At 73.2% G+C, this 55,389-nt stretch carries 51 protein-coding genes and 3 pseudogenes (2 of these 54 running past the window's edge); 20 read left to right on the top strand and 34 right to left on the bottom strand.

Features of this window, described 5'->3' with window-relative positions; all coding sequences use genetic code 11:
- Together rho and ACZ64A_RS16350 are read left to right on the top strand one after the other, a co-directional pair.
- Window positions 1-630 carry the 3' portion of a transcription termination factor Rho gene (rho, locus tag ACZ64A_RS16345; RefSeq protein WP_469810959.1) on the top strand. 516 nt of this gene lie to the left of the window's left edge, so 630 of the gene's 1,146 nt are visible here — the last part of the coding sequence; the start codon falls outside the window, past its left edge; its stop codon occupies window positions 628-630.
- Window positions 631-741: 111 nt separating this feature from the next.
- Window positions 742-1,572: pseudogene (locus ACZ64A_RS16350) on the top strand (D-alanyl-D-alanine carboxypeptidase family protein); the annotation flags it as partial.
- Between the two features lie 80 nt (window positions 1,573-1,652).
- Here the strand turns inward: ACZ64A_RS16350 and ACZ64A_RS16355 are convergent.
- The 14 genes from ACZ64A_RS16355 to ACZ64A_RS16420 all read right to left on the bottom strand — a co-directional run bounded on the left by ACZ64A_RS16355 (window position 1,653) and on the right by ACZ64A_RS16420 (window position 16,036).
- Window positions 1,653-3,176 carry a glycosyltransferase 87 family protein gene (locus ACZ64A_RS16355; RefSeq protein ID WP_469810960.1) on the bottom strand — a complete coding sequence of 508 codons (1,524 nt, stop codon included), beginning with the start codon at window positions 3,174-3,176 and terminating at the stop codon, window positions 1,653-1,655.
- Entirely contained in the window at window positions 3,173-4,567 is a 1,395-nt protein-coding gene (mptB, locus tag ACZ64A_RS16360) for a polyprenol phosphomannose-dependent alpha 1,6 mannosyltransferase MptB (protein WP_469810962.1), read from the bottom strand. The genes ACZ64A_RS16355 and mptB overlap by 4 nt, the downstream gene beginning before the upstream one ends.
- Before the next feature lie 181 nt (window positions 4,568-4,748).
- Window positions 4,749-6,068 (bottom strand): tetratricopeptide repeat protein, encoded by a 1,320-nt coding sequence (locus ACZ64A_RS16365; RefSeq protein ID WP_469810963.1) that lies wholly within the window; start codon window positions 6,066-6,068, stop codon window positions 4,749-4,751.
- A 98-nt stretch (window positions 6,069-6,166) separates the two neighbouring features.
- Window positions 6,167-7,090: a glutaminase gene (locus tag ACZ64A_RS16370; RefSeq protein ID WP_469810965.1), complete on the bottom strand. Its 924-nt coding sequence runs from the start codon at window positions 7,088-7,090 to the stop codon at window positions 6,167-6,169.
- Window positions 7,091-7,251: 161 nt separating this feature from the next.
- Window positions 7,252-8,655: an aspartate ammonia-lyase gene (gene aspA, locus ACZ64A_RS16375; RefSeq protein ID WP_469810966.1), complete on the bottom strand. Its 1,404-nt coding sequence runs from the start codon at window positions 8,653-8,655 to the stop codon at window positions 7,252-7,254.
- Between the two features lie 605 nt (window positions 8,656-9,260).
- Window positions 9,261-10,271, bottom strand: a complete 1,011-nt coding sequence (locus tag ACZ64A_RS16380) for an asparaginase (protein WP_469811372.1) — start codon at window positions 10,269-10,271, stop codon at window positions 9,261-9,263.
- A 44-nt stretch (window positions 10,272-10,315) separates the two neighbouring features.
- Entirely contained in the window at window positions 10,316-11,749 is a 1,434-nt protein-coding gene (locus tag ACZ64A_RS16385; protein ID WP_469810967.1) for an amino acid permease, read from the bottom strand.
- On the bottom strand, window positions 11,746-12,423 hold the full coding sequence (locus ACZ64A_RS16390; RefSeq protein WP_469811373.1) for a FadR/GntR family transcriptional regulator: 678 nt from the start codon (window positions 12,421-12,423) through the stop codon (window positions 11,746-11,748). Before ACZ64A_RS16390 ends, ACZ64A_RS16385 begins: the two co-directional genes overlap by 4 nt.
- Before the next feature lie 163 nt (window positions 12,424-12,586).
- Window positions 12,587-13,423 carry an undecaprenyl-diphosphate phosphatase gene (locus ACZ64A_RS16395; RefSeq protein ID WP_469810968.1) on the bottom strand — a complete coding sequence of 279 codons (837 nt, stop codon included), beginning with the start codon at window positions 13,421-13,423 and terminating at the stop codon, window positions 12,587-12,589.
- A 75-nt stretch (window positions 13,424-13,498) separates the two neighbouring features.
- Window positions 13,499-13,873: a fluoride efflux transporter CrcB gene (crcB, locus tag ACZ64A_RS16400; RefSeq protein WP_469810969.1), complete on the bottom strand. Its 375-nt coding sequence runs from the start codon at window positions 13,871-13,873 to the stop codon at window positions 13,499-13,501.
- Complete coding sequence (locus ACZ64A_RS16405) at window positions 13,870-14,250, bottom strand: DUF190 domain-containing protein (protein WP_469810970.1); 381 nt, start codon at window positions 14,248-14,250, stop codon at window positions 13,870-13,872. Before ACZ64A_RS16405 ends, crcB (ACZ64A_RS16400) begins: the two co-directional genes overlap by 4 nt.
- On the bottom strand, window positions 14,247-14,708 hold the full coding sequence (crcB, locus tag ACZ64A_RS16410; RefSeq protein ID WP_469810971.1) for a fluoride efflux transporter CrcB: 462 nt from the start codon (window positions 14,706-14,708) through the stop codon (window positions 14,247-14,249). Before crcB (ACZ64A_RS16410) ends, ACZ64A_RS16405 begins: the two co-directional genes overlap by 4 nt.
- A gap of 70 nt (window positions 14,709-14,778) precedes the next feature.
- A complete protein-coding gene (locus ACZ64A_RS16415; RefSeq protein ID WP_469810972.1) occupies window positions 14,779-15,744 on the bottom strand; it encodes an SMP-30/gluconolactonase/LRE family protein in 966 nt (321 codons plus the stop codon).
- A gap of 10 nt (window positions 15,745-15,754) precedes the next feature.
- Complete coding sequence (locus ACZ64A_RS16420) at window positions 15,755-16,036, bottom strand: ArsR family transcriptional regulator (protein ID WP_469810973.1); 282 nt, start codon at window positions 16,034-16,036, stop codon at window positions 15,755-15,757.
- A 472-nt stretch (window positions 16,037-16,508) separates the two neighbouring features.
- Here ACZ64A_RS16420 and ACZ64A_RS16425 point away from each other — a divergent pair, with 472 nt between their 5' ends.
- Both ACZ64A_RS16425 and ACZ64A_RS16430 read left to right on the top strand, forming a co-directional pair.
- Window positions 16,509-16,859 (top strand): VOC family protein, encoded by a 351-nt coding sequence (locus ACZ64A_RS16425; protein WP_469810974.1) that lies wholly within the window; start codon window positions 16,509-16,511, stop codon window positions 16,857-16,859.
- 73 nt (window positions 16,860-16,932) lie between these two features.
- Window positions 16,933-17,331 (top strand): MarR family winged helix-turn-helix transcriptional regulator, encoded by a 399-nt coding sequence (locus ACZ64A_RS16430; RefSeq protein WP_469810975.1) that lies wholly within the window; start codon window positions 16,933-16,935, stop codon window positions 17,329-17,331.
- 15 nt (window positions 17,332-17,346) lie between these two features.
- On the opposite strand, the gene ACZ64A_RS16435 is transcribed toward ACZ64A_RS16430, so the two are convergent.
- The 4 genes from ACZ64A_RS16435 to ACZ64A_RS16450 form a co-directional block, all read right to left on the bottom strand.
- A complete protein-coding gene (locus ACZ64A_RS16435) occupies window positions 17,347-17,748 on the bottom strand; it encodes an SseB family protein (RefSeq protein WP_469810976.1) in 402 nt (133 codons plus the stop codon).
- Between the two features lie 127 nt (window positions 17,749-17,875).
- Window positions 17,876-18,544 carry an O-methyltransferase gene (locus tag ACZ64A_RS16440; protein WP_469810977.1) on the bottom strand — a complete coding sequence of 223 codons (669 nt, stop codon included), beginning with the start codon at window positions 18,542-18,544 and terminating at the stop codon, window positions 17,876-17,878.
- Between the two features lie 184 nt (window positions 18,545-18,728).
- Complete coding sequence (gene katG / locus ACZ64A_RS16445) at window positions 18,729-20,945, bottom strand: catalase/peroxidase HPI (RefSeq protein WP_469810978.1); 2,217 nt, start codon at window positions 20,943-20,945, stop codon at window positions 18,729-18,731.
- Window positions 20,946-21,017: 72 nt separating this feature from the next.
- Window positions 21,018-21,461, bottom strand: a complete 444-nt coding sequence (locus ACZ64A_RS16450) for a Fur family transcriptional regulator (RefSeq protein ID WP_469810979.1) — start codon at window positions 21,459-21,461, stop codon at window positions 21,018-21,020.
- Window positions 21,462-21,633: 172 nt separating this feature from the next.
- Between ACZ64A_RS16450 and ACZ64A_RS16455 the strand changes: the two are divergent.
- Window positions 21,634-22,026: pseudogene (locus tag ACZ64A_RS16455) on the top strand (respiratory nitrate reductase subunit gamma); the annotation flags it as partial.
- A gap of 18 nt (window positions 22,027-22,044) precedes the next feature.
- On the opposite strand, the gene ACZ64A_RS16460 reads toward ACZ64A_RS16455, so the two are convergent.
- Complete coding sequence (locus ACZ64A_RS16460; protein ID WP_469810980.1) at window positions 22,045-22,590, bottom strand: YciI family protein; 546 nt, start codon at window positions 22,588-22,590, stop codon at window positions 22,045-22,047.
- Window positions 22,591-22,718: 128 nt separating this feature from the next.
- Between ACZ64A_RS16460 and ACZ64A_RS16465 the strand changes: the two genes are divergently transcribed.
- Both ACZ64A_RS16465 and ACZ64A_RS16470 read left to right on the top strand, forming a co-directional pair.
- Window positions 22,719-23,129, top strand: a complete 411-nt coding sequence (locus tag ACZ64A_RS16465; protein WP_469810981.1) for a 5-carboxymethyl-2-hydroxymuconate Delta-isomerase — start codon at window positions 22,719-22,721, stop codon at window positions 23,127-23,129.
- Window positions 23,123-23,812, top strand: a complete 690-nt coding sequence (locus tag ACZ64A_RS16470) for a DUF6882 domain-containing protein (protein WP_469810982.1) — start codon at window positions 23,123-23,125, stop codon at window positions 23,810-23,812. The genes ACZ64A_RS16465 and ACZ64A_RS16470 overlap by 7 nt, the downstream gene beginning before the upstream one ends.
- 49 nt (window positions 23,813-23,861) lie before the next feature.
- Here the strand turns inward: ACZ64A_RS16470 and ACZ64A_RS16475 are convergent, their stop codons facing one another.
- Both ACZ64A_RS16475 and ACZ64A_RS16480 read right to left on the bottom strand, forming a co-directional pair.
- The gene (locus tag ACZ64A_RS16475; RefSeq protein WP_469810983.1) at window positions 23,862-24,428 is read right to left on the bottom strand and encodes a TetR/AcrR family transcriptional regulator; all 567 of its coding nucleotides are present in this window, start codon (window positions 24,426-24,428) and stop codon (window positions 23,862-23,864) included.
- A 9-nt stretch (window positions 24,429-24,437) separates the two neighbouring features.
- Window positions 24,438-25,019, bottom strand: a complete 582-nt coding sequence (locus ACZ64A_RS16480) for a sugar O-acetyltransferase (RefSeq protein WP_469810984.1) — start codon at window positions 25,017-25,019, stop codon at window positions 24,438-24,440.
- Between the two features lie 152 nt (window positions 25,020-25,171).
- Between ACZ64A_RS16480 and ACZ64A_RS16485 the strand changes: the two genes are divergently transcribed.
- Complete coding sequence (locus ACZ64A_RS16485) at window positions 25,172-25,597, top strand: plastocyanin/azurin family copper-binding protein (RefSeq protein ID WP_469810985.1); 426 nt, start codon at window positions 25,172-25,174, stop codon at window positions 25,595-25,597.
- Window positions 25,598-25,654: 57 nt separating this feature from the next.
- Here ACZ64A_RS16485 and ACZ64A_RS16490 read toward each other — a convergent pair whose 3' ends face one another.
- The 4 genes and pseudogenes from ACZ64A_RS16490 to acs form a co-directional block, all read right to left on the bottom strand.
- Window positions 25,655-27,016, bottom strand: a complete 1,362-nt coding sequence (locus ACZ64A_RS16490; RefSeq protein WP_469810986.1) for an MFS transporter — start codon at window positions 27,014-27,016, stop codon at window positions 25,655-25,657.
- 163 nt (window positions 27,017-27,179) lie between these two features.
- Window positions 27,180-27,752, bottom strand: coding sequence for an adenylate kinase (locus ACZ64A_RS16495; RefSeq protein ID WP_469810987.1), 573 nt, complete (start codon window positions 27,750-27,752; stop codon window positions 27,180-27,182).
- Window positions 27,753-27,809: 57 nt separating this feature from the next.
- Complete coding sequence (locus tag ACZ64A_RS16500) at window positions 27,810-28,484, bottom strand: SDR family NAD(P)-dependent oxidoreductase (protein WP_469810988.1); 675 nt, start codon at window positions 28,482-28,484, stop codon at window positions 27,810-27,812.
- Window positions 28,485-28,510: 26 nt separating this feature from the next.
- Window positions 28,511-30,226: pseudogene (acs, locus tag ACZ64A_RS16505) on the bottom strand (acetate--CoA ligase); the annotation flags it as partial.
- Between the two features lie 426 nt (window positions 30,227-30,652).
- Here acs and ACZ64A_RS16510 point away from each other — a divergent pair.
- The 4 genes from ACZ64A_RS16510 to ACZ64A_RS16525 all read left to right on the top strand — a co-directional run bounded on the left by ACZ64A_RS16510 (window position 30,653) and on the right by ACZ64A_RS16525 (window position 34,801).
- Window positions 30,653-31,888, top strand: coding sequence for an AfsR/SARP family transcriptional regulator (locus ACZ64A_RS16510; RefSeq protein ID WP_469810989.1), 1,236 nt, complete (start codon window positions 30,653-30,655; stop codon window positions 31,886-31,888).
- A gap of 120 nt (window positions 31,889-32,008) precedes the next feature.
- On the top strand, window positions 32,009-33,526 hold the full coding sequence (gene adh / locus ACZ64A_RS16515; RefSeq protein WP_469810990.1) for an aldehyde dehydrogenase: 1,518 nt from the start codon (window positions 32,009-32,011) through the stop codon (window positions 33,524-33,526).
- Window positions 33,526-33,930 carry a DUF779 domain-containing protein gene (locus tag ACZ64A_RS16520; RefSeq protein ID WP_469810991.1) on the top strand — a complete coding sequence of 135 codons (405 nt, stop codon included), beginning with the start codon at window positions 33,526-33,528 and terminating at the stop codon, window positions 33,928-33,930. The genes adh and ACZ64A_RS16520 overlap by 1 nt, the downstream gene beginning before the upstream one ends.
- 268 nt (window positions 33,931-34,198) lie before the next feature.
- Window positions 34,199-34,801: an ATP-binding protein gene (locus ACZ64A_RS16525; protein ID WP_469810992.1), complete on the top strand. Its 603-nt coding sequence runs from the start codon at window positions 34,199-34,201 to the stop codon at window positions 34,799-34,801.
- Window positions 34,802-34,856: 55 nt separating this feature from the next.
- Here the strand turns inward: ACZ64A_RS16525 and ACZ64A_RS16530 are convergent, their stop codons facing one another.
- From ACZ64A_RS16530 to lnt, 4 genes are all read right to left on the bottom strand, one after another.
- Complete coding sequence (locus ACZ64A_RS16530) at window positions 34,857-37,004, bottom strand: helix-turn-helix domain-containing protein (RefSeq protein WP_469810993.1); 2,148 nt, start codon at window positions 37,002-37,004, stop codon at window positions 34,857-34,859.
- Window positions 37,005-37,069: 65 nt separating this feature from the next.
- The gene (locus tag ACZ64A_RS16535; protein WP_469810994.1) at window positions 37,070-37,870 is read right to left on the bottom strand and encodes a 3-hydroxybutyrate dehydrogenase; all 801 of its coding nucleotides are present in this window, start codon (window positions 37,868-37,870) and stop codon (window positions 37,070-37,072) included.
- Between the two features lie 55 nt (window positions 37,871-37,925).
- Complete coding sequence (locus ACZ64A_RS16540) at window positions 37,926-38,405, bottom strand: NUDIX hydrolase (RefSeq protein WP_469810995.1); 480 nt, start codon at window positions 38,403-38,405, stop codon at window positions 37,926-37,928.
- 30 nt (window positions 38,406-38,435) lie between these two features.
- Window positions 38,436-40,085: an apolipoprotein N-acyltransferase gene (gene lnt / locus ACZ64A_RS16545; RefSeq protein ID WP_469810996.1), complete on the bottom strand. Its 1,650-nt coding sequence runs from the start codon at window positions 40,083-40,085 to the stop codon at window positions 38,436-38,438.
- 438 nt (window positions 40,086-40,523) lie between these two features.
- Between lnt and ACZ64A_RS16550 the strand changes: the two genes are divergently transcribed.
- Window positions 40,524-41,528, top strand: a complete 1,005-nt coding sequence (locus ACZ64A_RS16550; RefSeq protein ID WP_469810997.1) for an O-antigen ligase family protein — start codon at window positions 40,524-40,526, stop codon at window positions 41,526-41,528.
- Window positions 41,529-41,758: 230 nt separating this feature from the next.
- Here ACZ64A_RS16550 and ACZ64A_RS16555 read toward each other — a convergent pair whose 3' ends face one another.
- Entirely contained in the window at window positions 41,759-42,307 is a 549-nt protein-coding gene (locus ACZ64A_RS16555) for a hypothetical protein (protein ID WP_469810998.1), read from the bottom strand.
- 105 nt (window positions 42,308-42,412) lie between these two features.
- Window positions 42,413-43,198, bottom strand: coding sequence for a glutamate racemase (locus ACZ64A_RS16560; RefSeq protein ID WP_469810999.1), 786 nt, complete (start codon window positions 43,196-43,198; stop codon window positions 42,413-42,415).
- A gap of 39 nt (window positions 43,199-43,237) precedes the next feature.
- On the opposite strand from ACZ64A_RS16560, the gene ACZ64A_RS16565 reads away from it, so the two are divergent.
- Window positions 43,238-44,431: a glycosyltransferase gene (locus ACZ64A_RS16565; protein WP_469811000.1), complete on the top strand. Its 1,194-nt coding sequence runs from the start codon at window positions 43,238-43,240 to the stop codon at window positions 44,429-44,431.
- Window positions 44,432-44,486: 55 nt separating this feature from the next.
- Here ACZ64A_RS16565 and ACZ64A_RS16570 read toward each other — a convergent pair whose 3' ends face one another.
- The gene (locus ACZ64A_RS16570) at window positions 44,487-45,872 is read right to left on the bottom strand and encodes a TerD family protein (RefSeq protein WP_469811374.1); all 1,386 of its coding nucleotides are present in this window, start codon (window positions 45,870-45,872) and stop codon (window positions 44,487-44,489) included.
- A gap of 306 nt (window positions 45,873-46,178) precedes the next feature.
- On the opposite strand from ACZ64A_RS16570, the gene ACZ64A_RS16575 reads away from it, so the two are divergent.
- The 4 genes from ACZ64A_RS16575 (at window position 46,179) to ACZ64A_RS16590 (ending at window position 50,930) form a co-directional block, all read left to right on the top strand.
- Window positions 46,179-46,631: a DUF6643 family protein gene (locus ACZ64A_RS16575; RefSeq protein WP_469811001.1), complete on the top strand. Its 453-nt coding sequence runs from the start codon at window positions 46,179-46,181 to the stop codon at window positions 46,629-46,631.
- A gap of 42 nt (window positions 46,632-46,673) precedes the next feature.
- Window positions 46,674-47,510 carry an MOSC domain-containing protein gene (locus ACZ64A_RS16580; protein ID WP_469811002.1) on the top strand — a complete coding sequence of 279 codons (837 nt, stop codon included), beginning with the start codon at window positions 46,674-46,676 and terminating at the stop codon, window positions 47,508-47,510.
- Between the two features lie 221 nt (window positions 47,511-47,731).
- Entirely contained in the window at window positions 47,732-48,340 is a 609-nt protein-coding gene (locus ACZ64A_RS16585; RefSeq protein WP_469811003.1) for an Rv1733c family protein, read from the top strand.
- A gap of 154 nt (window positions 48,341-48,494) precedes the next feature.
- Complete coding sequence (locus tag ACZ64A_RS16590; RefSeq protein WP_469811004.1) at window positions 48,495-50,930, top strand: right-handed parallel beta-helix repeat-containing protein; 2,436 nt, start codon at window positions 48,495-48,497, stop codon at window positions 50,928-50,930.
- Window positions 50,931-50,958: 28 nt separating this feature from the next.
- Here ACZ64A_RS16590 and ACZ64A_RS16595 read toward each other — a convergent pair whose 3' ends face one another.
- Window positions 50,959-53,328 carry a hypothetical protein gene (locus tag ACZ64A_RS16595; RefSeq protein WP_469811005.1) on the bottom strand — a complete coding sequence of 790 codons (2,370 nt, stop codon included), beginning with the start codon at window positions 53,326-53,328 and terminating at the stop codon, window positions 50,959-50,961.
- 288 nt (window positions 53,329-53,616) lie between these two features.
- Here ACZ64A_RS16595 and ACZ64A_RS16600 point away from each other — a divergent pair, with 288 nt between their 5' ends.
- Together ACZ64A_RS16600 and ACZ64A_RS16605 are read left to right on the top strand one after the other, a co-directional pair.
- Complete coding sequence (locus ACZ64A_RS16600) at window positions 53,617-54,534, top strand: DeoR/GlpR family DNA-binding transcription regulator (RefSeq protein ID WP_469811007.1); 918 nt, start codon at window positions 53,617-53,619, stop codon at window positions 54,532-54,534.
- Between the two features lie 58 nt (window positions 54,535-54,592).
- Window positions 54,593-55,063, top strand: coding sequence for an SRPBCC family protein (locus ACZ64A_RS16605; RefSeq protein ID WP_469811008.1), 471 nt, complete (start codon window positions 54,593-54,595; stop codon window positions 55,061-55,063).
- 110 nt (window positions 55,064-55,173) lie between these two features.
- Here the strand turns inward: ACZ64A_RS16605 and cds1 are convergent, their stop codons facing one another.
- Window positions 55,174-55,389 carry the final stretch of an L-cysteine desulfhydrase Cds1 gene (gene cds1, locus ACZ64A_RS16610; RefSeq protein ID WP_469811010.1) on the bottom strand. The gene runs 909 nt beyond the window's last position, so only the last 216 of its 1,125 coding nucleotides appear in the window; the start codon falls outside the window, past its right edge; the stop codon is at window positions 55,174-55,176.

A 55,389-nucleotide genomic window follows, 5' to 3' on the forward strand; every position in this document is an offset into this window, starting at 1 on the left:
GAGGTCACCGACATGCGCCGCTCGGTGCGGGGTGAGGTGTACGCCTCGACGTTCGACCGCTCCCCCGCCCAGCACATCGCGCTCGCCGAGCTGGTGATCGAGCGGGCCAGGCGGCGGGTGGAGGCCGGCGAGGACGTCGTGCTCCTGCTCGACTCGCTCACCCGGCTGTGCCGGGCCCACAACCACGCGGCGTCCGCCGGCGGCCGAACCCTCAGCGGCGGTGTCGACGCGGCAGCACTCCAAGGGCCCAAGCGGTTCTTCGGCGCCGCCCGCCTGGCCGAGGAGGGCGGCTCGCTCACCATCCTGGCCACCGCCCTGGTCGAGACGGGCTCGCGCGCCGACGACCTGTTCTTCGAGGAACTCAAGAGCACCGGCAACATGGAACTGCGACTGGACCGCGAAGCGGCCTCCCGCCGCCTCTTCCCCGCCGTCGACCTGCCCTCCTCGGGCACCCGGCGGGAAGAACTCCTGCTGCCCGCCGCCGAGTTGACGGCCGTACGCGGGCTGCGCCGGGCCCTCGCGGCGCAGAGCGGGCCCGCCGGACTCCAGACGCTGCTCCAGCGGCTCCGCGAGACCCCCGGCAACGCGGCGTTCCTGCGCCGGATCCAGCCCACGCTGCCGTCGGCCTGACCGTACCCGCAGAGCCCGTTTGCGGCGAGGTGTGCGGCATACGGGTGCACGCGTGACCCGTTCGGCCCGGGTAGCAAGGGGGTTTCTCCCGGGAATTCCTAGGTTGATCGTATGACCATCGGATTTCCTTCCCGGGTCGCCCTGTCGACCTGTGCGCTCACGGTGGCGGGCGTCCTCGCCCTCTCCCCCGCCACGGCGGCCGCCGCCGGCGGAGCGGAGCCCACGCCCGGCGGACCGCGGGCGGCACAGCCGGCCCTGCTCCAGCCGTACGGCACCCAGGTACGGCTGCGCGGCGGCGCCCCGCGCCTGCCGGACATCTCCGCGCTGTCGTGGCTGGTGGCCGACGCCGGCACCGGCGAGGTCCTCGCCGCGCACGACGCGCACCGCAAGCTGCCGCCGGCCTCCACGCTGAAGACACTGTTCGCGCTGACGGTGCTGCCCGCCCTGCCGGCGAACCTGGAACACCGGGTCAGCGAGGAGGAACTCGCCGGGATCGGCCCGGGCAGCAGCATGGTGGGAGTCGCCGAGGGCCACACCTACACCGTCGCCGACCTGTGGCGCGGCGTCTTCCTCAACTCCGGCAACGACGCCGTGCACGTGCTCGCCGCGCTCAACGGCGGCTGGTCGGCCACGGCCACGCAGATGCAGGCCAAGGCCCGCGCCCTCGGCGCCCGCGACACGCACGTCGTCTCGCCCGACGGCTACGACACGCCCGGCCAGGTCTCCTCGGCGTACGACCTCGCGGTGTTCGGACGGGAAGGGCTGCGCAATCGCGACTTCGCGCAGTACTGCGGCACCGCCGAGGCCAGCTTCCCGGGCGGCGGCGGATGGTCGTACGGCATCCGCAACACCAACCGGCTGCTCACCGGCGCCGACGGGGTGGAGGCCTACCCGGGGCTGATCGGCGTCAAGAACGGCTACACCAGCCAGGCCGGCAACACACTGGTCGCCGCCGCCCGGCGGGGCACCCGCACGCTCGTCGTGACGGTGATGAACCCGCAGACGGGCGGCGGGTTCGCCGTCTACGAGGAGGCGCGGGCGCTGCTGGACTGGGGGTTCGGCGCGGCCGGGCGGGTCGATCCGGTCGGTTCGCTGGACGCGGCCGCGCCCGGCACACCGCCGCCTCCGCACGGGCCGCACGCCTCACCCGTCGCCGCCGCCGTTTCCGCCGCGGCCGCGGGGTCGCCGGGCGGCTTCGGCTGGGCCGACGCGGCCGCGATCGCCTCCGCCGCCGTCGCGGGCGCCGTCACGGTCGCACTGTCGCTGCGCGCCAAGAAGCGTGCCGCCGCGCGTGGGTGACGGCAGGGCAGCCACAGCAGCAGACCGAGGGTGATCCAGGTGTAGGCATTGGCACCGGCGAAGGCGGCCACGCCGGACGCGTCGTGCGCCCACAGCCAGACCACGCTGGTGCACAGCACCGCGTACAGGGCGCCCGCCACGCGCGCGTGCCCGGCACGCAGCAGGACCGCGAAGGACGGCAGCAGCCACACCAGATGGTGCACCCAGGTGATCGGGCTGACCAGGCACGCGGCCAGGCCGGTCAGCGCGAAGGCGGCCGGCCAGTCCCCCGCGGCCGCCGCCCGGCGCGAACGCCAGGCCCACACACCGAGCACGGCCACCACGGCAAGCGCCCACACCCCGCGCTGCGGCTCGCCCAGACGGGCGAGGACGCCCTGCACCGACTGGTTGGAGACGTAGTCCAGACGACCCACGCGTGCGGTGTCCCACATCGCCTCCGTCCAGTAGAAGCGGGACGGGCCGGGCGCGACGAGCGCCGCAAGGGCCGTCGCCGCGAGGGCGACCGCCGTCGCGACGGCCGCGGCGCGCCGCCGGCGCCCGAGCAGGAGGAGGCCGATGAACAGCGCGGGCGTGAGCTTGATCGCCGCCGCGAGCCCGATCCCGGCACCCGCCAGCACGGCGGCCCGTCTCCCGCCGCCGCGCGCTGCGTCGGCGTCCTGCTCGCGGCCTCCGACGGCGGCGACCGCCGCGGTGGCGACCGCCGCGGTCGCGGCCGGCCGCTCGATGGCCGTGCCGCGGGTCAGCAGCCAGGCGTCGGCGAGGACCAAGGCCAGCAGGAGGAGATTCACCTGACCGAAACTCACGGTGTCGCGCAGCGGCTCGAACAGGGCCAGCCCGCACAGGACCAGCCCCCAGCCGAACCAGCCGGGCCGGCGCCACGCCCGGCCCGCCAGCACCCGCAGTACGACCGCCAGCGCCACCGCGTCCAGCAGCAGCGCACCGGCGAGCGCGGCGGTACGGCCGAGCAGGGCCATGGGCAGCATGGCGACCGCGGCGAACGGCGGATAGGTGAAGCCGTACGCGGTGCCCGGCACCCGGTAGTCGTAGACCTGCCCTCCGTGGCGGACCCAGGTGTGCACGGCTCCGTAGTAGACCCGCAGGTCGAACCAGTCGCGCAACAAGGGCACGGTCGCGGTGAACCCCGTCACCACGACGGCCACGGCGAGGAGCAGCAGCAGCCGGCCGCGGCCGGTGGCAGGGACGGGGAACGGCGGGCGGGCGCGGCCGTCCCGGCTCGGCCCGCTCATGCGGTGCGCTCCAGCGCCGGGAGGTCCGCCACCTGGTGCAGCTGGTACAGCACGACCAGGGCCAGTGCCCCGCCGCAGACGGCCAGGAGGAGCCGGCCGGTGTCGGCCGGACCGCCGCCGGGCAGGACGGCGAGCGCGAGCACCGCTGCGACGGCCGCCGTCCGGTGCCGGACCGAGGCGCTGGGCGCGGCGGCCGCGATGAGGAACAGGCCCCACAGGGCGTACCAGGGACGGACCGCCGGTCCGCACGCGGCCACCACCGCCAGGCTCAGACCGAGGGCGTACACCGGGCGTGGCCGCCGGCGCCACCATATGGCGGCGAGGGTGACGGCGGCGACGGCGAACCCGAGCGTGTGCCAGGCCGGCACCGCGAGCGGGGCCAGATCGCTGCCGATCCGGTCCAGCAGCGCGCCCGTCGCGCGGCCGAGCAGGCTGGTCGGAGCCCAGTTCTGTGCGGAGACCGGTGTGCCGAGGGCGCCGATCCAGCCGTAGCCGGTGCCCGCGACGGCGGTCGCCGCGACGGTCGTGGCGGCGGCCGCGGCCAGCGTCGACACGGTGGCCGGCAGCGGACGGCGGCCCGCCCGGACCCGGAGGACCACGACGGCCGCAAGGCCCAGCAGGGCGGGCGCCTTGACCAGAGCGGCGAGCGTGATCAGCACGGTGCCGATCAGTGGGCGCCGGCCCAGTGCCGCGACCAGGCCGAGTCCCAGCAGGCCGAGCATCAGGGCGTCGTTGTGGGCGCCCGCCACCAGATGCAGCAGGACCAGCGGGTTCAGCGCGCCCAGCCACAGCGCCGCGGCCGGATCCACGCCGCCGGCCCGGGCCAGACGCGGCAGCGCCGCCGCCATCAGGGCGACACCGAGCAGCGCCAGCAGCCGCATGCCGAGCAGCCCCGCGGGCAGCTGACCCCGGGTCAGCCCCGACAGCGCCGAGGCCGCCGCGAGGAACACCGGCCCGTACGGCGCGCCGGTGTGCCGCCACAGCGGAGCCACCTCGTCGGCGAGGGGACCGCCGAGCAGGGCGGGGCCGTGGGTGTAGACGTCGAGATGGGCGTCGACCATGGCGCCCTGCGCGAGGTAGCTGTAGACGTCACGGCTGAACAGCGGCGGCGCGAGGAGCAGCGGGGACGCCCAGACGGCCAGCACCAGCAGCAGGGCGCGGGCAGACGGCGGGCGCGGCCCGCGCAGCAGCCGGCCCAGCAGGGCCCAGGCGGCGATCAGCAGGACGACGCCGAAGTACACGCCGACCAGCCCGAGCGCCGCCCGCGCCGAGGCCGGCGCCGGCAGATCCGCCATCGGCAGGGCGCCTGCCGTCTCCCCGCCCAGGGCGAGAAAGGCGGTACCGGCCAGGCCGAGCACCTGGCAGCGACGCAGATCGAAGGGAAAAGCCATGGCCAGCACCGGGCCAGCCTGCCGAGACGGGATGACCACGAGGCAACGAGCGGGGCTCACGGCGGCGGCTTGCTTGTGGACGGGGGGTGAGCGCCGTGGGGGTGGGGGGTTCGGGGGTGGGGTGGTTCGGGGGTCGGTGTTTTCAGCCTGTGCGGGTGCGGGGCGACGGGCCGGGCAGGTGTCAGTGGAAACGGCCGCTGGGGACCGGGCCCGACGAGCGCAGGCCCGAGCGCTGCGCTCGCAGCCAGGTGGGGTGGACTGCCGCGACGAAGTCCGTCAGCTTCTCGACCGGGTCGGCCGGGGTCGCGCCGTCCCCCTCGTCCGGGGTGGGATCGGCGTCGACGATCTCCGCCGCGATCTCCGCCGGAGGCCGGTCGTCGGCCGGCGACCGGCCCACCTCGCCGTCGTCGTCCAGCCGCATCCGCTCCGCCCAGGGCGCCGTGACCTGCTGATGCAGCAGGCCGATACTGTCGGCGGCGACGACCGGAGGGTCGGTCCAGCAACTGGCGTGCTCGTGCAGCACCTGGCCCGGGGCCCGCTCGCCGAGCTGCGCCAGGATGTCGGGGCCCTCGTCCGTGCCGGCCAGGTCGTTCAGGTCGTAGGCGACGACGACAGTGCCGGGTTCGCCGGGCGCGTACGGCCGCGCCGGCAGACCCAGTACCTCGGCGGCGGCCAGGCCGAGAATGTGGCTGTCGCGGTCGGGAAGCAGCGACACCGCGGCCGGCCGCACCTCGGCCGCCGCCAGCGCCCCCCTCAGGCGCAGCAGGCCCTGCAGACACAGGTCCGTGGTGTCCTGGAGCCAGGCGAACCGGCCGTTCATGCCCGCGTCGAAGCCGTACGGCGACAGCGTGCCGAGCACGCCGCCGCCGATGACGTACTGCCATCCCCGCAGGTCGGTACCGTCCAGCGCGCTCACCGGAGCGGCGCTCGCGGCACGCTCCAGCATCGCGCGCTGACGGTCGCGGGCGGGGAGCCAGATGGCGTCATCGGGGTCGGGGAGCCGGTCGTGCTGCGCACGGGCCAGGGCCACATCGCCCGCCATGAGTGCGTTGTACGCCAGCAGGTAACGGTCCGGCCAGGCGACCAGGGCGCTCTCGCGGGCGTTCAGCACCTCGACGGCCTCGCGGTGGCGCCCCTCGCGTTCGTAGGCGGAGACCAGCTCGCGCAGCACCGCGGCCGAGGCCGGCACCTGGCGCAAGGCCTCGCGCAGGGCGGGGACGGCGAGGTACGACACGCCCCGCTCGACACAGGCGTATCCGAAGTCGTACTGCTCCTGGGCCCGTTCAGGCTGGGCGGCGAGCGCCTCCGCGGTCCGCCGGAGGTCGTCGAAGCCGGCCGCCGCTGCCGCCTTGCCTACGACAAGGGCGAGCTCGCCCAGCGGCAGCGTCTCGGCCGCGGTCCGCAACACGCGCAGGGCGCCGGGTATGTCGCCGGCCTCCAGGGACTCCCAGGCCTTCAGCGCTTCGGGGGACTTGGGTCGGCGATTCTTCCGCGAGAACATGCCGTCGATCTTGACGGACCGGTCACTTCTGCCTCAACTACTTTACGGAGGCGTCGATCGGCGGCCTTCGCCGAGGGCGGAGGCCGGAAAGTGAGGGGTCAGAACACCGAGAGGCCGGTGAGGGTGGTGAAGCGGTCCAACGCGGCTACTCCGGCGACGGAGTTGCCGCGTTCGTCCAGGCCCGGGCTCCAGACGCACAGCGTGCACCGGCCGGGGACGACGGCGATGATGCCGCCGCCGACGCCGCTCTTGCCCGGCAGGCCGACGCGGTAGGCGAAGTCGCCCGCCGCGTCGTACGTGCCGCACGTCAGCATGATCGCGTTGACCTGCTTGGCCTGGCTGCGGGTGAGCAGCCGGGAGCCGTCGGCGCGGATGCCGTGGCGGGCGAGGAAGCCGGTCGCCAGGGCCAGGTCGGCGCACGAGGCCTTGATCGAGCACTGGCGGAAATACTGGTCGAGCAGTTCCGGCACCGGGTTGTCGATGTTGCCGTACGACGCCATGAAATGCGCCAGTGCGGCGTTGCGGTCGCCGTGCGCGGACTCCGAGGCGGCCACCTCCTCGTCGAACGCGAGGTCGTGGTTGCCGCTCTCGGCACGCAGGAACGCCAGGAGTTCCGCCGCCGCGTCGCCGGTACGGGTGTGCAGGCGGTCGGTGACGACGAGGGCGCCGGCGTTGATGAACGGGTTGCGCGGGATGCCGTTCTCGTACTCCAGCTGCACCAGGGAGTTGAACGGGTTGCCGGACGGCTCCCGGCCCACGTGCTCCCACAGCTCGTCGCCCTCGCGGGCGAGGTCCAGGGCCAGGGTGAAGACCTTGGTGACGGACTGGGTGGAGAACGGCTCACGCCAGTCCCCCACGCCGTACACCGTGCCGTCCGGCTCCGCCACGGCCATGCCGAAGCGGCGCGGGTCGCGGGCCGCCAGCGCCGGGATGTAGTCGGCGGGGCGGCCGCGACCGGGGGTGCGCTCGATCTCCTCGGCGATGCGCTCCAGCACCGGGGCGAAGGTCTTCGACGATGTCATGATCGTATTCTCCCCTCCGGGGGCGGTTTGGGGCGCTTCGGGGGTGGTGGGGTGGGGTGGTCTGGTGGTGGGGTGGTGGGGTGGTGGGGTGGTCAGGGGCGGGGGGTGGGGTGGTCAGAGGGGGGTGGCGGGTGTGGGGGGTGGGGTGGGGGGCAGTGGTGTCAGGTCGTTGGGGCTGTGGTGCCTGCGACCACTTCCGGGCGGAGCAGGGCGGCGAGGCGGTCGGCGGGGAGCAGGCCCTTTTCCAGGACCAGCTCGGCGACTCCTCGGCCGGTGGCGAGGGCCTCCTTGGCGATGTCCGTGGCCGCCGTGTATCCGATGTGCGGGTTGAGGGCGGTGACCAGGCCGATGGAGTTCTCCACGGTCGCGCGCAGGCGTTCCGTGTTGGCGGTGATCCCGTCGACGCAGCGGGCGGCGAGGGTGAGGCAGGCGCGCTGCAGGTGTGTGATCGACTCCGAAAGGGAGTGGAGGATGATCGGCTCGAACGCGTTCAGCTGGAGCTGGCCGGCCTCGGCCGCCATGGTGATGGCGACGTCGTTGCCGATCACCTCGAAGGCGACCTGGTTGACGACCTCGGGGATCACCGGGTTCACCTTGCCGGGCATGATCGACGAACCCGCCTGCACCGGGGGGAGGTTGATCTCGCCCAGGCCGGCACGCGGCCCGGAGGAGAGCAGGCGCAGGTCGTTGCAGCTCTTGGACAGCTTGACGGCGATCCGCTTCAGGACGCCGGACATCTGGACGAAGGCGCCGCAGTCCTGGGTCGCCTCGACGAGGTTGGCCGCCGTGACCAGCGGCAGGCCGGTGATGTCGGCGAGGTGGCGGCGGGCGGCCTCGGCGTACCCCGCGGGGGCGTTGAGGCCGGTGCCGATGGCCGTGGCGCCGAGGTTGATCTCATGGATCAGCTCGACGGCCTCGGCGAGACGGCTGCGGTCCTCCTCGATCATCACCGCGTACGCCGAGAACTCCTGACCGAGCGTCATCGGGACCGCGTCCTGCAACTGGGTGCGGCCCATCTTCAGGACGTCGCGGAACTCGACGGCCTTGCGGGCGAAGGCATCCTGGAGAACCGACATCGCCTTGAGCAGTCCACGGACCGCGAAGACCGTCGCGATCTTGACGGCCGTCGGGTAGACGTCGTTGGTCGACTGGCCCTTGTTGACGTCCTCGTTGGGGTGGAGGTGGGTGTACTCGCCCTTGGCGTGGCCGAGCAGTTCGAGGGCGCGGTTGGCGACGACCTCGTTGGCGTTCATGTTGGTCGACGTGCCGGCGCCGCCCTGGATGACGTCGACGACGAACTGGTCGTGCAGCTTGCCGGCGCGGATGTCCTGGCAGGCGGCGATGATCGCGGCGGCCTTCTTCGGCTCCAGCAGGCCGAGTTCCTCGTTGGCGCGGGCGGCTGCCTCCTTGACGGCGGCCAGGGCGTCGACGAGGTGGGGGTAGGTGGAGATGGGGGTGCCGGTGATGGGGAAGTTCTCGGTGGCGCGGAGGGTGTGGACGCCCCAGTAGGCGTCTGCGGGGATGTCCCTGTTGCCGAGCAGGTCGTGTTCGGTGCGGGTGGTCATGTCGGTTTCTTTCGTTTCGGGGTGGGGTGAGGGAGGGGCGCGGGGAGGGCGGCGTCGGTCGGGTGCGGGTGCCTGCGGCGCTGGGTGCGTTGTGGCTGGTCGCGGGTGCCTGCGGCGTTGGGTGCGTGGTTCCCTGCGGGTGCGTTGTGGCTGGTCGCGCCGTTCCCCGCGCCCCTTTTTTTGCCTGCGGCGGCCCGTTTCCGTCCGGTGGGTGGTTGCGGTCCTCGCCTGCGGCCGGTTTCTGAGTCGGGGCCGGGGTGGGGGGTGTCCGTCCTCGGTCCGGCCATCCGTTTCCGACGAGTGCTCGGTGTCACGGTGCCGGACGCTGCGGGCGGACACCCCCCACCCCGTCCCCTCACCGCCGCGGGCGAGTGCATCGACGCCGTGGCGCGCGTTCGCGGGCTGCCGGCCCGCGTAGCTGGGGGCAGTCGTGCCTCCCCCAAGCTCTTCGAGCAGGGGGACCCCCAGGGCGGCACGGGCGGGCTGGGGTACCCCCTTGCGCTCAGTGCTTGGGGGAGGCACCCGGCCGGCGCCGGTGAGCGTGGCTGTCCCCGGCCGGCCGCAGTGCCGGCGCCGGGGGGCGCCGGGGGCAGCCCGACCCGCCGTCAGGCGACCGTCGTGACCGGGTCCAGCGCGCGGACCGGGCGGACCGCGCCTACCGGACGGCCGCCGCCCAGGAGGGGCTCGCCCTCGAAGGCGGTGAGGAGTGACGGGTCCACTCCCGCGCGGGCCAGCGCCGCCGCTGTCACCGGGATCCGCGCCCGGTTCGCCCCGTCGGCGATCTTGACGGCGATCGCGCGGCCGTCGGGCAGGGCCGCGACCTGGACGCCTTCGAAGCCGTCCTTCGCCAGCAGCCCCGGCACCGCCCGCATCAGCGCGGCCACGTCGCGGCCCGTGCCGGAGGCCATCTCGGCGTGGTCGCGCATCGCGTCGGCCACGCGGGCCTCCGGGGTGCCGGGGGCCGCCGTGGTGATGCGGGCGGCCGCCCGGGCCAGGCCGTGCAGGGAGAGGGAGAACAGCGGGGCGCCGCACCCGTCGACGGTGACCTGGGCGATCCGCTGGCCGGTGAGGTCCTCGACGATCTCGGCGATCGCCTTCTGGAGGGGGTGGCCGGGGTCGAGGTAGTCCTCCAGGGACCAGCCGTTGAGCTTGCAGGTGTACAGCATGGCCGCGTGCTTGCCGGAGCAGTTCTGGGCCAGGCGGGACGGGCCGCGGTCGGCGCGGATCCAGGCGTCGCGTACGGCGGGGTCGAAGGGGAGGTCGGGGACGTTGCGCAGATCGTCCTCGCTGAGGCCGGCCAGGTCCAGGATGCGGCGGGTGCCTTCGAGGTGGACCTCTTCGCCGGAGTGGCTCGCGGCCGCCAGGGACAGGAGGTCTCCTTCGAGCGGCAGGCCCGCTCGGACCATGGCGACGGCCTGGAGCGGCTTGATGGCCGAGCGGGGGTAGAAGGCCGCCTCGATGTCGCCGAGCTGGAGGACGGGGGTGCCGTCGGGGCCGAGTACGGCGACGGAGCCGTAGTGGATGCCTTCTATGACGCCGCCGCGTATGAGGTGGGCCACGGGTGCGTGGAGGGGTTCGCGGATCTGGGGTGCGTCCGCAAGGGAACTGCTGTACATCTTCGCCTGGTTCAGTGGTGGGTGGATGCGGCCGGGTGCGCTGTTCACGCGCCGGCCCTGCTGCGGTCGAGGCGGCCGCGGATGGCGTACCAGCCCGCGACGAGGGCGCCGACGATCAGCGGCAGGCACTGCACGGTGGTGCGTCCGGCGCCGCCGTCGGCGTACATGAGGACCAGGACGGAGGCGAGGAACGCCAGCGTCACGAGTTCGGTCCAGGGGGAGCCCGGCAGACGGTAGCCGGGGCGGGTCAGTGCGCCGGTCTGCGTCTTCTGCCAGAAGCGCAGATGGCAGACCATGATCATGCCCCAGGTGGCGAGGATGCCGATCGCCGCGAAGTTCAGGACGATCTCGAAGGCGTCCTTGGGGACGACGAAGTTCAGGCCGACGCCGAGGACGCAGATGCCGCTGGTGAGCAGGATGCCGCCGTAGGGGACCTGGGTGCGGCTCATCCGCGCGGTGAACTTGGGGGCCGAGCCGCTGACGGCCATGGACCGCAGGATGCGGCCCGTGGAGTACAGGCCCGAGTTGAGGGACGACATGGCCGCCGTGAGGACGACGAGGTTCATCACGCCGCCCGCCGCGGGGACGCCGATGTGCGACAGCACCGTGACGAAGGGGCTCTCGCCGGACGTGTACTTGTTCCAGGGCAGGAGCATCGACAGGAGGATCACCGAGCCCACGTAGAACAGGCCGACGCGCCACATGATCGAGTTGATCGCCTTCGGCATGATCTTCTCGGGGTTCTCGGTCTCGCCGGCGGCGACGCCGACCAGCTCGACGGAGGCGTAGGCGAAGACGACGCCCTGGATGATCAGCAGCATGGGCAGCAGGCCGTTGGGGAAGACGCCGCCGTTGTCCGTGATCAGGGACGGGCCGGGGGTCGTGCCGTCGACGGGGTGGCGGGTCACCAGGAGGAAGATGCCGATGCACATGAACGTGACCAGCGCGGCCACCTTGATGATCGCGAACCAGAACTCCAGCTCACCGAAGAACTTGACGGAGATCAAGTTGACCGTCAGGACGATCGCGAGGGCGATCAATGCGATCAGCCATTGCGGGATGTCGGAGAACATGCCCCAGTAGTGGGTGTACGTGGCGACCGCGGTGATGTCGGCGATGCCGGTCGTCGCCCAGTTGAGGAAGTACATCCAGCCCGCGGTGTACGCGCCCTTCTCCCCCAGGAACTCGCGGGCGTACGACACGAACGCGCCGGAGGACGGGCGGTACAGGACGAGTTCGCCCAGGGCGCGCACGACCAGGAACGCGAAGACTCCGCAGACCGCGTAGGCGATGAAGAGGGAGGGGCCGGCGTCGGCGAGGCGGCCTCCGGCGCCGAGGAACAGGCCGGTGCCTATGGCTCCGCCGATGGCGATCATGTTGACGTGCCGGGACTTCAGGGACTTGCTGTAGCCCTCGTCTCCGGCGTCGATGTGACGGGTCGAGGGGCGCGTCTCGTCTTTGAGGTGCTGTTCGCTCACGCCTCGGGTCCGCCTTCCATGGGTTGGGCCGCGCGCGCGGGGCGCACGATGTCGGTGAGGGTGGTCTCGACGCGGTCGAGGTGGTGGGCCATGGCCTCCACCGCGTCGTGCTCGGAACCGTCGACCAGCGCCTCGACGATCGCCCGGTGCTCGCGGTTGGACTGCTCGCGCCGGCCGCCCAGCTCGTTGAGGAAGGCCGACTGGCGCGCCAGTGCGTCGCGGATCTCCTCGATGACCCGGCGGAAGACCGGGTTCTGGGCGGCCTCGGCCACGGCGAGGTGGAAGAGGGTGTCCATCGCGACCCACGCGGTGGTGTCCGTCTCCCGCTCCATGCGCTCCAGCAGATGCGCCAGGTGGTCCAGGTTCTCCGGGGTGCGGCGCACGGCGGCGTACCCGGCGACGGGGATCTCGATGTGGCGGCGCACTTCGAGCAGGTCGCTGGCCGCGTAGTCGCCGAAGGTGGGGTCCTCGACGGCGTTCGCGACGACGAAGGTGCCCTTGCCGGTCCGGGAGACCGTCAGGCCCATCGTCTGCAGGGCGCGCAGCGCCTCGCGCAGGACGGGCCGGGACACCTCCAGGGTGCGGCACAGCTCCGCTTCGCTGGGGAGCTTGTCGCCTATGGCGTACTCGCCGCGCTCGATGGCGCCGCGCAGATGGCCGAGTACGGCCTCCATGGCGCTGATGCGCCGCGGAGGCTGACTGGCTGTCCGGCTGTCTGACAGGTTCACGGGAGTGATACTCCGGGTGGCGGAGGGGCGGTGTCAAGGCGGGTGGAAGGAAAAATTCAGGGGGCGGGAAGCCTGTAAATCGGCTTTCCGCCCCCTGGCAGTCTCGGGATCAGGCGTCGAGCATGCCCGTGGAGAGCAGGCCGAGCAGCGCCACGCCGATGACGATGCGGTAGATCACGAAGGCGTTGAAGGAGTGCTTGGCCACGAACTTCAGCAGCCACGCGATGGAGGCGTAGGCCACGACGAAGGAGACGATGGTCCCCACGGCCAGCGGGGCCGCGCCCACACCGGTGCCGAGCGCGTCCTTCAGCTCGTACAGACCGGCGCCGGTCAGGGCCGGGATGCCGAGGAAGAAGGACAGGCGGGTGGCGGCGACCCGGTCCAGGTCGAGGATGAGCGCGGTGGACATGGTGGCGCCGGAGCGGGAGAAGCCGGGGAAGAGCAGCGCGAGGATCTGCGAGCAGCCGACCAGCATCGCGTCCTTGAAGGAGGTGTCGTCCTCACCGCGCTTGTGCCGGCCCATCTGGTCGGCCGCCCACATCACACCGCTGCCGACGATCAGCGACCCGGCCACCACCCACAGGGAGGCGAGCGGGCCCTCGATCAGCGGCTTGGCGGCCAGGCCCACGATCACGATGGGGACGGTCGCGGCGATCACCCACCAGGCGAACTTGTAGTCGTGGTGGTACCGCTCCTCCTTGTTCGCCAGGCCACGGCCCCAGGCGGAGACGATCCGGACGATGTCCTTGAAGAAGTACACGAGCACGGCGGCGATGGCACCGACCTGGATGACGGCCGAGAAACCGACGACGGCGTTGTCGTCGACCGGGATGCCCATCAGCCCCTCGGTGATCTTGAGATGTCCGGTGGAGGAGACGGGGAGGAACTCGGTCACTCCCTCGACGGCTCCGAGGACGACGGCCTGGCCGACGCTGATGACGCTCATGGATTCCCGTTCTTGGAGGGGCAGGGGGTACAGGGGGGCGGGACAGTCTTACTACACGCGGGCTAGAGCGCGCGCCTACGGCCAGACGGCCTCGGCCAGCGCCGCTCCGGCGAACGCCGCGCCCAACCCGGCGGCCACGCTCCCGACGACGTTGAGCAGCGCGTACAGACGGGCACCGGTCTCCGTCAGCCGCAGCGTCTCGTACGAGAACGTCGAGTACGTCGTCAGGGCCCCGCACAGGCCCGTACCCAGCAGCAGCCGGACGTCGGAGCCCACGGCGCCGGCGGCCGCCGCGCCCGTCAGCAGCCCGAGGATCACACAGCCGACGACGTTGACCGCGAAGGTGCCCCAGGGGAAGACCGAGTCGTGCCGGGACTGCACCGCGCGGTCGGTGAGATAGCGCAGGGGCGCGCCGACCATACCGCCGGCGACGACGAGCAGCCAGTTCACAACGACTTCTTACCCTTCCTGCCCGGTTCGCCGGATTCGGCGCCGCGTCCCACGTACCGGATGACCTCGCAGTCGTCGAGGGTGACCAGTCCTTCGGTGACCAGTTCGTCCAGCTGCGGCAGGAATGCGCGGACGCGGTCCTCGGTGTCCACGATCACGATGGCCACCGGCAGATCCTCGCTCAGCGACAGCAGCCGCGAGGTGTGGATCAGGGAGGAGGCACCGAAGCCCTCGATGCCCTTGAAGACGCTGGCCCCGGCCAGACCGGCCGCGTGGGCGCGGTGCACGATCTCGGCGTACAGGGGCTTGTGGTGCCAGGTGTCCATCTCGCCGACGAAGACGGTCAGGCGCAGGGCTCGTCCGGTCAGCCGGGTCATCGCTGCCTCCGGGTCAGGGCGCGGCGGGTCGCGGTCGCGGCGAGCCACACCGCGGTGAGCGCCGCGAGCGGGGTCGCGGCGAGGTAGACCAGCGCGGTCCGCGTCTGGCCGTGGTCGATGAGCTGCTGGACGTCGACGGCGTAGGTGGAGAAGGTGGTGAAGCCGCCCAGCACGCCGGTGCCGAAGAAGGGCCGCACCAGCTTGTGCGCGGCCAGGACCTCGGTGATCAGGACCATGAAGACCCCCATCACCGCACAGCCGCTGATGTTGATCCACAGCGTGGTCCACGGGAATCCGTCACCGGCGGCGGGCCAGGCGAGCCCGGCCGCGTAGCGCGCGGCCGCGCCGCAGGCTCCGCCGAGCGCGACCACCGCGACGACGGGCAGCTGACCGCGCCAGGCGGTGCGGTGCCGCGGGGCGGCGGGGATGCGAAGGCTCTCGGCTTCGGGGGCTGTCATGTCGTCCGTCTCCTGCTCGCCGTGCGGTGATCACGGCCGACACCAGCCTAGCGCCGGGGCGGAGGGCGGCTCACCCGCCGGTGGGCGGGGCGCAGACCGCGACGCCCGGCTCCCACAGGCTGCCGAGGACCAGGTGTCCCGCCGTCGTGCAGACGCTGGTGACCATGCGGAAGCGGGAGTGGCGGCGGGCGAGGTGATGGACGACACGGCCGTCGTCGTCGACGGCCAGGACGGCGGTGGTGCCGGTGGGCCGGAAGGGTGCGTGCACCGCTGCCCGCGCGGCGGCGCGGCGTGCCGTGGGGGCGGCGCGGTGCAGGACGTCGAGCGCGGGGACACGGGGGCCTGCCAGGGCGACCCAGATCGGGCCGTCGGGGCCGGATCGCCACAGGTTGTCGGGCATGCCGGGCAGCTGCTCGGCGAACGGTTCACTGCGGCCGGCCCGCGGTCCGGTGAGCCAGTAGCGGGTCAGACGGCACGCGCCGGTCTCGGCCAGCACCAGGAAGGCGCTGTCGGCGCTCAGGGCGAGACCGTTGGCGAAGCGCAGGCCGTCCAGCAGGACCTCGAAGGCGGTGCTCCCGGGGGCGAGGCGGAGCAGGCGGCCGGTGCGGGTGTCCTCGACGATGTCGGCCAGCCAGTGACGCAGGGGGTGACGGCGGCTGGAGACGGTGACGTAGACGCTGCCGTCGGGTCCGGCCACCACGTTGCTGGCGAAGCGCAGCCGCTCCCCCGCCACCTCGTCGGCCACGACCCGTACGGTGCCGGTGGTGAGATCGGCGCGCAGCAGTCCCCGTTCCGCGTCGCAGACGAGCAGGTCGCCGTCGGGAAGGAGCTCCAGGCCCAGCGGCCGGCCGCCGGTGTCCGCGAGGGTCTCGGCTCGGGGCGGCGCGTCGGGGTCGGTGAGGCCGTCGAGGCGCAGGATGCGGCCGTCCGCCACGCCGGTGAGGATCCGGCCGTGCGGGTCGGCGATCACGTCCTCGGGGCCGTGGCCGGGCAGGCGGACGCGGCGGAACGGGCGCAGAGTCGTGGGTCGGTCCATGGCGGCCGGATCACCAGCCCTTCTCGAACAGGCGGGCCACCTCGGCGATCCGTACCTCGTCCCGCCGGTAGTAGGTGTGCGGTCCGGCCTGGCGGGCGCGCACCAGGCCGACGCGGGTGAGCAGGGCGAGGTCGCACCGTACGAGGCTCAACGGCACCCCGAGCGCGAGGGCGATCGCGTCCTCCGTGACGCCGCCGTGCGAGGGATCGTCGCCCGGCGGAACCGGGTCGGGGGCGTGCTCGAGCCACTGCAGGAGGCGCAGTCGCCTCTCGCTGACGGGAGCCCTCACCATCGTGTCCCCCTCGGGTGCCTGAGCCGGGCCTGCGTACCGCGTCTTCCCACTGTTCCCCGGTGGGAGCGCTCGCGCACCGCGGTCGGCGCGCGTTGTCCGGGATGCGTCGGCCAACGTCCGCAAAAGGGGCGGGTGTTGACGCGGAACGGGGCCCGGCCTTCGTCGTGGTGGCCGGGCCCCGTGGGGTGCGCCCCTCCGGTGGGGCCGCCTGCCTCGGGGTGAGGAATCACGGCGGTCGTTCCCCCGGATGGCCGCCGGGGTACGACGTCACCCTGTCGTCGTACTGCGCGGTCGCGCAGGCCCCGTACACCGTCCGCGGCGGCGCCGGGATCGCGCGACCGGTCAGGATCGGAGAAGCCAGGACGCGCCGCGCCGTCCTAGCGTGGGATGCACCGACGGAAACCCGTCGGACCCCGCCCTTCCGAGGGATCCGCCCTTTCGCGGGATCCCGCCCTTTCGAGGAGTGAGTGCCATGACCGCCGGCGTGCAGACGATCATCTACCCCGTCAAGGACAAGGACCGGGCCAAGGCCGTGTTCACGGCCCTGCTCGGTGTCGAGCCGTATGTCGACGAGCCGTACTACGTCGGTTTCAAGGCCGAGGGCCAGGACGTGGGCCTGGACCCGAACGGGCACGCTCAGGGCCTGACCGGTCCGGTGCCGTTCTGGCACGTCACCGATCTGCGGGAGCGCCTCGCGGCCCTGCTGCAGGCGGGCGCCGAGGTGGTCCAGGACGTGCGCGACGTCGGCAACGGCCGGCTGATCGTGTCCGTGAAGGACCCCGACGGCAACCTCGTGGGGCTGCTCCAGGACCCGGTGGCCTGAAGGGCGTACGGCTCGTTGCGCCCGCACTAGTTGCATAGTCAACGAATGGCCGATTCGGTGCTACCGTGCGGGTATGGCAGCGAAGACGGCCGAGGCGCGGCTCGAGGAGCGGTGGCGGGGCATCCTGTCGGTGCATGCCCGCACGATGTGCGAGATCGACCGGGCCCTGCACCCGCACGGTCTGGGCGCCAGCGACTTCGAGGTGCTCGACATCCTGGCCGGCGCCTCGACCCGGCCGGGCGACCAGTGCCGGGTGCAGAACCTGGTCGGACAGGTGCATCTCAGCCAGAGCGCGCTGTCCCGCCTGATCGGCCGCCTGGAGAAGGACGGCCTGGTCGAGCGCTCGGTGTGCGCCGAGGACCGGCGGGGCGTGTGGGTCGCCCTGACGGACAAGGGCCGCCGGCTGCACGCACAGGTGCGACCGCTCCAGCGGGAGGTGCTGGAGCGGATGCTCGGCGGCCCGCCCGCGTAGGACCCGCGTCGGCTCCTACGGCCGCGCCAGCAGGGTGCGCACGCCTTCCGAGGTGAGCGTCAGCGGGTGCGAGGAGCCCGCGTCGATGGTGAGCGACAGGTCGTCCGCGGGCCACTGGGCGGCCAGCGCGCCGAGCGGCACCAGACGGTAGCGGGAGATGTAGGGCAGCAGGTCGGCCATCGCCGGTTCCGAGGTGAAGACCGGGACCACCGGGTTCCCGCCCGGCTGTTCCAGCACCGGCAGGGCCACGGCGGACGGGTTGGTGGCGTCCTCTTCGGCGACGTCGTCGGGCACCGGCACGAGCACGTCGCTGTGCGCCAGCGTGTCGAGCGCCGCGGTGTCCTCCGTGTTCTGGGCGAGCGCGTCCAGAGCGCGCTGCGCGGGCGTGGCGGAGTTGTCGTTCTCGGGTGTGTCCATGGTGTCTTCCCTGGTAGCGGCGGTCATGCGGGCCGTTTTCGGTGACGGTTCCCGGGCACGGTCGGGCCACGCGTACCCGACCCGGACGCGATCATTCCCCTTACCGGCGACCGATCCGAACCGGCGGTCAGCCGGTGACCAGCGCCAGCGTGAATCCGTCGTAGCCCTTCTCACCGACCGTCTGCAGGGTCGTGGCGGTCAGCCGGGGGTGCGCGGCGATCAGCTCGGTGAAGCGGCGCACGCCCTGGACGCGCGGGTCGGAGCTGCCGGGGTCCGTGACGGCCCCTTCCCGTACGACGTTGTCGCCGACGATGACACTGCCGGGACGGGTGAGCCGCAGGGTCCACTCCAGGTAGGCGGGGTTGGAGGGCTTGTCGGCGTCGATGAAGACGAGGTCGAAGGGCTCCTCCCCCTCCTCCTCGAGCCGCGGCAGGGTGTCCAGGGCGTTGCCGCGGCGGATGTCGACGAGGTGATCGAGCCCGGCGCGGGCCACGTTGGCGGCGGCGAGGGCGGCGCACTGTTCGTCGGCCTCCAGCGTCACCAGGCGTCCGTCCGCGGGCAGGGCGCGGGCCAGCCAGATGGTGCTGTAGCCGGCGAGCGTGCCGATCTCCAGAACGGTGCGGGCACCGCGGATCCGCGCCAGCAGGTGGAGCAGCTTGCCCTGGTTGGGAGCGACGTGGATGGCCGGAAGCCGCGCGGCGTCGGCGTCGGCCACGGCCGCGCGCAGGGCGGCGTCCTCCTCCACGAGCAGGTCGTTGAAGTAGGCGTCGACAGCGGTCCAGGTCTCCTGGGACACGGTGTGCTCCCTCACGGCTCGAACGAGTCAGTTTACAAAGGGAACTTACTACGGACGGCCCGCTTCTCCGGCAGCGGCCCTTCCCCCACTCGGCATCGCCGCACAGCGGTTGCGGAAGCGGGCGTCGGCGCACAGCAGTCCGGGCCGGCCCGATGGGCCGGCCCGGACGGTGTGTGCGGGACGATCAGACGAGGTCGAACCGGTCCAGGTCCATGACCTTGACCCACGCCGCGACGAAGTCCTGGACGAACTTCTCCTTGGCGTCGTCGCTCGCGTAGACCTCCGCGAGCGCGCGCAGCTCGGAGTTCGAGCCGAAGACCAGGTCGGCACGGCTGCCGGCCCACTTCAGCTCGCCCGTGGCCGCGTCCCGGCCCTCGAACGTGGTCTGGTCCTCGCTGGTCGACTTCCACGTCGTACCGAGGTCGAGGAGGTTGACGAAGAAGTCGTTCGTCAGGGCCCCCGGCGTCTTGGTGAAGACACCGAGCTGCGACTGCTGGTGGTTGGCGCCCAGCACGCGCAGACCGCCGACCAGGACCGTCATCTCGGGGGCGCTCAGGGTGAGCAGGTTGGCGCGGTCGAGCAGCAGGTACTCGGCCGGCAGACGGTTGCCCTTGCCGAGGTAGTTGCGGAAGCCGTCCGCGGTCGGCTCCAGGGCCTCGAAGGACTCGACGTCGGTGTGCTCCTCGGTCGCGTCGACACGGCCCGGGGTGAACGGCACCTCGATGTCGAACCCGGCGTCCTTGGCGGCCTTCTCCACCGCGACGCAGCCGCCGAGCACGATCAGGTCGGCCAGCGACACCTTGCGGGCGCCGGTGTTGAACTCCTGCTGGATGCCCTCGAGGGTGCGCAGCACCAGCGCGAGCTGGTCGGGGTCGTTGACCTCCCAGCCGCGCTGCGGCGCGAGGCGGATACGGGCGCCGTTGGCGCCACCGCGCTTGTCGCTGCCGCGGAACGTCGAGGCCGACGCCCACGCGGTGGTGACCAGCTGCGACACGGTCAGACCGGAGTCGGCGAGCTTGGCCTTCAGGGCGGCGATGTCGGCGGCGCCGATGGGCTCGCCCTCCGCCTCGGGCAGCGGGTCCTGCCACAGCAGGGTCTCCGCCGGGACCTCCGGGCCGAGGTACAGCGACTTCGGGCCCATGTCACGGTGGGTCAGCTTGTACCAGGCGCGGGCGAAGGCGTCGGCGAATTCCTGCGGGTTCTCGTAGAACCGGCGGGAGATCGGCCCGTAGACCGGGTCGAAGCGCAGCGACAGGTCGGTGGTGAGCATCGTCGGGCGGTGCTTCTTCGACGGGTCGTGCGCGTCCGGGATGATCTCCGGGGCGTCCTTGGCGACCCACTGCTTGGCGCCGGCCGGGGACTCGGTCAGCTCGTACTCGTACTCGAAGAGGTTCTTGAAGAACCCGTTGCCCCACTGCGTGGGCGTGCTGGTCCAGGTCACCTCGAGGCCCGAGGTGATGGTGTCGCCGCCCTTGCCGGTGCCGTAGGTCGACTTCCAGCCGAGGCCCTGCTCCTCCAGGGAGGCGGCCTCGGGGTCGTTGCCGACGTGGTCGGCCGGGCCGGCGCCGTGGGTCTTGCCGAAGGTGTGACCACCGGCGATCAGGGCGACGGTCTCCTCGTCGTTCATCGCCATCCGGCGGAACGTCTCACGGATGTCGCGGGCCGCGGCGAGGGGGTCCGGGTTGCCGTTGGGGCCCTCCGGGTTGACGTAGATCAGGCCCATCTGGACGGCGCCGAGCGGGTTCTCCAGCTCGCGGTCGCCGCTGTAGCGCTCGTCGCCGAGCCAGGTGGTCTCGGGACCCCAGTAGACGTCCTCCTCGGCCTCCCAGACGTCGGCGCGGCCGCCGCCGAAGCCGAAGGTCTCGAAGCCCATCGTCTCCAGCGCGACGTTGCCGGTCAGGACGAGCAGGTCGGCCCAGGAGAGGCTCTTGCCGTACTTCTTCTTGACCGGCCACAGCAGACGGCGGGCCTTGTCCAGGTTGGCGTTGTCCGGCCAGCTGTTGAGCGGGGCGAAGCGCTGCTGACCGGCACCGGCGCCGCCGCGGCCGTCGCTGATGCGGTAGGTGCCGGCGCTGTGCCAGGCCATGCGGACCATCAGCGGGCCGTAGTGACCGAAGTCCGCCGGCCACCAGTCCTGCGAGGTGGTGAGCACCTCGGCGATGTCCTGCTTCACCGCGGCGAGGTCGAGGCTCTGGAACGCCTCGGCGTAGTCGAACTCCTCGCCGAGCGGGTTGGCCACGGCGGGGTTCTTGGCAAGGATCTTCAGATTGAGCCGCTCAGGCCACCACTGGCGGTTGCCGCCGCCCTGCGTGGGGTGCGGGGCGCGCCCGTGCGCGACGGGGCAGCCACCTGTGCCCTCCGTCTTGGGGTCGGTGACGATTGCGTCAGGGTTCTCGGACATGCGGATCCTTCCGAACTAAGCGGATCATGGTGCTGAACTGCTTGCGGATCAGGGGGCTGAACTGCCTGTGGATCAGAGTGCTGAACTGCCTGCGGTGGAGCAGTCGGGGCACAGGCCCCAGTAGATGACCTCGGCCTCGTCGATGACGAAACCGTGGTCGTCGGAGGCGGTCAGGCAGGGCGCCTCACCGACCCCGCAGTCCACGTCGGCGACGGTCCCGCAGGAGCGGCACACGACGTGGTGATGGTTGTCCCCCACCCTCCCCTCGAACCGGGCCGGGCTGCCGGCCGGTTCGATCCGGCGTATGAGCCCGGCCGCGGTGAGCGCGTGCAGGGCCTCGTAGACGGCCTGGACGGAGATGTGGCCCACGCGGGCGCGCACGCCGCCGGCGATCGCCTCGACGTCGAGGTGGTCGCCCGCACGGACGGTTTCGAGGAGGGCAACGCGGGCGGCCGTGACGCGCAGGCCGGCACCGCGCAGCTCCTCGGCAGCGGTCGCAGACCGGGATGCGCTCATGGCGAGCAACCTACTCCGCCAGACACGAGAGGTACAGAAAAACGAACGATTCAATTTTGTGACGTGGGTGCGAGGGCGGGTCCGGCAGGCGTCAGGCACCCGTCGGGCAAGGCCGGCGAGAGGCCCTCGGCGAGGAACGGACGACTCGGTCTGCCGCACGCGGGGCACGCCGGCGGGCCTGACGGTCCTGCTCGTGCGGCGGCTGCGGGTGGCCGCGGTGCGGGCCGCGACCAGCCGCAGCGACCGGGCCGTCCACCCGGTCCTGGTGTGCGTGCTGCCGGCGGGGCCGGCGGCGACGGCGACGAGCGTGCGCTCCCACCCGTACGACTACCGGCTCGGTGTGTCCGTGTGGTTCCGCTCCCTGCTCACCCTCGACCCGGACGTGCCGGTGAAGGCGCACGCACCGCTCGTCCACCGGCTGCACGCCCTGCTCGGCATGGCGCTGTTCGCGCTGTGGCCCTTCAGCCGCCTCGTCCACGCCTTCACCGCGCCGTTCGGCCACCTGGCCCGGCCGTACGTCGTCCACCGCTCCCGGGGGGGGCACGCCGGGCGGCGTCGGCACGGCGCGCCCTCGGGTCGTGACCTACCTGCGGCCGCCCGGCTCCCAGGGGTGGACCTCCACGCAGGAGTACCGGTCGGCGTCGAGGACCGCGCGGGCCGCGTCGGCGGACGGTGCGCGGACCAGGGCCGCCGTCCCCAGCCAGATGGCGCCGTCGTCGGAGAGCAGCGGGCCGTAGGCGACGAGCCGGTCCCGGTCGGGCGGCGGGACGTCGTCGTCGGCCGCCCGGCCGGAGCCGAGGCCGAGTACCAGATGGCCGTCCTCGCCGACCGGGCCGCCCGGGAATTCCCACATGGTGCGCCCCAGCGTGTTGCGCCACCGGCGCAGCAGCACGTCCCGGTAGACGCCGGCCCGCTGGTTCGGCTCGTCGAAGGCGAAGGCGCGGGCGGCGGCCGCGTCGGGCAGGTCGACGATGTGCACGCTCCCGCTGGGCACATCGCCGTCGAAGGTGGGGCCGCGGGCGATCAGCTCCTTCGCGTACCCGTCCATGTAGGACCAGTGCGCCTCGAGGAGTTCGTGGCGCAGAGGGAGGGAGCCGGGCCGGTCGCGGTGGTGGACGAAGAATTCCATGGCGGCAGTGTTCACGAGGCCGCCCCGCACGGAAACCGGGTTTGTCGCGGGGGCCCCGCGGCGCCTGTCGGCCGGATGCGCGAAAATAGTTGCCTGAAGTAACCAGCAGTCGCGCGAAGGGGCTCGCAGTGCCGCACATCACCATCGACTACTCCTCGCAGCTGGACGGCGCCTTCGACCGGGAGACCCTCGTGAAGGAGCTGCACACGACCGTGATCGCGGACTCCGGCTCGACCGGGGTCTGCAAGACGTTCCTGCGCCCGGCGCAGGCGTACGTCGGCGACCGCCCGCCGGAAGAGTCGCTCTTCGCGCACGCGGAGGTGGGCCTGCTGCCCGGCCGCTCCGAGGCGCTCAAGGCACGGCTCGCCGAGACCGTCCTGGCGATCCTCGGCCGTCACCTTCCCCCCGGCGAGCACGTGGTCTGCTCCGTCGAGGTGCGGGACCTGGCCGACTCCTATTGCCTCTCCCCCTCCGCCCGCGAGAGCGGGGACCTGCATCGGGACGCCGGACACCCGGCCCCTACGCTCGGGGCATGGTGAGTGAATTCAGCGACGCGTTCCTCCTGGAGGCCGAACGGCACGCCGCCTGGGGCGCGGCCCAGCTCGAGGCCCTGACCGCGTTCCTGCCCGACGCCCCGTGGACCGCCGACCTCGAGGCCTGCCGCTACCGGCAGGGGGACGTCGAGCTGCGCGTGGCCGTGCTCGGCACCTACGACACGGACGAGCAGTCCTGGATGTGGGGATGGGCGAACCCGGGGCTGGAGGGCACCGAGGCGGTCGCGCTCACCGGCGCGGTGGAGCGTTACGGACGCGCCCACGCCATCCCCGAACTGACCGCAGGTGTCCTGGGGTTGTCGGGCTTCCCGGACCCGTGGCGCGCCGCGGAGACGCTCGCCTTCACCGGGATGGGGGTGGCCGGGGCTCCCGGGTACATCGGCGTCGCGGCCGGTCCGGCGACGCGGGTCTACTTCCTCGCCGACGACCCGCGGGTGCCGCGCGCCGGCGTGGACCCGGTGACGCTGCCGCGGACCCTGCTCACCGGCGCGGGCCTGATCGGGCGTTCGGCCCGGCACGTCGTGAGCGGGTACTTCGACCACCACGGCGTCCCCCAGCGCGCCGAGGCCGACCGGATCGTCGCCGGCCCGGTGGGCGGCAGCGCCGTCGAGGTCCGCTTCGACGCCGTGGGCCGCATCGGGGGCGTGGAGGTGAAGGTCTCCCCGTAAGCCCCCGCCGTCCCGCAAGCCCCCGCCGCCGCCCGGCCCTGAGCAGACGTCAGGGCAGGGCGCGGCCGCCCGGGGAGGGTGCCGTGATGCGGGCGACCGCCTCGACGGTCAGGGCGCGCCCGTGGGGTTCGACGGCCAGGGCCCGGTGCAGGGTCAGCCCTTCGATCAGGGCGTCGAGCTGGCGGGCGGTGTCCGGGTCGAAGTGCTTCTCCAGGTGGTCGCGGCTGCGCCGCATCCAGGCCTGCGTGAGGGACCGGTAGGCCGGGTCGCGCGCGGCGAGCGTGTACAGCTCCTGAGCGAGCACGAGGTCACGCCGGCTGCCCTCGGACAGGGCGTGCACGAGGTCGGCGACGGCCTGTCGGGCGTCGTCGGGGCCGGCCGCGCCGCCCAGGTGGGCGTCGAACAGCTCGGCCATGCGGTCGGTGAAGCGGCCGAAGGCCTCGCGCAGCAGCTGGTCGATGCCCTGGAAGTGGTAGGTCATCGACCCGAGCGGGACGCCGGCCCGCGCGGCGATCCTGCGGTGCGAGACCCGGGCGATGCCCTCGTCGGCGATGACCTCGAGGGTCGCGTCGAGGATGCGTGCGCGGCGCTGCGGGTCGGTGTGTCCGGTGGCCATGCCGTGCGCTCACAGACTCCGGACGGCACGGGCGGGGTTGCCGACGGCGACGGTGTCCGCGGGGACGTCCTTGGTGACGACGGCTCCGGCGCCGATGACGGAGTTGTCCCCGATGGTCACGCCGGGCAGGACGATGACGCCGCCGCCGAGCCACACGTTGTCGCCGATGGTGATCGGCCGGGCCGCCTCCAGCTTGTCGCGTCGCGGCTGCGGCTCCAAGGGGTGGGTGGGGGTGAGCAGTTGGACACCCGGGCCGATCTGGCAGTCCTCGCCGATGGTGACGGCAGCGACGTCCAGGGCGGTGAGGTTGTAGTTGACGAAGGTGCGCGCGCCGATCGTGATGTTGCTGCCGTAGTCGACGTACAGCGGTGGCCGTACGTGCGCGTCGGCACCGAGGGAGCCGAGCAGCTGCTCGAGGAGCGGCCGGGCGGCGTCGGCGTCCTCGGCGTAGGCCGCCTGGTAGCGGGCGGCGAGACGCACGGCCTGCCGCTGCCGCAGGGCGATCTCGGGGTCGTCGGCGATGTAGAGGTCGCCCGCGAGCATGCGTTCCAGGTTCGTCCGCGGGTCGCCCGCGAAGTGGTCCACCGTCATGCGTACGATCGTACGCTCGGGAGTGTACGAATGTACGCTCTGGGCCCGGCCAGTCGCCCGAACAGCCCCACATTCCTCCGAGCAACCTCCTGAACAGCCCGGCATTCCCCCACGTATCAGACATAGAGGTCGACACGAAGGGGATGAGCCACATGGCGATCTCGGCACACACGACCCGCCGGGCGGCCGGTACCGCGGCGGCGGCCTTCACGGCGGCGCTGGTCCTGGCGGCCTGCTCCAGCGGGGGCGGCGGCCACGCGAAGAGCTCGGGCAGTTCCGCCGCGCAGACCACCGGCTCGGGGACACGGGTGACCGTCACCGAGACCGAGTACGGGCTGAAGCTGTCCCGGACGTCCTTCACGCCCGGCACCTACACCTTCGTCGCCGACAACGCCGGCCACATCACGCACGCCCTGTCGGTCGACGGCCCCGGCGTGCAGGACGCCCGGACCAAGAACATCCAGGGCGGTCAGACGGCCCCGCTGACGGTGACCCTCAAGAAGGGCTCGTACGACCTGTACTGCCCCATCCCCGGGCACAAGGCACTCGGCATGGACAAGCACATCCAGGTCGGCTGACACGGCACGGCCCCCTCCGCCGCGGCGAAGGGGGCACTCGGTGAAGGCCGCGGCCGCTCAGGCGTCCGCGCGCACCGGGGCCGGTGTCTCGGGGACCACGTCGGCGAGGTCGCGGCTGCGGGTCTCCTTGGCGCAGAGGATCGCGACGACCGTGAGCAGGGCCGCGGCGATGACGTACAGCGCGATCGGGGTGGAGCTGTCGTAGTCGGAGAGCAGCGCGGTGGCGATCAGGGGCGCCGGGGCGCCGGCGGCCACGGAGGAGAACTGGGCGCCGATCGACGCGCCGGAGTAGCGCATCCGGGTCGCGAACATCTCGGAGAAGAAGGCGGCCTGAGGGGCGTACATGGCGCCGTGCAGGATCAGTCCGACGGTCACGGCGAGCAGCAGACTGCCGAAGCTCTTGCTGTCGATGAGCGCGAAGAACGGGAACATCCACAGCCCGACGCCGACCGCGCCGATGAGGTAGACGGGCCGCCGGCCGATGCGGTCCGACAGGGCGCCCCAGGCGGGGATCACCGCGAAGTGCACGGCCGAGCCGATCAGCACCGCGTTGAGCGCGGTCTGCTTGCTCAGGCCCGCGGAGGTGGTGGCGTAGACGAGGATGAAGGCGGTGATGACGTAGTAGCTGATGTTCTCCGCCATCCGCGCGCCCATGGCGACCAGGATGTCCCGCCAGTGGTCGCGCAACACCGCCAGCAGCGGCATCTTCTCGACGGCGCCGGTCGCCGTCCTGCGCTGCTCTGCCGCGGCGAGTGCGGCCTTGAAGACCGGCGACTCGTCGACGGAGAGCCGGACCCACAGGCCGACGAGCACCAGCAGCCCCGACAGCAGGAACGGGATCCGCCAGCCCCAGCTGCCGAAGGCGTCGTCCGACAGGGTGGCGGTCAGCAGGGACAGCACGCCGGTCGCGAGCAACTGCCCGGCGGGCGCCCCGGTCTGCGGCCAGGAGGCCCAGAAGCCGCGCCGCCGGGCGTCCCCGTGCTCCGACACGAGCAGGACGGCGCCGCCCCACTCGCCGCCGAGCGCGAAGCCCTGGACCAGGCGCAGCACGGTCAGCAGCACGGGCGCCGCGGTGCCGATCGTCGCGTGGGTGGGCAGCAGCCCGATGGCGAACGTGGCTCCGCCCATCATCAGCAGGCTCAGCACGAGCAGCTTCTTGCGGCCGAGCCGGTCGCCGTAGTGCCCGAACACCAGCGCGCCCAGCGGCCGCGCCGCGAAGCCGACGGCGTAGGTCAGGAAGGACAGCAGGGTGCCGACCAGCGGATCGGAGCCGGGGAAGAACAGCTTGTTGAACACCAGTGCCGCGGCGGACGCGTAGAGGAAGAAGTCGTACCACTCGATGGTGGTCCCGATGAGGCTGGCGGCGACGATGCGCTTGAGGTTCGCCGGGGGCGGGGATGCGGTCGTTCCGGAGGCCATGTGCGCCACTTCCTCGTGTGCGGTGGGGACGGGTACGTGCTGGCACACCGTAGGAACACGCAGGTCAAGGGGACATGTGGTGGGGCACCATAGTTCAGGGGTGGTCTATGCGTGCCCACACCATGCCGACTCGTCAAGGGGCGCTGTCGGCCCGTCCCGGCCGTCAGCCGACGGGTGTTCCCGCGGACCCCGCCTCCGCCAGGCCCGCCAGAGCGCGCGCCGTGATCTCCTCGACCGGCCCGACGGCGGGGACCGTGACCAGGATTCCCGCGTAATGGGCGAGCAGAGGCGCGGTCCGGCTCTCGTACACGCGCTGCCGGTGCCGGATGACCTCCTCGGTGTCGTCCGGCCGGCCGCGGCTCAGCAACCGTGCGGTCACGATGTCTTCCTGGGCCGTGAACTCCAGCACCGCGTCCAGGGCGGCCCCGGTGCCGCCCAGTACGGCGGCGAGTTCGCGCGCCTGCGGCACCGTACGGGGGAATCCGTCGAGCAGGAAGCCCTGCCGGGCATCCGGTTGCGCGAGCCGTTCCCGGACCATGCCGCCGGTGACGGTGTCGGGGACGAGCTCGCCGGTGTCGAGGTAGCGCTGGGCGTCCCGCCCGAGGGAGGTGCGGCGTGCCACATGGTCCCGGAACAGGTCGCCGGTGGAGATGTGCGGGACGCCGAGCCGCTCGCTGAGAGCGGCCGCCTGGGTGCCCTTGCCCGCTCCAGGAGGGCCGATGAGGACGATGCGCATCAGGGACGACACCTTTCGTTTTCCGTCGTGCAGGTCGATCGAGTGAGAGCAGGCTGGTCAGGCGGCCGTGGAAGGGCAGGCCGGTTCCTCGCTCAGGACGAGCACCGGCCCGTCCGCGGGGTCGGTGCCGTGGGTCAGCAGATCGCACAGCACCCGGGCCACGCCCACGCGGTAGGCCGCCGTCCGCAGCGACGGACTCGGCATCAGCGTGTGGACGCGCACCAGGGGTGCGACTTCCGCGGCCAGCCATTCGGTGAGCTCGGTGAGAGCGCTCAGGGCGATGCTCAGGGGGCCGCTGCCCGCCGTCTGCGCCGCCACGTTGACCACCGATCCGCCGTGGGTGGCCATCCAGCGCCAGTAGGCACGCTGGGTGCAGGCCAGCGGGGTCACCAGGCCGCGCTGCAGAACGCCGTGCAGCGCCGACGGGTCCAGTTCCATCAGCGGGTCCGGGCCGGGACCGGCCGCCACCAGGTTCACCAGGTGGTCCAGGCGTCCGAGACGCTCGAGGACCGTGTCGACGGCCCGGGCGGGCCCGGCCGTGCCGTCCGGGGCCGAGGGCAGCGCGAGCAGCCGGGAGCCCGGCGGAGCCGCGAGGCGGGTCTCCTCGGCGTCGGGGGCGGCGAGCGCCACCGCGGCGCCGTGGGCCAGGAGGCTGGTGGCCATGGCGGCGGCGAGGCCGCCCTCCCCGGTGACGAGGACGACCCGGCCGGTCAGCGTGCGTGCGTGTGCCATGGCGGTGCCTCCTGGTGGTCCGCGGGTCAGTCGGCGTGCGGGGAGGTGCCGGTCAGGTCGGCGTTGATGCGGTCCATCACCGAGGCGTCCGCGAGCGTGGTGACATCGCCGACCTCCCGGTTCTCCGCGACGTCCCGCAGCAGCCGGCGCATGATCTTGCCGGAGCGCGTCTTGGGCAGCTCGGGAACGACCATGATCTGGCGGGGCTTGGCGATGGGGCCGATCTCCCGCGCCACGTGCTCGCGCAGGGCTCCTTCGGCCACCTCGCCCCCGGCGGCCGCGCGCAGGATGACGAAGGCGACGATCGCCTGTCCGGTCGTCGGGTCCGAGGCGCCGACCACGGCCGCCTCGGCCACCGCGGGATGGGACACGAGCGCGGATTCCACCTCGGAGGTGGAGATCCGGTGCCCCGACACGTTCATCACGTCGTCGACGCGGCCGAGCAGCCAGATGTCGCCGTCCTCGTCGTAGCGGGCGCCGTCCCCGGCGAAGTAGTAGCCCTGCGCCGCGAACCGGGACCAGTACGTCTCCCGGTAGCGCTCGTCGTCGCCCCACACGCCGCGCAGCATGGACGGCCACGGCTGGTCCAGCACCAGACAGCCGCTCTCGCCCCGGCCGACCTCCTTGCCCTGGTCGTCGACCACCTTGGCGGAGATCCCCGGCAGCGGGGTCTGTGCCGAACCGGGCTTGAAGGCAGGGCTGCCGGGCAGCGGCGCGATCATCACCGCGCCCGTCTCCGTCTGCCACCAGGTGTCCACCACCGGAGCCCGGTCCCCGCCGATGTGCTTGCGGTACCACAGCCATGCCTCGGGGTTGATCGGCTCACCGACGCTGCCGAGCACACCGATCGACGACAGGTCGTAGCGGGCGGGGATGTCCTCGCCCCACTTCATGAAGGTCCGCACGAGTGTGGGGGCCGTGTAGTAGACGGAGACCCGGTACTTCTCGATGATCTCGAAGTGCCGTCCCTCGTGCGGGGTGTTGGGCGTGCCCTCGTACAGGACGGACGTCGTGCGGTTGGCGAGCGGCCCGTACACGATGTACGTGTGTCCGGTGATCCAGCCGACGTCCGCGGTGCACCAGTAGACGTCGCTGTCCGGGTCGAGCCCGAAGACCGTGCGGTGGGTGTAGGCGGCCTGGGTGAGATAGCCGCCACAGGTGTGCAGGATGCCCTTGGGCCGGCCCGTCGTGCCCGAGGTGTAGAGGATGAACAGCGGGTGCTCGGCATCGAACGCCTCGGCGACGTGCCGGTCGGACCGGGCGTCCACCAGCTCGTGCCACCACAGATCGCGGCCCTCGGTCCACGGCACCTGCGTACCGGTGCGGCGCACCACCAGGACGTGCTCGACGCCGGGCGTGTGCGCCGTCGCCTCGTCGGTGTTCGCCTTCATCGGCTCGGCCCTGCCCCGGCGGTACTGGCCGTCCGAGGTGATGAGCAGCCGGGCCCCGGCATCCTCGATGCGGGACTGCAGCGCGGCCGGGGAGAAGCCGCCGAAGACCACGCTGTGCGGCAGCCCGAGCCGCGCGCAGGCCAGGATCGCGAACACCGCCTCGGGGATCATCGGCAGCTGGATCGCGACCCGGTCCCCGGCCCGCAGGCCCAGCGAGTGCAGCGCGTTGGCGGCGCGGCAGACCTCGCGCCGCAGCTCGGCGTAGGTGATGGTACGGGTGTCACCCGGCTCGCCCTCCCAGTGGAAGGCCACCTGGTCGCCGTGCCCGGCCTCGACATGCCGGTCGACGCAGCGCGCAGTGCCCCAGCTCGGCGAGCGAGCCGGGCCCGAACACGATCTCGGGCACGTGGAACTTGGCCAGCCGTGCCGTCTGCCGGACGGCGTCCGTGTGCGTCTCCTGCGGCCCCAGAAGCTCGCACCGGCACTCGTCCCGGCCCCAGTCGGCACTCGGGTCGTTCCCGCCCGTCACCATGGCTGCGGACGTGAGCGACATGCGACCTCCCAAGGGCGTGAAGCCCGCAATGCAGACGCAACCTTGATTTTACCGCCGGAATGGCTGATAACACTGGCGTCTGGCTGGGGACCACGCTAGGCGCGCGCTCCGGGATGCGACACCTGTCCGATCGGACAGGGTCGACGGACCGGCAGGGCAGGTGCGTCGGCGCGGTCGGGATGGACAATAGGCGGTTGTTCCCCTACTACGGCAGGGAAAAACACATGTCACACCGTAGTGACCTGCGGCAGCGCAGGGTGAGGCTCGAGAGCGAGTGGTCCCGCTGGGTACCGCGGATGAAGGCCGCCGGATCGCATCCGATCGGTTCCGAGGCGCTGCGTCGTGATGTGACCGAGTCCTGGATGCGGTCCCTGAGCAGCGTGGACCCGGCGCGGGACAGCGCCCCGGTCAACGACGGGGACGGCGTGCACCACCGCTGGAACGGTTCGCCGCTGCGCGGGCCGGTCGACGACCTCGCCGACGAGCTGCGCGGCATCGCCGAGGACGCCGGATTCGTCACCGCCGTCACCGACGAGTCCGGCACCATCCTGTGGACGTGCGGTGGGCCGACGATGCGCCGCCGCGCCGAACGCGTCAACTTCGCGCCCGGCGGCCGGTGGGACGAGCCGGCCATGGGCACCAACGCCCTGTCCCTCGCGCTGCGCACCGGCCGCCCCGCCTCCGTCTTCTCCGCCGAGCACCTGGTGACGGCGCTGCACGGCTGGGTCTGCTACTGCGCGCCCGTCCATGGTCCGGACGGACAGATCCTGGGCGTGCTGGACATGTCCACGACCTGGGACCGCTCCAACCCCCTGGCCATGGCCACCGTGCGCTCACTCGTCGCCACCGTCGAATCCCGGCTCCGCACCGAACTGCCCCGCCAGGCCCCACGGAACAGCAGCCCCGTGAACCTCACCTGTCTCGGCAGCGAACAGGCGCTCCGCGACGGCGTCCCGCTCGCCCTGCGCCCTCGCCAGGTCGAGATCCTCACGCTGCTCGCCCTGGAACCGGACGGCTTCTCCCCCGACCGGCTCCGCTACGCCCTCTACGGCGACCGGGCCGTCACCGCGTCGACCTTCAAGGCGGAGATCTCCCATCTGCGCCGCGCCCTGGACGGCGGTGTCACCACCCGCCGCTACGCCCTCACCGCCTCGGTGACCTGCGACGCGGCCGAGGTGCTGCGGGCGCTGGAGCAAGGCGACACGCAGACCGCGCTGCGCCTGTACCGGGGCCCGCTGCTGCCCAGGTCCGAGGCACCGGGCATCGAGGAGTGGCGCACTCACCTGGAGGTGTCGGTCCGTGAGGCGGTGCTGGCGAGCACCAGCCCGGAGCACGCCCTGCGCTACGGCGAGCGGGCCCCGTACGACGCGGAGGTGCACGAGCACGCGCTGCGCCTGCTCGGCCCGCGTGACCCCCGCCGCGCCCTCGCGGCCGGGCGCCTGGCCACCGCCCGGAACTGACCGGCCGGCTCGGCGGGCGGCGCCAACCTCCCGCCAACCTGGCAGGCGCACAGTGCGGTACAGCACGACGGCACGGGCCCGTCGGACCACCGTACTCGCCATGCCCAGAGGAGAGCCGCCATGGTGTACACGCAGCCGGGAGCAGACGGCAGCATCGTCAACTTCGCCTCCCGATACGACAACTTCATCGGCGGTGACTGGGTCGCGCCCGTCGAGGGCCGGTACTTCGCGAACACATCACCGGTGACCGGCAAGACCTTCTGCGAGGTGGCCCGCTCCACCGCCGCCGACGTCGAACTCGCCCTGGACGCCGCGCACACGGCCGCAGCCAGGTGGGCCCGCACATCGACGACGGAGCGGGCGAGGATCCTCAACCGCATCGCGGACCGGATGGAGGCGAACCTGGAGAAGATCGCCGTCGCGGAGACGTGGGAGAACGGCAAGCCGGTGCGCGAGACCCTGGCCGCCGACATCCCCCTCGCGATCGACCACTTCCGCTACTTCGCCGGGGTGGTGCGCGCCCAGGAGGGCAGCATCGCCGAGATCGACGACGACACGGTCGCCTACCACTTCCACGAACCCCTCGGTGTGGTCGGTCAGATCATCCCCTGGAACTTCCCCATCCTGATGGCCGCCTGGAAGCTCGCCCCCGCGCTGGCCGCCGGCAACTGCGTGGTCATCAAGCCCGCCGAACAGACCCCCGCCAGCCTGCTGTACGTCATCGACCTGATCGCCGACCTGCTCCCGCCCGGCGTGCTCAACGTCGTCAACGGCTTCGGTGTGGAGGCCGGCAAGCCCCTCGCCTCCAGCCCGCGCATCGCCAAGGTCGCCTTCACCGGCGAGACCACGACCGGCCGGCTCATCATGCAGTACGCCAGCGAGAACATCATCCCGGTCACCCTGGAACTGGGCGGCAAGAGCCCCAACATCTTCCTGCCCGACGTGATGGCCGCCGACGACGACTTCCTGGACAAGGCCGTCGAGGGCTTCGTCATGTTCGCCCTCAACCAGGGCGAGGTGTGCACCTGCCCCTCCCGCGCACTGATCCACTCCTCCATCTACGACGAGTTCATGGCCCGTTGCGTGGAGCGCACCAAGGCCATCGTCAGCGGCGACCCGCTGGACCCGGCCACCATGATCGGGGCGCAGGCCAGCAACGACCAGTACGAGAAGATCCTCTCCTACATCGACATCGGCAGGAAGGAAGGCGCCGAACTCCTCACCGGCGGCAACCCGAGGTCCGTGGCCGGCCTGGAGGGCGGCTACTACATCGAGCCGACCATCTTCCGCGGCACCAACGACATGCGCATCTTCCAGGAGGAGATCTTCGGCCCGGTCGTGTCGGTGACGACCTACGACTCCGTCGACGAGGCCCTGAAGATCGCCAACGACACCCTCTACGGCCTCGGCGCCGGTGTGTGGACCCGCGACGGCAACACGGCCTACCGCCTGGGCCGGGAGATCAAGGCCGGCCGCGTATGGACGAACTGCTACCACGCCTACCCCGCGCACGCGGCCTTCGGCGGCTACAAGAAGTCCGGCATCGGCCGGGAAACCCACAAGATGATGCTGGACCACTACCAGCAGACCAAGAACCTGCTGGTGAGCTACTCGGCGAAGAAGCTGGGCTTCTTCTGATGAGCGAGCGGGTGACGAGGGTGGAGCTGACGGAGGCCGCCGAGGATCTCCTCCGGACGCTGACGGAACGCCATGGCCCGGTGATGTTCCATCAGTCCGGCGGCTGCTGCGACGGCAGCGCGCCCATGTGCTACCCGCGCGGTGAGTTCCGGGTCGGCGGCTCGGACGTCCTGCTCGGCCGTGTGGGCGGGGACACGCCGTTCTGGATGAGTGCCGACCAATACGCCTACTGGCGGCACACCCACCTCACCGTCGATGTGGTCCCGGGCCGGGGCAGCGGGTTCTCCCTCGAAGCACCCGAGGGGGTGCGCTTCCTGATCCGCTCTCAGGTCTTCACCGACGAGCAGTGGGCACGCCTCGCCGCCGAACCCCCGCTGCCGAACGGGTCGGACACCGCCGAGTGACCGTCGCCGCCCGCAACGGCGGCACCTGACGACCACTGCGCCGACGCAGGCGGTGGCCACAGCGGGGCCGGGCACCCAGGTGTCCGGCCCCGCGCCGCTTTCCTCCCGGACCGGGCCGACCCCTTCGTCCGGACAGGGTGGATCCACCCGGTGGTCCAGCTGTGGGACGCCGGGCATCCACGTAACGTCCGAGGTGGCCCGGTGGGTCGGCAGATCCCCCACCGACAGGCTCACCCAGTCCCCCTTCCCGCAAGATTCGGGGCCGACCATGTCCCTCACGTTCCTCGACGAGACGGCAAGGCCGCAGGCCACCGCTCGTACGCACCAGCGGCCCGCTGCGGCGCTGCTCAGCCGCCCCGAGCACATCGCGCCGGCCCCCGCCACCGCCCCCGCCTCCGCCTCCGCCTCCGCCGACGCGACGACCGCAGGCCGTGAGGCCGTCCTGGCCCTGCCGGCGGAAATCCGGTGGGTTCCGGTGGCCCGACGCTGCGTCGTGGCCGTCCTGACCCAGTGGAGCTTTTCGTCCGCCACCCGTGAGTCCGCCGAGCTGGTCGTCGGTGAACTCGCCGCGAACGCCGCCGAACACGGCCGCCACGACATGACCATCCGCCTCTCCCTGGAAGCCGGAGTGCTGTGGATCTCGGTGACGGACTCCGGAGCCCCGGCCTCGCCTCCGGCGCCCCGCACCGTCGACAGCGAGGAACACGGCCGAGGACTTGCCATCGTCGAGTTCCTCGCCACGCAGCTGCGGGTCCGCCAGGGTCCACGGGGCCGTCGGGTGGACGCGGCGCTCCCCGTCGCGGCCACGCCCGCCACTCCGCCTCCCGGCGAGGAAGCGGACGTCCGCTTCATGCCGCTGTACGAGCCGTAGGCGGGCGCCCCTTCCCGCGGGCGCGTGACCCGTCACGCGGCGCCATGGGTCCCGCTCAGCCGTGCGGGACGTCCGCGTCCGTACCCGCGGACAACCGGTGCAGGCGCAGCGCGAGTTGGATCTCAAGGGCTCGGGACGGGGTCTGCCAGTCGTCGCCGAGGAGACGGGCCACGCGGTCCAGGCGCTGCGCGACCGTGTTGACGTGGACGTGCAGTTCGTCCTTGGTGCGAGCCGGGCTCATACCGCAGGCGAAGTACGCCTCCAAGGTGTGCAGCAGGTCCGTGCCGCGCCGTGCGTCGTAGTCGACGACGCGGCCTATCGTGCGCTCGACGAACCCGGCGATGTCCCGGTCGCCGGCCAGCAGCAGGCCGAGGAAGCCGAAGTCCTCCGCGGCCGCGCCGTCTCCCGTACGGCCCAGCAGGCGCAGCGCGTCCAGGCAGCGGCGGGCCTCACCGTAGGCGGCGCTCACGGCCTCGGGGCGGGCGGCCAGGTCGGCGACGGGCGCGGAGGCGCCGACGGTGACCGCTTCGTGGACGGCCGTACCCAGATGGCGGGCGGCGGAGCGGGCCAGCGCGGTGGCCGTCTCGCCGGGCGGCAGCGGGAGCAGCAGCACCGTGCCGCCGTCGCGGGCGGCGGCCAGTCCCTGCCGGGTCGCGGCCAGGTGGGAGGCGGCGGCCCACAGCCGGCGCCGGGCCTCCGCCTCCCGGTCGGCGTCGGCCGCGGGGCCGTCGAGGCGGGCGGCGAGCACGACGTGTGTGGCGTCGAGGTCGGCCCGCAGCCGTGCGGCACGCTCGCGCAGCAGGCGCGGGTCGCGGTCGCGGGCGTCCAGCAGGTCGTCCAGCAGTTCGCCGCGCACGCGCTGTTCGGCCTCGGCTGCCGAGCGTCTGGCGAGCAGCAGCAGGGACGTGACCATGGCCGCGCGCTCCAGGGTGCGCTGGTCGACCGGGTCGAGGCGCCGCTGGCCGCGCAGGACGAGCGCCCCGAGCAGTTCCCCGCCCGCGGCGACCGCGGCGATCCAGTCCTCCCCGTGCCGTACGGCGTGACCGTCGGCGCGGGAGGCCTCCAGCGCCCGCGCGGGCGCGGCGTCGGCTTCCGCGAACTCGACCGTGCCGGAGAGCACTTGGGAGACGGCGGCGGCCACGTCGTGCACTCCCCCGCCGCGCAGGACGAGCTCGGCGAGCCGGTCGTGGACGTCCGAGGCGCGTTCGATGACGGCGCTGCGGTCCCTGATGATCTCGTTGGCCCGCTCCAGGCCGGCGAGGGCCGAACGGGTCTCGGTGAGCAGGTTGGCGGTGTCGATGGCGGCCGCGGCGAGGGCGGCGAAGGAGCCGAGCAGGGCGATCTGCTCGCGTTCGAAGACGCGGGCCCGGCGGTCGGCGGCGAACAGCACCCCGATGACGTGCGGCCCGAGCATCAGGGGCACGCCGAGGATGGCGACCAGTCCCTCGTCGCGCACGCCGGTGTCGATGGTCGTGGTGTGCTGGAAGCGCTCGTCCTTGAAGTAGTCGTCGGTGACGTAGGGGCGGGCGGTCTGGGCGACCAGGCCGCCGAGACCCTCGCCCATGCCCAGGCGCAGTTGCTGGAAGCGGGCCGCGACCGAGCCCTCGGTGACCCGCATGTAGGTGTCGCCGCGCTCGGGGTCGTGGAGGCTGAGGTAGGCAACGTCGGTGCCGAGCAGGGAACGGGCGCGCTGCACGATCGCCGGGAGGACGGCGTCCAGGTCCCTGAGGCCCGCGAGGTCGTGAGCGGTCTCGAACAGCGCGGACAGCTCCGCCTCCCGGCGGCGACGGCCGTCCAGTTCGGCACGGACCCGCAATGCGAGCAGTTTGGCGTGCTCCAGCGCGGCGATCCGCTCCGGGGCCCATCTCTCGGCGCGCGCCCGCAGCACCGGTTGCTCGTAGGCGTCGGCGGCCGCGCCGCGGGCCAGGAGCGCGAGAAAGGGCGTCTCGGCGCCGGGCGCCGGGGGCGCCGCGCCGGCCGGCTCGCCCGCCGGCGCGGGCCCGGCGGCGATCCGGCCCGCGGCGCGCCGGGACCCGGCAACGCTCTCGCTTCCGTCCGGCCCCAGGGCGTGCGCAGCTCGCGCAGGCGCGGCACCGGCCTGGCCTGCAGGGAGTCCGAGGCCGTCGCCGGCCGGCCCTTCGGGTCGGCGGGGTGAGATGCCGGTCCGTGGGTGCCGGTCCGACGGGACGTGATCGCGGGACATGGTCACAGGATTCCTCATCGCCGGGCCGTCGCGGCAGGCCTGTGGAAAACCCGACGGCGCCCAGGTCAGTGCGCGGTCCATCCGCCGTCGAGGACGAGCGAGGTGCCGGTGACGAAGGAGGCGTGCGGTCCGCACAGGTACGCCACGGCCTCGGCCACCTCCTCCACCTCGATGAGCCGCTTGACCGCGCTGTCCTGCAGCAATACCTCGCTCAGCACCCTCTCCACCGGAATCCCGTGCGCCGCGGCCTGGTCGGCGAGCTGCTGCTCGACCAGAGGGGTGCGCACATACCCGGGGTTGACGCAATTGGAGGTGACGCCGTGGGCCGCGCCTTCCAGGGCGGCGGTCTTGGACAGCCCCTCGAGGCCGTGCTTGGCGGCGACGTAGGCGGACTTGTAGGCGGAGGCGCGCAGCCCGTGGACGGAGGAGAGGTTGACGATCCGGCCCCAGCCCTGCCCGTACATGTGCGGCAGCGCACCCCGGATGAGCCGGAACGGAGCCTCCAGCATCACCGTGAGGACCGTGTGGAAGACGTCCGGCGGGAACTCCTCGATGGGGCGGACGAGCTGGAGGCCGGCGTTGTTGACCAGGATGTCCGTGCCGGCGGCGGCGTGCTCGGCGGCGTCCAGGTCGGTGAGGTCCAGGACGTGGGGCTCGACGGCGCCGGGCAGCTCGGCGGCCGGTTCGGCGAGCGCGGCCAGGCCGGCCGCGTCCCGGTCGACCGCCCGGACCTTCGCTCCGGCGGCGGCCAGCCGCAGCACGCAGGCGCGGCCGATGCCGCCGGCGGCACCGGTGACGAGGGCGGTGCGACCGCCGAGGTCGAGCGAGGGGGCGTGGGGACCCGGGAGCGGGCTGGGCGCGGTCATGGCTCGACCCTAGGTCGCACCCCCCACCCCACCCCATGTGGTCAGCCCACATACTTCACGGCGTGTTGCTGGGGTCGAACCATGTGGGTGCGTCGGACATGGCCTGCTTGATCCGGAAGCGCGCGAACTCGTGCAGCTCGGGCAGGGCGTCCACCGCGAACCAGCCGACCTCCAGCGACTCGTCGTCGTTGACCCGTGCCTCCCCGCCGACGGCCCGGCAGCGGAAGGTGATGTCCATGTACTGACAGGTGTCGCCGTTGGGATAGGTGAAGGGGTCGAGTGCCTGGACGAGCACCACCCGTTCGGCGACGCAGTGCACGGCGGTCTCCTCGTACACCTCGCGCACCGCGCAGGCCGCGGGCTGCTCCCCCGGGTCCGGGATGCCGCCGATCACCGACCACGTGCCGGTGTCGGCCCGCCGGCCCAGCAGCACTCTGCCGTCGTCGTCGAACGGGACGGCGGTGACGCCGGGCAGCCACAGCAGCTGGGTTCCGGCCGAGGCCCGGAGCGTGCGGATGAAGTCGGGAGTAGCCATGGGGCCGACCCTAACGGGCCGGCCCGCCCCTCATCGGCCGGATACGGGGGCCGTACGGCGGGCGTACGGCGACACGTCACCGGCGCGCCGCCCGCGCACACCGGCGCCGATCGCCCAGCCCAGACCGGCGGCCGCGACGAGCACCAGGGCGATCTCGGGCAGCACCCCCAGCTCGGTCGCCGGCGTGGTCGAGGAGCGCAACGGCACCTTCTGCACCAGCGAGTCCGCGACGAACATGCCGGTCCGCCGGGTGATCCTGCCGTCCGGCATGATGATCGCGCTGACGCCGCTGGTCACCGGGACGGTGACGGTGCGGCTGTGCTCGACGGCCCGCACCCGGGACATGGCGAGCTGCTGGTAGGTCATCTCGCTGCGGTCGAACGTGGCGTTGTTGCTCGGCACGGAGATCATCTGCGCGCCGTGCGTGACGGTGTCGCGCACCGCCCAGTCGAAGGCGGCCTCGTAGCAGGTGGCGAGGCCGACCTTGGTGCCCCGCAGGGTGAAGACGCCGGGCTTGGTGCCGGGGGTGAAGTCCTGCCGGGCCATCTCGGTCCAGTGGCTGTTGATGGCACCGACCAGCGACCGCAGGGGCAGGAACTCGCCGAAGGGCTGGGTGCGGCGCTTGTCGTACGTCTGCGTGGGGCCCTTGGCGGGGTCCCACAGGATCTGCTCGTTGTACAGCTTCCCGCCCCGCTCGACGACGCTGCCGACGGAGATGGGCACCCCGATGTCCTTGGCGGCCTGGTCGATGACGAAGGCAGCGTCGGCGTAGGCGAAGGGGTCGAGGTCGGAGGAGTTCTCCGGCCACAGCACGAAGTCGGGCCTGGGCTGCTTGCCCGCCTTGATCTCGGCCGCGAGCCGCTCGGTTTCCCGCGCGTGGTAGTCGAGCACGGCCCGGCGCTGTGAGTTGAAGTCCAGCCCGAGGCGCGGGACGTTGCCCTGGATGAGGGCCACGGTCGCCGTGCCGTCCTCGGCCCGGTCGCTGACCAGGGTGCGTGCGGTCAGCGCCCCGGCGACGGGGACGGCCATGCTCAGCAGGGCGGCCGAGGCGGCGCCGCGCCGCAACACGCGCGTGCGTCGCCCCTCCAGGGCGAGCCGTACGGTCTCGTACAGGCCGAAGCCGCACAGGACGACCGCGAAGCCGAGGACCGGGGTGCCGCCGACCGCGGCCAGCGGCAGGAAGACGCCGTCCGCCTGCCCGAAGGCGATCTTGCCCCAGGGGAAACCGCCGAACGGCGCACGCGCGCGTGCCGCCTCGCCCGCGATCCACAGCGCCGCCGCCCACACGGGCCAGGCCGGCAGCCGCGAGACCGCGGCGATGCCCGCGCCGACCAGGGCGATGAACAGGGCCTCCACCGCGCACAGGGCCAGCCATGGCAGGGAGCCGACCTCGACGCCGGTCCACACCAGCAGCGGGAGGAGGAAGCCGAGGCCGAAGAGGTACCCGAGGCCGAGCCCCGCCTTCCAGCCGCGGCCGCGCAGCACCCAGCCGAGACCCGCGAAGGCCGGCAGGGCCAGCCACCACAGGGTGCGCGGCGGGAAGCTGACGTACAGCAGCACTCCGCAGAGCACCGCCGCGACGGCCGGGACGAGGCGTTTGAGGCGCGCGCCGCGAGCGGGGGACGTGCTGCCGGGTTCCAGCTCGTCCGCCTGGCCCACGGATGTTGCGGTGACGGTCACTCCGGGAGTGTACGGCGGGTGACCTCGGCGTTGACAGCGCCGGCCGGACGGTGGACGGTCGGCGGGGGTCCGCCCGGCGGCTCGCACGGAGCGACCCGGGCCTGGTACCGCCACCCGGCGGCGTCGGTCCCGGGCATCCGCCGGTCGCAGACGAGCCCGGGGCTCGTACCGGCGCCCCGGCGGCGTCGTTCCCGGGCATCCGCCCGTCCCGGGTCCGTATCCGAGTGTCTGCATATCTACGCATCCGCGTACCTGCGCACAACTCATCCACAAACCGGCCATCAGCCGTTACGGTGTGCCCGGGTCCCGGCGACGCGGCCGGGCGCGGGTCGGGGGCGACCGGTACAGGGGGACGGGGTGGGGTCCACGTCGAGAGTGTCGTCCGGGGGCGGTCCGGAACCGGACGAGGACAGACGAAACGTTTCTGACGCGGCGGGGATGGTGCTGCTCGGCGCCTGCTCCGGGTGGTCGCTGATCACGGCGGCCGCCCATGACGGGCGTCCCGAGGGTGTGCTGCTCGCGGTGCTGGCCGTGGCCGCGGGGTGTGCCGCCGGGCGGATCGGCGGTGCGCTGTTGCCCGTGGCCGCGCCCGGTGCCGCGGCGGTGGCCGGCCTCGTCCTGGTCGCGACCACGCCGGGCCTCGCGGCGAGCCCGCAGATCAGCGCGCCGCTCGGGCACGCGGGCGCGACGTCGGCGGTGCTGACGCTGTCCGCGGGCGCCGCGTGCTGTGCCGCCTGGGCGGCCGGCGCGCCGGCCGTGCGGCTGGCGCTGCGTCTGCTGGCGGCCGGGACGGCGGTGACCGCGGCGGCGGTCGGTTCCGTCATGGGTGTGATCGGCTGTACGGCCGTACTGCTCTCCTCGCTGGCCGCCGGCCGGATGCGGCACCGCGGGCTGGGCGTCGCCGGTCTGGCCGCTGCCGCCGCCGGGGTGACCGCCGTCGTGTGGACGATCGCCGCGGGGGTCCTGCCGACCGGGCCGGCCGCGGCGCTGGAGGGCCCGCTCACCCCGCACCGGGTGCTGCTGTGGCGGGACGCGCTCGGTCTGGCGGGCGACGACGCGGTGCTGGGAGCCGGACCCGGGAGGTTCGGGGACCTCAGCCAGGCGGCGGCTCAGGCCCTGCCGCCGGACGGGAAGCCGCACTCGGCGTCGTTGCAGCAGGCGGCCGAGCAGGGTGTGGTCGGGGTGGCGCTGCTGGCGGCGGTGTTCGGCTGGGTGCTGTTCGCGCTGTGGCGCTCGCGGCGGCCCACCCCGCTCGTCCTGACCGCCGGCGCGACCCTGACCGCCCTCGCGGCGATCGCCTCGGTGAGCAACGCGCTCAGCTTCACGGCGGTCTCCGTCGGCGCGGGCCTGGTGGCGGGAGTGGCGACGGCACGGCCCCTGACGGAGGAGACACCGCGGACCCCGCCCGCCGTACCGGCGCGCGGCGACCGACTGGTCCGGTGAGCACCCGGACGACCGGCGGCGCCGACGGCACTGGCGGCGCGTGTGGAGCACGGTACGGCGACAGCCCCACGCGCGGGGAGACTCGCACGGCCGCACCCCTCGACCCACGCGCGCGTGGAGCCCCGCGCGGCCGCCGCACCGACCCGCGCGCCCGGACCCCTCTTGCACAAGAGCGCCACGCTGTGAACAGAGCGCGACGCCCGGAGCCCCCCGCCCGCCTCAGCGGAGCGTCAGCGCAGGGCGCCCGGGGACGTCGGGCGCAGCCGGTCGCGGATCATGCGGACCGCGGCCTCGGCGTTGTCCACGGTGATGGTGAACGTGTGCCCGTCCCACAGCCGCAGCACCACGCCCTCGCCGCGGCGTACGACGACGGCCGTGCCCTTCTCGGGCCGCCAGCGGTAGCCCCAGCCTCCCCAGTGGCGCGGGGTGACGAGCCGGGCGACCTCGGCGCCCGCGATGTGGTCCAGCGGGATGCGCCGGCGCGGCAGACCGATGTGGCCGCAGCGCACCTCGAGGCATTCCCGGTCGAGCTTGAGGTCGACGTGCACGAAGGCGAGGGTGCCGAAGACGACGAGCAGCCCGGCGGCGATGCAGCCCACGACCGCCATGGTCAGCGCGGTGATCCCGGACGTCCAGGCCGAGTCCACGGCGAGCTGGATGCCGAGGGCGACACAGGCGACGCCCACCAGCGCCAGCAGCCACTGGACGCGGTTGGTGGCACGTCCGTGCCAGACCACGGGCAGCGGGGCGTCGGCGTCGCGGAGGCGGTCGTCCCTCATGCCTTGAGGGTACTCATGTTTCGCTGTGCGGGTAGCGGGTCGCACACCGTGACCGCTCCGGCGGAGTACGGCCCGTCGTCGGCTGCTCTCCTTCGGCTGCCGTCCTTACGACGCCGGGCTGACCGCAGGCAGCAGCCTGCCCTCCGCGTAGGCCAGCGCGGCCTGCGGCAGGGTTCCCTCACGGCCGCTGAGCAGCACGGTGAGCGTGCCGACGGCGGGTGCCTCGGGCGCCGCCGGCTCTCCCATCCGGCGCAGCGCCTGTGCGGCCACCGCCCCGGCGGAGCCGTGCAGTGCCGGCTTCGGGCGACCGGGCCGCTGGACGGCGGCGCGGATGCGTTCGGCGACGAGTTCGTAGTGGGTGCAGCCCAGGACGACGGTGGTGACGTCCTCCGGGGTGAGGGCCGCCGCCGCGGCGACGGCGGCGTCGATGGCCGTCTCGTCGGCGTGCTCGACGGCCTCGGCGAGGCCCCAGCAGGGCACCTCGGTGACCGGGACGCCGTCGGCGAAGTCGCGGATCAGTCCGCGCTGGTAGTCGCTGCCGGTGGTGGCCGGGGTCGCCCAGATCGCGACGTGGCCGCCGCCGGCCGCGGCGGGTTTGATCGCGGGGACGGTGCCGATGACCGGGACCCCGGGCTCCAGCAGGGCCCGCAGCGCGGGCAGGGCGTGCACGGTCGCCGTGTTGCAGCCGACGATCAGGGCGTCGGGCCGGTGGGCGGCCGCGGCCTCGGCGACGGCGACGGCGCGCGCGGTGAGATCCTGAGGGGTGCGCGGGCCCCAGGGCATGCCGTCCGGGTCGAGGGAGAGCACGAGATCGGCGTCGGGGCGCAGGCGCCGCACCTCGGCGGTGGCCGCCAGCAGCCCGATTCCGGAGTCCATGAGCGCGATCTTCACCCGGCCACGATAGACGATGACCTCCGTCGGGCCGTCCCGATGGGGCACACTGCGCAGGTGAGCGCGTTCGTGTGGATGGCCGCCGTGTCCCTCGCCGCCTGGCTGTGGCTGCTGCTGGCGCAAGGCATGTTCTGGCGCACGGACGTGCGTCTGCCGCCGCGCCGGGAGCCACGCGCGTGGCCGTCGGTCTGCGTCGTCGTACCGGCGCGTGACGAGGCGGAGGTGCTGCCCCGCAGTCTGCCGTCGCTGCTCACGCAGGACTATCCGGGGCGCGCGGAGGTCTTCCTGGTGGACGACGGCAGCTCGGACGGCACCGGGGCGCTCGCACGGGAGCTGGCCGAGCGCTGCGGCGGGTTGCCGCTGACCGTCGGCTCGCCGGGTGAGCCGCCCGCCGGGTGGACGGGCAAGCTGTGGGCGGTGCGGCACGGCATCGCGCTGGCACGCGCGCGTGAGCCCCGCTATCTGCTGCTGACGGACGCGGACATCGCGCACGCCCCGGACAGCCTGCGCGGCCTGGTCTCGGCCGCGGAGACCGGGGGCTTCGACGTCGTGTCGCAGATGGCGCGGCTGCGGGCGGAGAGCCTGTGGGAGCGGCTGGTGGTGCCCGCGTTCGTCTACTTCTTCGCGCAGCTGTATCCCTTCCGCCGGATCGGCCGCCGGGGCGGGCGTACGGCGGCAGCGGCGGGCGGCTGTGTGCTGCTGCGCACCGAGACGGCCGTACGGGCCCGGATCCCGGACGCCATCCGGCACGCCGTCATCGACGACGTGGCCCTCGCGCGCGCGGTGAAGAAGGCGGGCGGGCACATCTGGCTCGGCCTGGCGGAGTCCGTGGACAGTGTGCGGCCCTATCCGCGCCTGCACGATCTGTGGCGGATGGTCTCGCGCAGCGCCTACGCGCAGCTGCGGCACAATCCGCTGCTGCTGCTCGGCACGGTCGCCGGGCTGGCCCTGGTCTACCTGGTGCCGCCGGCGGCGCTGATCGCGGGCCTGGCCGCGGGCGACGGATGGCTCGCGCTGCTCGGCGGGGCCGCATGGCTGGTGATGACGGGGACGTACGTGCCGATGGTGCGGTACTACCGGCAGCCGCTGTGGCTCGCTCCACTGCTGCCGCTCACCGCGTTCCTCTATCTGCTGATGACGGTCGACTCGGCGGTGCAGCACTACCGGGGGCGCGGTGCGGCCTGGAAGGGCCGCACCTACGCGCGCCCGGACGCGTTGCCCGACGAGGGCTGACACTCGGCCGACGTCCGCCGCCGCGCCCGACGAGAGCTGACCCCGGGCGGGCGCCCTACTTGCGGCCGGGGGTCCAGTTCATTCCCCAGCCGTAGACGCGGTCGACGGTCCGCTGGGGGCTGACACCGCGGTCGGGTACCAGATAGCGGGCCTCGCGCTGGACGACGAGGTCGCCGCCGGTGTTGGTGATCAGGGCGAGCGCGCACACGGGTGAGGGGACGGTGCACTCGTCGAGGGAGAACTCGATCGGTGCCCCGTACTGCGGCTGGAGCGTGACCGTGGCGTGCAGGTCAGCGAAGGAGCGGGCGCCTTCGTAGATCGTGACGAAGACGAGGATGCGCCGGAAGTCCCGGGTGTGGTCGAGGTTGACGGTGAGGTTCTCGCCGCTCTCCACGGCCCCGGTGCGGTCGTCGCCGTCGAGGTGGATGTACGGCGGCCGGTGCAGGGTGCCGAAGGCGTTGCCGAGGGCCTGGACGACTCCCTTGCTGCCGTCGGCGAGTTCGTACAGGGCGCACAGGTCGAGGTCGAGGTCGTTGTGCAGGGCGACGGCCCGGCCGCGCTTGCTGCCCCATCCGGAGAACTGCTTGCGCACCTGCCAGTTGAGGTTGACGCGCAGGGCCCCGGAGGTGCCGCCCTGCTTGGCGAGCGAGACTGCGGGCGCCGCCTTGGTCAGCGTCACCTTGGTCAGCCGGACGGGCTGCGCGGGCGCGGCGGTGGCAGGAGGAGGGGGCGGCGGGGTGCCGTAGGAGGGCGCAGGCGCAGGCGCGCCGTAGGGGGACGGGGGTGGCGGGGTGCCGTAGGTGGGCGTGGCGCCCGGCGGTGGCATGGTCGCCGGGGGTGCCGGGGGCGCGGGCGGTGCCGGGGCGTTCCACGGGTTCGGCGGCGGGGCGGGCCGTGCGGCCTGCGGGGCGGGGGCGTTCTGGGGTTCGTCGACGGTGATGCCGAAGTCCGTGGCGAGTCCCTTGAGTCCGCTGCTGTAGCCCTGCCCGACGGCGCGGAACTTCCAGGCGCCCTGGCGGCGGTAGAACTCGCCGAGCACGAAGGCCGTCTCGACGCTCGCGCCGGTGCTGTCGAAGCGGGCGACCACGCCGCCCCGGGCGGCATCGCGCACCTCGATGTACAGGCCCGGGACCTGACCGAAGGCGCCGCCGTCGGCCGAGGCGGCGAGGACGACCCGCTCGATGGGGCCCTCCACGCGCGCGAGGTCGACCAAAAGTGTGTCGGTGACCCGCTCGCCGGTCTGCCGCTTGCCCTCGTGGTGGACGGCGCCGGAGGGGTGGGCGGGCTGGTTGTAGAAGACGAAGTCGCCGTCGGAGCGCACCTTCGCACCGGCCAGAAGCAGCGCGGAGGCGTCCACGTCGGGTACGCCGGGGCCGGGACGCCAGCCCAGTTCGACGCGCAGCGCCGTCGTCGGCACCGGCGTGTTCGATCCCTTGGTCATGGACATGTCCGCCCCCATCAGGTGTCCCCGCTCCGTGCCGCTCACCGGCGACCACGGTGCGTCATCCGGCCGTCGTCGTCCGGCCGCCGTCACAGCACCCTCAGGGTCGCATCCGCGGCCGTCCCGCACAGCCCGTCAACCGCCGGTAACCCCTTGGGAACTCTCGCTTTACAGGAATATCGCCATCCCCGCTGCCCCTTTTTCCCATGTTCGCTCGGATTGAGGATCCATGGTCACTCAGGGCACGCAAAACAACCCTCTTATCGGTCTCCCCAACCAGCACATCGTGGGCTTAACTTATGTGCCATGACCTCCCCCCGCTCCACTTATGGTGGCGGCTACTACTCCGCCTCTTTCCCGGACACCCCGATCTACGACTCGCTCGTGGCCGAGCGGGGCACTCCGCAGATCGCCCCGATCCGGGTCCCCGCCGCGTACGACATGCCCGGCAGCCAGCTGCCCGCGCTGCCGTCCGCCCTGCCCGCCCTCCCGGCGGCGCCGTCCCAGCCCTCCTACGGCTCCCAGCCCTCGTACGGCTACCCGCACATGCAGCAGCCGGCCCCGCTGCAGCAGGCGCCCACGGCCTACATCCCGCAGCAGGCCACCGCGCCGCGCGGCTACCCCGGCCAGCAGCCGCAGCAGCCCCGCCCGGCGGCGCCGCAGAACATGGGCTACGAGGCCATGCGCCCCGCGGCTCCCCGGCCCGCCCCGGCGCCGTACCAGGATCCGTACAACAACCAGCAGTACCGCGGTTACTGACCACCTCCCGGGGATGTCGGTGCCTGCTGGCAGGATGTCCCCATGGGGAACGCGGAGCTGCTCTCGATACACGTCCATCCGGTCAAGGCGTTCCGGAGCCTGTCGCTCCGGGAAGCCGTCGTGGAGCCCTGGGGGCTGGCCGGAGACCGGCGCTGGGTGCTGATCGACGACGGGGGAAAGGTCGTCACCCAGCGCGAGCAGCCACGCCTCGCCCTGGCCGCCGCCGAGCTTCTGCCCGGCGGTGGCCTGCGGCTGTCCGCTCCCGGCCGCGGCGCGCTGACGGTCGCGGTTCCGGGCGGACCGGTCACGGTGACGGCGGACATCTTCGGCGACAAGGTGGAGGCGGTGCCCGCCGACGCCGCCGCCCACAGCTGGTGCAGTGCCTACCTCGGCGCCGACGTGCGGCTGGTGCACATGGACGACCCGGCGGTGCGCCGCCAGGTCGATCCCGAGTACGCGCTGCCCGGGGAGACCGTGTCGTTCGCCGACGGCTACCCGCTGCTGCTCACCACCACGGCCTCGCTGGAAGCCCTCAACTCCCTGCTGGCGCAGGGCGCTTACGCCCACGAGGGCCCGCTGCCCATGAACCGCTTCCGGCCCAACGTGGTCGTGGCGGGCACCGAGCCGTGGGCCGAGGACGGCTGGTCCCGCATCGCCATCGGCGACGTCGTGCTGCGGGTGGCCAAGCCCAGCGGACGGTGCGTCGTCACCACCACCGACCAGGACACCGCCGTGCGCGGCAAGGAGCCCCTGCGCACCCTCGGCCGGCACCGCCGCTTCGGAAACCGGCTGGTCTTCGGCCAGAACCTGGTGCCCGTCTCCCCCGGCACGATCCGGGTGGGCGACCCCGTCCGGGTCCTCGACGGCTCCCCCTCCTGACCCGCGCAGCCCGCCCTCCCCCGCCCCGGCCCCACAGCCCCGGTCGAGTCCGCCTGGATCCGGCGCGCCGCGGGGAACCCTTCGCCGGGAGCCGCTCGTTGGAAGGCTGAGAGGTTCCTGAGAACCGCCGGTGGGAGGTGATTTCCCTCTCTCTTCCGCCGGGTTCTCCGGTGAACGGCTCCGGACGGAGTTATCACGGAGCGGGAAGGGGGTGCGGGACGATGGTGCGAGCGATCCTGGGGCTGTGGCGCTGGCGGCGCAATCCGTTGCGCCGCGGGACGGATCTGGCGGAGAGCTGTGTGGCCCTGACGGCCCTGCTGCTGATCCTTGTCGTCGCGCCGGTGGCCGGCACCCTCGCCGGCAGGGCCGCCGACGGCGCCCTGCAGCAGTCGGTCCGCGACCAGCGGCACACGCGCTACGAGGTGGCGGCCACCGTGGACCGCGCAGTGGAGCGCTCCCCGCTGGAGGCCAGTCCCGACCTGGCCGCCGGACGCGACACCCGCAGCCGGGTCCTCGCCGACTGGCGGGGCCCGGACGGCAGCGCGCACCACGCCGCGGTCATGACGACGCTGAAGTCCCCGGTCCACGGCGACCACTTCACGCTGTGGACCGACCCGCGCGGCGAGCTCGCGGGCCGTCCCCTGGACTCCGCCACCGCGGCCACGCACGCGGTGCTCGCCGGCGTCGGCACGGCGCTGGCCGTGGGCGGCCTCGTCGAGGCGGCCAGACGGCTGATCGTCTGGCGCATGGTCCGCCGCCGCTACGCCCGCTGGGACCGCGCCTGGCTGCGGGCGGGCCCGGACTGGGGCCGGACCGGCACCGGCAGTTGACCGCGTTCCGCCTCCGGTCAACTCACCGGCCCCGCGCACGCTACGGTGGACCGGCCGAGCTCTTCGGCAACATCCCGCGTGTGAGGGAGCCGCAGGGGCGCGCCCCGACGGCGAACGAGCCACAGGTACGACGAGGTGGGGGCGCAGCAACGCCATGGCACAGGGCACGGTCCAGGTGACGCACACCGGCACATCGCGGTGGCGGCGCCGCACGGGTGAGTACGCGTCGCTCGCCGCCGCCCTGGAGGCCGCGACGGACGGGGACGTCCTCACCATCGCCCCGGGCACCTACCGGGAGAACCTGGTCGTGCAGCGGGCCGTGACCCTGCGCGGCCCGGAGGGCTCACCCGGCAGTGTGCGCATCGCGCCCGTCGACGGCGTGCCGCTGACGGTACGGGCCTCGGCCGTGGTGCAGGACCTGCACGTGGAGGGCCAGGACGCGGCGGCACCCGCGCTGCTGGTCGAGGAGGGCACGCCGGAGCTCAAGGACATCCGGATCGTGACGCGTTCGGCGGCCGGGGTGGAGGTCCGCGGCGGCGCCCGGCCGACGGTGCGGCGGCTGACCGTGGACAATCCGGCCGGTGTCGGCATCGCCGTCGTCGACGGCGGGGGCGGGGTGTTCGAGGACTGCGAGGTGGTCGCCGCCGGGCAGGCGGGCGTCGCCGTGCGCGGTGGGGCCCACCCGCGGCTGGAGCGCTGCCGCGTCCACCACGCCTCCGGCGCCGGGCTGTCCGCGACCGGGGACGGCTCCGCCCTGGAGGCGGTGGGGTGCGAGGTGTACGAGGTGCGCGGCACCGGTGTGCAGATCACCGGCCGGGCCACCGCCCATCTCACCGACTGCGACGTGCACCGCACCACCGCCGACGGAGTCACGCTGGACACCGACGCGGTGGTCACCCTGGCCGACTGCCGGCTGCACGACATCCCCGAGAACGCGGTCGATCTGCGCTCGCGTTCGGTGCTGACGCTCACCCGCACCTCGGTGCGGCAGTTCGGCCGCAACGGTCTGTCGGTGTGGGACCCGGGCACCCGGGTGGACGCCAACCAGTGCGAGATCTTCGACAGCACCGGGGACTACCCGGCCGTGTGGGTCAGCGACGGCGCGACCGCCGTACTGGACTCCTGCCGGGTGCACGACGTCCCCGACGCGCTGTTCGTCCTCGACCGGGGCTCGCGCGTGGACGTCGTCGACAGCGACCTGTTCCAGGTGCGCAACACCGCGGTGTCGGTCAGCGACGGCGCCACCGCGCAGCTCGACGACTGCCGGATCCGGGACGCGGCCACGGGTGCGTGGTTCCGCGACCACGGCAGCGGCGGCACCCTCGCCTCCTGCACGATCGCGGGCACCCAGACCGGCGTGATCGTCACCAAGGGTGCGGACCCGACGGTGGAGCGCTGCACGGTCGACTCCCCCACCGAGGCCGGTTTCTACGTCTCGGCGGGCGGCCGCGGCAGCTTCCTCGGCTGCCGGGTGTCGGGCAGCGACGGCTACGGCTTCCATGTGATCGACGGCTGCCGTACGACGCTGAAGAAGTGCCGTACGGAGCGCTGCGCGCGCGGGGGTTACGAGTTCGCCGACGGCGGGCCGGACGCCGGTTCGGGGACCGGGCCGCTGGTGGAGGACTGCACCGGCGACGAGAGCGCGAGCCAGCGGCCCCCGGTGATGCGGGAGACGGCCGTGCAGTCGGCGGCCGGGTCGACGGGGCTGCTGGGCGCGGTCCCGGACCAGCGCGCCACCGCGGCCGAGCCACCGGCCGTCGAGGAGCCCGCGCAGCCGGTGCGCACCAGCAAGGACGTGCTCGGTGAACTCGACGCGCTGGTCGGCCTGGAGAGCGTCAAGCGGGAGGTCCGCGCCCTCACCGACATGATCGAGGTGGGCCGGCGCCGTCGGGAGGCCGGGCTGAAGGCGGCCTCCGTCAAACGGCACCTGGTGTTCACCGGCTCCCCCGGTACGGGCAAGACGACGGTCGCCCGTCTGTACGGCGAGATCCTCGCCTCCCTCGGTGTGCTGGACAAGGGCCACCTGGTGGAGGTGTCCCGCGTCGACCTGGTCGGCGAGCACATCGGCTCCACGGCGATCCGCACCCAGGAGGCGTTCCAACGGGCGCACGGCGGGGTGCTGTTCATCGATGAGGCGTACGCCCTCTCCCCGGAGGACGGCGGGCGGGACTTCGGCAAGGAGGCCATCGACACGCTGGTGAAGCTGATGGAGGATCACCGTGACGCGGTCGTGGTGATCGTCGCCGGCTACACCGCGGAGATGGAGCGCTTCCTGTCCGTCAACCCCGGTGTCGCGTCCCGCTTCTCACGGACGATCACCTTCGGCGACTACGGCCCCGACGAGCTGCTGCGGATCGTGGAGCAGCAGGCGGAGGAACACGAGTACCGGCTGGCGCCGGGCACCGCCGAGGCGCTGCTGAAGTACTTCACGGCGATCCCGAAGGGGCCGGCCTTCGGCAATGGGCGCACCGCCCGGCAGACGTTCGAGGCGATGGTGGAGCGGCATGCCGGGCGGGTGGCGCAGCTGGCCGAGCCGGACACGGACGATCTGACGCTGCTGTACCCGGAGGACCTGCCGGATCTGCCCTGACCCCCGCCTGCTCCGGCTCCGCCGCCGCTCAGGTGCTCTCCGCGGAACGCCCCCCGTCCTGCGGCCGTGGGAACGGCACTCCCGGCGTACCGGGCGCACCGGGCGTCTCGGGGTTCCCTGCGCTGTCCGCCGCGGCGGGCTCCGAGGGCTGCATGCGGGCCAGCAGCAGCCGCCGTTCCTCGGCGAAGGCGGGGTCGGCCTGGTAGTCGGAGTGGCCGAGGATCGGCGCGGGCAGCGGATGCAGGGCGCTCCGGCCGTAGGACAGGGGGTCCTTCAGGGGTGCCCGGTCGACCTCGGGCCCGCACGCGTCGGTGAGCCGCACCGGGCCGCCGATGGGGTCGGTGAGGCGGTAGAGGTTGCGCCAGCGGTCGACGTCCTGGTGCAGCGAGCTGAGCGCGGCCGGTCCGAAGTGGGCGGGGAACCAGCGGCCGTAGAGACGCTCGATCGGTGAGCCGTAGGTCAGCAGCGCCACGCGGCGGCGGGCGGACGGCGGCAGCTGCCAGGCGGCGGCCGCGGCGAGCACGCTGCCCTGGGAGTGGCCGGAGATCACCAGCCGGCCGCCGGTGGTACGGGTCCAGGTGGCCATCCGCCAGGTCAGGTCGGGCACCGCCCGCTCGGCGTAGCAGGGTGGTGCGAAGGGGTGTGCGGCGCGCGGCCAGAAGGTGCCGACGTCCCACAGGATGCCGATGGTGCGCCGGGCCGAGGGGTCCTTGTAGGCGCGCCGCCCCCAGGTGACGAACAGCAGGAAACCGAGCCCGATCAGCCAGGAGCCGAGAGCCTGCGCGGTCTCGGCGGCGCCCTGGACGAAGGGGGGCGCGTGCCGGGCGGCGCCCACCGGGGTCCGCCCGCTGCCGAGCGCGCCCGTGAGAGCGGCGGCGCCGAGCAGCAGCGTGGTGACGGAGGTGATCGCGACGATCCGGGGTCCGCGGTCGGTGAGCGAGGCCAGCGCGCGCACGGTGGCGATACGGCGGGTCAGGGCCGTGTCGCCGGCCGCGCCGGGGTAGTCGCGCCGGACCGCGGGGATCTCCGCGCGGCGCAGCCGCCAGGCCCGGTGGGCGAGCCAGCCGCACAGCGCGAGCACCACCACGGCCATGGGCGGGATGACGGAGGCCTGCCAGGTGAGCAGCACGGGCGGGCCGGGGATCGAGGCGCGGGTGCCGTCCAGCCAGTCGGCGACCCGCTGCGACACGCCGCCGGACATCACGCCGCCCAGGGCGCAGGCGAGCATGGCCACGGCGGGACCGCCGAGGCCGCGCATCGCGGCGCGCCGGTCGGGCCGGGTGCGGTGCAGCACATGGGCGACCACGCCGAGGACGACGACGAGCAGACTCTGGACGAGGGTGATGCCTGCGAACACCGCGTTCCCCGGCAGTCGGCCGGAGGACTGCCAGCCCGGCCGTTCCCAGCCGGCGTACACCGCGGCGGCGAGCAGGAGCAGCAGCGCCCCGAGGGGCAGCCGGCGCACGAGGTGGGCGTCGAGGACGCGGTCCGGGTGCCGTTCGCTGCGGCCTCGACGGCACACGACCCATACGACACTGATCGCACCGGCCACGACGGCGGCTTCCAGCAGCCGTCCCACCAGCTGCGGTACGGCGGGTCCGCCCGGCCGCTGGTCGAAGCGTGCCCCCGCCGCGGTGAGGGCGCCGGCCACGGTGAGCAGTCCGGCGGCGGTGTGCGCGGCGCGCAGCCGGGCGACCAGGCGGCGGCCGTACCAGAAACCGGGCCGGCTGAGGGCCGTACGGCCGGTCGTCCCGTCGGGTTCGCCGGGGCGGTCCATCGGTTCGGTGGACTCGTAGGCGTTCCAGGTGCGCAGGGAGAGGTACCACAGCAGTCCGGTCAGCGCCGCGGGGACGAGCGCGGCGAGCGCGAGCCGGCGTCCTGGACGGCTCCACCAGCCGCCGCCGGAGCCGGTGGGCGACAGGAAACCCAGCCAGGAGTGCCGCTGCGCACACGCGGGCGTGCCCGCGCACTGCCAGGCGGCGAGGTCCAGGGCCACCTCGCAGGCGGCCGCCACCAGCAGGACGGTCAGGGTCAGTCCGGTGAGTCGCACGAGCAGCCCGTACAGGCGCACGGTGCGGCGCCGGCCCTGCGCGGTGGGCCGCATCCAGTGGGCGAGGTTGACCACCATGAAGGGCAGGAGCAGCAGCCACAGGGCGCGGGTGCCGTTGCCGGAGGTGAGGTTGCACCACACGTACGCCTCGGGCACCGGTGGGCCGCGGTGGCCGGCCGGGCGCTGCTCGGCGTCCACGTCGTCGGCGCGCCGGAACACGGCAGCCGTGTCGTCGCCGGTGATCCGGACGGTGCGCGGATCGCCCAGCATCTTCTCGGGTGTGGCGCCCCCGACTCCGTGCACGAGGAGTTCCAGGGCTGTCGTCTGCGCGCGTTCCACTGTCCGCACTTCCCCCGCGGTGCCGCCGTCGGCTGTGTCGTGCCGGCACAAGGATCTCCGTTCGCGGCGGGCCGTACACCCTCCGTCACCAAATCTCCCCGATCCGTGCGGCGGCGGGCCCGGTCTGGGCGCGGGAATGGCAGGTGCGCGACGGGCCGGGCGGGTGGCGCGCCGTACGGGGCGACGTGCGAGGATGGGACGTCCGCACACCCGGGCGGGGGCGTCTGCTCGCCGCGGCGGGTGCGCCGGGCGGGTCGGAGCAGACGGCGGTTTGAGGCGAAAGGACCGGAGCGTCACGTGAGTGAGAATCAGAACCTCCTCGCGGAGCAGCGACGCGCCCTGATCGTGGACGAGGTCCGGCGCCGGGGCGGGGTCCGGGTCAACGAGCTGACCCGCAAGCTCGGCGTGTCGGACATGACGGTCCGCCGCGACCTGGACGCGCTGGCCCGGCAGGGTGTGCTGGAGAAGGTGCACGGCGGCGCGGTGCCGGTGGTCGAGGCGAGCACGCACGAGCCGGGGTTCGAGGCCAAGTCGGGTCTGGAGCTGACGGCGAAGGAGGACATCGCGCGGGCCGCCGCCGAACTGGTCGTGCCGGGCAGCGCGATCGCCCTGTCGGGTGGTACGACGACGTATGCGCTGGCGCACCGGTTGCTGGACGTGCCGGATCTGACGGTGGTGACCAACTCGGTGCGGGTGGCCGACGTCTTCCACGCGGCGCAGCGCACCTCCGGCCCGCGGCAGGGGGCGGCCACGGTGGTCCTCACCGGTGGCGTGCGCACCCCGTCCGACTCGCTCGTGGGTCCGGTGGCGGACCAGGCGATCGCGGCGCTCCACTTCGACGTGCTGTTCCTCGGGGTGCACGGGATATCGGTGGAGGCGGGCCTGTCCACGCCGAACCTCGCGGAGGCGGAGACGAACCGGCGCCTGGTGCAGTCGGCACGGCGGGTCGTCGTGGTTGCCGACCACACCAAGTGGGGGACGGTGGGCCTCAGTTCGTTCGCGAAGCTGGAGCAGGTGGACACCTGGGTGACGGACGCCGGGCTGCCGCGCGAAGCACGCGCGGAGATCGCGGAGCAGGTGCGGCTGGTCGTCGCGGGCGAGCCCGGCAGCCATCGGGAGCCCGAGAGGGATCGTGAACGCGAGACGGATCGTGAACCCGACGGGGATCGGGAGGCCGACCAGGACGGCGGACCCGGCCGGGCCGCAGACAACTGACGGCCCGCCAGCTATCGTGACGGCCCGAACACGGGCCGCTGCGAAGGGGGATGCACCCATGGCTCACCGTCTGCACCCGGTGGAGCTCGGCTTCCTGGACACCGCCGCGGTACGGCATGTCTTCGCCCGGGAGGTCAGCACCTCGCCGGAGCGGGTGTACCGGGCGCTGGCCGAGGACGTGGCGAACTGGCCCGCATGGTTCTCGGCGGTGGCGCTGGCCCGGCCCTTCGACGACGGCGCGCGGCGCGAGGTGCGGCTGCGGGGCGGGGTCCGCTTCCTGGAGACGATCCTCGCGGCGAAGGAGCCGGAGGTGTACGCCTACCGGATCGATGTGACCAACGCGCCGGGCGCCCGCGCGCTGGTCGAGGAGTGGCGCCTCGCACCGGCCGGCACGGGCACCCGCGTCCAGTGGACGTTCGCCGCGGACGGCGTGCTCCCGTTCCGGCTCGCGCTGGCCGCGGCCCGCCCCGGACTGGGACGGTCCTTCCGCGACGCGGTGACGGCACTGGACCGGCGGCTGGCCGGCTAGAGAGCCTCCCTGGGGGCCCGTCCTGCGGAGCAGGTCCGCGTCGCCGGGCCGGACCGCCCCCGGGCCCTCCCACCCGGCCGCCGTGCACTCCCCCGGCAGGGCCCCCGGTCTCAGTCCGGCCACACCCCCGTCGCCAGCAGGGAGTCGATCGTGGCGGCGTAAGGGGCGATGTCCAGGCCCTGTTCGGCGAGCCAGGCGTCGGAGTAGTACTTGTCGAGGTAGCGGTCACCCGGGTCGCAGAGCAGGGTGACGACGCTGCCGTTGCGGCCCTGGGCGACCATCTCGGCGACGATCTTCAGGGCGCTCCACAGGCCGGTGCCCGTCGA

Source organism: Streptomyces sp. NPDC104814 (assembly GCF_055583185.1).

Bases quoted from the DNA above. Each gene is read 5' to 3' on its own strand.
- ACZ64A_RS16530 (WP_469810993.1), bottom strand. From the start codon at position 37,004: ATGTCCCGCGATCACGTCCCGTCGGACCGGCACCCACGGACCGGCATC.
- ACZ64A_RS16415 (WP_469810972.1), bottom strand. From the start codon at position 15,744: ATGGACCGACCCACGACTCTGCGCCCGTTCCGCCGCGTCCGCCTGCCC.
- ACZ64A_RS16395 (WP_469810968.1), bottom strand. From the start codon at position 13,423: ATGAGCGTCATCAGCGTCGGCCAGGCCGTCGTCCTCGGAGCCGTCGAG.
- ACZ64A_RS16470 (WP_469810982.1), top strand. From the start codon at position 23,123: ATGGTGAGTGAATTCAGCGACGCGTTCCTCCTGGAGGCCGAACGGCAC.
- ACZ64A_RS16370 (WP_469810965.1), bottom strand. From the start codon at position 7,090: ATGACATCGTCGAAGACCTTCGCCCCGGTGCTGGAGCGCATCGCCGAG.
- aspA (WP_469810966.1), bottom strand. From the start codon at position 8,655: ATGACCACCCGCACCGAACACGACCTGCTCGGCAACAGGGACATCCCC.
- ACZ64A_RS16490 (WP_469810986.1), bottom strand. From the start codon at position 27,016: ATGGCCTCCGGAACGACCGCATCCCCGCCCCCGGCGAACCTCAAGCGC.
- ACZ64A_RS16365 (WP_469810963.1), bottom strand. From the start codon at position 6,068: ATGTTCTCGCGGAAGAATCGCCGACCCAAGTCCCCCGAAGCGCTGAAG.
- ACZ64A_RS16475 (WP_469810983.1), bottom strand. From the start codon at position 24,428: ATGGCCACCGGACACACCGACCCGCAGCGCCGCGCACGCATCCTCGAC.
- ACZ64A_RS16430 (WP_469810975.1), top strand. From the start codon at position 16,933: ATGGCAGCGAAGACGGCCGAGGCGCGGCTCGAGGAGCGGTGGCGGGGC.
- mptB (WP_469810962.1), bottom strand. From the start codon at position 4,567: ATGGCTTTTCCCTTCGATCTGCGTCGCTGCCAGGTGCTCGGCCTGGCC.
- ACZ64A_RS16425 (WP_469810974.1), top strand. From the start codon at position 16,509: ATGACCGCCGGCGTGCAGACGATCATCTACCCCGTCAAGGACAAGGAC.
- ACZ64A_RS16580 (WP_469811002.1), top strand. From the start codon at position 46,674: ATGGGGAACGCGGAGCTGCTCTCGATACACGTCCATCCGGTCAAGGCG.
- ACZ64A_RS16590 (WP_469811004.1), top strand. From the start codon at position 48,495: ATGGCACAGGGCACGGTCCAGGTGACGCACACCGGCACATCGCGGTGG.
- ACZ64A_RS16510 (WP_469810989.1), top strand. From the start codon at position 30,653: ATGTCACACCGTAGTGACCTGCGGCAGCGCAGGGTGAGGCTCGAGAGC.
- ACZ64A_RS16405 (WP_469810970.1), bottom strand. From the start codon at position 14,250: ATGACCCGGCTGACCGGACGAGCCCTGCGCCTGACCGTCTTCGTCGGC.
- ACZ64A_RS16380 (WP_469811372.1), bottom strand. From the start codon at position 10,271: ATGTACAGCAGTTCCCTTGCGGACGCACCCCAGATCCGCGAACCCCTC.
- ACZ64A_RS16555 (WP_469810998.1), bottom strand. From the start codon at position 42,307: ATGAGGGACGACCGCCTCCGCGACGCCGACGCCCCGCTGCCCGTGGTC.
- crcB (WP_469810971.1), bottom strand. From the start codon at position 14,708: ATGACAGCCCCCGAAGCCGAGAGCCTTCGCATCCCCGCCGCCCCGCGG.
- ACZ64A_RS16485 (WP_469810985.1), top strand. From the start codon at position 25,172: ATGGCGATCTCGGCACACACGACCCGCCGGGCGGCCGGTACCGCGGCG.
- ACZ64A_RS16605 (WP_469811008.1), top strand. From the start codon at position 54,593: ATGGCTCACCGTCTGCACCCGGTGGAGCTCGGCTTCCTGGACACCGCC.
- ACZ64A_RS16495 (WP_469810987.1), bottom strand. From the start codon at position 27,752: ATGCGCATCGTCCTCATCGGCCCTCCTGGAGCGGGCAAGGGCACCCAG.
- ACZ64A_RS16480 (WP_469810984.1), bottom strand. From the start codon at position 25,019: ATGACGGTGGACCACTTCGCGGGCGACCCGCGGACGAACCTGGAACGC.
- ACZ64A_RS16450 (WP_469810979.1), bottom strand. From the start codon at position 21,461: ATGAGCGCATCCCGGTCTGCGACCGCTGCCGAGGAGCTGCGCGGTGCC.
- ACZ64A_RS16575 (WP_469811001.1), top strand. From the start codon at position 46,179: ATGACCTCCCCCCGCTCCACTTATGGTGGCGGCTACTACTCCGCCTCT.
- ACZ64A_RS16540 (WP_469810995.1), bottom strand. From the start codon at position 38,405: ATGGCTACTCCCGACTTCATCCGCACGCTCCGGGCCTCGGCCGGAACC.
- ACZ64A_RS16390 (WP_469811373.1), bottom strand. From the start codon at position 12,423: ATGGAGGCCGTACTCGGCCATCTGCGCGGCGCCATCGAGCGCGGCGAG.
- adh (WP_469810990.1), top strand. From the start codon at position 32,009: ATGGTGTACACGCAGCCGGGAGCAGACGGCAGCATCGTCAACTTCGCC.
- ACZ64A_RS16550 (WP_469810997.1), top strand. From the start codon at position 40,524: ATGGTGCTGCTCGGCGCCTGCTCCGGGTGGTCGCTGATCACGGCGGCC.
- ACZ64A_RS16570 (WP_469811374.1), bottom strand. From the start codon at position 45,872: ATGACCAAGGGATCGAACACGCCGGTGCCGACGACGGCGCTGCGCGTC.
- ACZ64A_RS16355 (WP_469810960.1), bottom strand. From the start codon at position 3,176: ATGAGCGGGCCGAGCCGGGACGGCCGCGCCCGCCCGCCGTTCCCCGTC.
- ACZ64A_RS16525 (WP_469810992.1), top strand. From the start codon at position 34,199: ATGTCCCTCACGTTCCTCGACGAGACGGCAAGGCCGCAGGCCACCGCT.
- ACZ64A_RS16565 (WP_469811000.1), top strand. From the start codon at position 43,238: ATGGGGCACACTGCGCAGGTGAGCGCGTTCGTGTGGATGGCCGCCGTG.
- ACZ64A_RS16520 (WP_469810991.1), top strand. From the start codon at position 33,526: ATGAGCGAGCGGGTGACGAGGGTGGAGCTGACGGAGGCCGCCGAGGAT.
- ACZ64A_RS16420 (WP_469810973.1), bottom strand. From the start codon at position 16,036: ATGGTGAGGGCTCCCGTCAGCGAGAGGCGACTGCGCCTCCTGCAGTGG.
- katG (WP_469810978.1), bottom strand. From the start codon at position 20,945: ATGTCCGAGAACCCTGACGCAATCGTCACCGACCCCAAGACGGAGGGC.
- ACZ64A_RS16500 (WP_469810988.1), bottom strand. From the start codon at position 28,484: ATGGCACACGCACGCACGCTGACCGGCCGGGTCGTCCTCGTCACCGGG.
- ACZ64A_RS16585 (WP_469811003.1), top strand. From the start codon at position 47,732: ATGGTGCGAGCGATCCTGGGGCTGTGGCGCTGGCGGCGCAATCCGTTG.
- ACZ64A_RS16435 (WP_469810976.1), bottom strand. From the start codon at position 17,748: ATGGACACACCCGAGAACGACAACTCCGCCACGCCCGCGCAGCGCGCT.
- ACZ64A_RS16460 (WP_469810980.1), bottom strand. From the start codon at position 22,590: ATGGAATTCTTCGTCCACCACCGCGACCGGCCCGGCTCCCTCCCTCTG.
- ACZ64A_RS16535 (WP_469810994.1), bottom strand. From the start codon at position 37,870: ATGACCGCGCCCAGCCCGCTCCCGGGTCCCCACGCCCCCTCGCTCGAC.